Genomic DNA, 57,671 nt, shown 5'->3' on the forward strand with positions numbered 1-57,671 from the left:
AGCCCGTGCACAACTTCATAGCAGCATAGCAATAATGCAAAAGCAAATCTATTTTAAAACACAAAAAAGAGGATGTCTCAATTTTGGACACCCTCAATATCTTATAAACAGGCTGGTAATTACCTGCTATTACTTTTCAAATAATTTGTTAAAGTCGTCACGTGAAATTTCTTTCTCCTCAACCTTAACGGCTTCCTTAATGAAAGCAATCACATTTTCCTGCATAGCTCCTTCAGCCATCTGACGACGCTGCTCATCCTGCTTCAGCATCTCCTGAGCGTAGTTTTCAAGGTGCTCATCAGGTACACTTGTTAAGCCATACTGCATAAACTGCATCTTAGCCGCTTTCTTAGCGTATTCAATCACATCAGCCTCTTCAACTTTAATTTCGTTGTTTTTGATGATGTTGTTACGAATCAACTGCCATTTAAGGTCTTCAAGAAAACGTGGCATTTCAGCTTCCAGTGTTGCCTCATCCAACTTCTCGTTTTCACGGTTGGTAGCCAATAACCAACGCTTAAGGAAAGCCTCTGGGAACTCAACATCTACTTTACCCATCAGTTTTTCTTTAGCATCGATAGAGAAACGGTATTCCGTTTCCATTTCAAGGTTCTTTGAGATATCCTCCTTGATACGTGCTTCAAATTCCTCTTCAGAGTTAACAACGCCTTCGCCGAAAGCTTTATCAAACAGCTCCTGGTTTATCTCTGCGTTTACAAATTCTGTTACTTCAGTGATGGTATATTGGAAATCACCAGTCAAAGCTTCCGCTTCTTCTTTAGTGATTTTCAACATGTGCGATATTTCGCTATCGTTAGGGAATGCTTTCTTAGGATCAAATACAATTACATCACCTGCCTTAGCACCCATTAACTTCTTCTTCTCATCTTCATCTTTGATGATGGCCATAGACAATACCACATCTTCAGGTGCAATACCGTCTTCTTTTACTTCGCCATTTTCCAGCTGAGCAAAGTTACCTTTAACTAAAGCTTTCTCAGTAACTGAATCAATTACTTCTGATTTTCCAAAACGACCAGTGATAGAGTCTTTTTGCTGATTAAACATCTCATCAGAGATAGCTACCTTGTAAATTGGTAATTTGATACGCTTACTTAAGTTAACATCCACCTCAGGGGCCAATGCCACATCAAAAGCAAAATCAAACTTCTCGGCAGTATCAAAATCAATTACTTCCTGCGATTCTGATGGAAGTGGTTCGCCTAACAGGTCAAGCTTTTCCTCAACAATGAAGTTGTGAATTTTTTCAGAAACCAGCTTGTTCACTTCATCAGCAATAACAGCTTTTCCGTACATTTTCTTAACAACACCCATTGGCACTTTACCAGCACGGAAACCCGGCATGTTAACACGCTTACGGTAGTCTTTAAGAACATCATCCACTCGGCCTGCGTAGTCCTCTTTCTCAACAGTTAATTTGATAACCGCGTTTAATGCATCAATGTTTTCCTTTGAAATATTCATTTCCTAAAGATTTAAAGTGAACCGTTCCTCTATTGTTTACTCGAAACCAATTGAGGGATGGAATCTATTTTAATTTCACAATTTGTACAAACTTAAAAAACCGCCTCACCACCGAATTAAATCGTAAGTGAGGCGGTTTGTGTGCGGATGAAGGGACTCGAACCCCCACGCCCGAAGGCACTAGATCCTAAGTCTAGCGCGGCTACCAATTACGCCACATCCGCATTTCTTAGTTTCGCGGTGCAAAGATAATTGCTTTTTCTTTGCCTCCAAATTTTTTTTCAAATTATTTTTCAGGCTGAAATTCCCGGCGACGCAGCTCAAAATCATCACCCAAATACAGGCGCTTCACATCTTCATCCAAAGCCAGTTCTTCTGCCGTACCGGCTTTCAGTATCTTACCCTCAAACAGCAGGTAGGCACGGTCACAAATAGCCAGTGTTTCGTGCACGTTATGGTCGGTTATCAATATCCCAATATTTTTAAACTTCAGCTTGGCTACAATCTCCTGAATATCGCGCACCGCAATCGGATCAACACCAGCAAAAGGCTCATCGAGAAGAATAAACTTAGGATTGATGGCCAAGGCACGCGCTATTTCGGTACGACGACGCTCACCACCCGAAAGCTGTATCCCAAGGCTCTTGCGTATATGCGTCAGACTAAATTCTTCCAACAATTCTTCCAGGCGCTCCTTTTGATAGTCCTTTGGAAAGTCAGTCATCTGCAACACTGCCTTAATATTATCTTCCACACTCAACTGGCGGAATACACTGGCCTCCTGTGCGAGATAACCAATTCCTTTTTGGGCACGTTTATATACCGGAGCATCTGTAATCTCCTCATCATTCAGAAAAATTTTACCGCTATTGGGCGTAATTAGGCCTACCATCATATAAAATGAGGTGGTCTTACCGGCACCATTAGGCCCAAGCAATCCCACAATCTCTCCCTGTTGGACATTCACAGACACGCCTTTTACAACAGTTCGGCTTTTATACTTCTTGATTAAAGTATCGGTATGCAGTTTTAAAGGTTGTTGTTCCATAGCTTAAGCATTTACAAGTGTATCGACCCGCCTTTTCTTCTCCAGTCTTTTTGCAATAATAATTCCCGACTCGTACAATATAATCAGTGGGAAACACACCAGCAACTGACTAATAACATCAGGTGGTGTAATAACAGCAGCCAATAACAGGGCCACAACAATTGAGTGCTTTCGGTACTTTATTAAAAAACCGGAAGTAACCAAACCAACTTTTGCCAGGAAATAAATAAAAATAGGCAACTCAAAGATAATGCCGCCTGCCAGTACAATTGAAGTAATGGTACTTATATAAGAACCCAGATTGACAATATTCTCAACCTTATCACTTACCTGATAAGTTCCTAAAAAATGAACCGATAAAGGACATATTATATAGTAAGCAAATAAAATACCGATGGTAAATAAGGTAGATGCAAAAAAGATGGCTCCCCGCGAGTTACTAATCTCATTCTGATACAACGCAGGCTTCACAAATCGCCAGAATTCCCAGAATATATAAGGAAATGCCACAACTATACCTGCCACAAACGATACCCATATATGCGTTGTAAACTGCCCAGACATATTAATATTCTGAAAACTTAGAGGTATCTGATTGATGCACAATAAAGGCATATCTAGCAGTGAAGCCAGACGGCAAAGCAGAGCATTAGTGAAAAACTCAGGATTAGCTGGTGCCAGAATAACTGTGTCAAAAACAAAGCCTTTAAACACAAAAGCCAGAATGGCAAAAATCAAAACACTGGCAAAGGCCCTGACAATATGCCATCGCAACACCTCCAGGTGTTCCAAAAATGACATCTCTCTATTGGTTTCTTCCGACATGCAACTAGTTATTAAAATACTTATAGCGGGCAAAAGTAGATGTTCAAACTCAAGTAAAGTGTTAAAAATCTTTAAAGCAACACTACCAAGCCTGCCTTAACCCGCTTCATGCGAAGATAACATACCTATTCTTAAACACAAACTTTTTGGTTATACCAAAGATATTATCTAACTTCATTCAACATTGCAACCAAAATCACGGATAAGCTCACAACGCATCATCCGGCCTTAAAGGGAACAAAGTATATACTACTTCCGTAATGAGGAATATCAAAAGGTTATCTTATTTTTGTTGCAAGCTAATAATCGAGGATAACAACTACTGCTTAAATACAAAATCTAGGCAGTAATGAAATAGGGAATTTGTTATGGCAAAGCAGGTAGATCTAAATGCTTCATTAAAAGAGCATTTTGGGTTTGATACCTTCAAGGGGAATCAAGAGGAGGTCATCAACAATGTTTTAAAAGGGAATGACACGTTCGTTTTAATGCCAACAGGAGGTGGTAAATCGCTATGCTATCAGCTACCGGCACTCATGCTGGAAGGTACTGCTATAGTAATTTCACCACTTATAGCGTTAATGAAAAACCAGGTGGATGCAATGCGCAATTTCAGTGAGGATGATGGTATTGCACACTTTCTAAACTCGTCATTGACCAAAACTGCAATCAATAAGGTAAAGGAAGATATCCTGGACGGCAAGACCAAGCTGCTTTACGTTGCACCCGAGTCGCTTACCAAAGAAGAAAATATTGAATTTCTAAAACAGGTTAAAATCTCTTTCTACGCTGTAGACGAAGCTCACTGTATATCAGAGTGGGGACACGATTTCAGGCCTGAGTACCGACGCATACGGCCAATAATCAGCGAAATAGGTGATTCGCCTGTGATTGCCCTGACTGCAACAGCCACACCAAAAGTGCAGCACGACATTCAAAAGAACCTTGGCATGCTCAACGCCATGGTATTTAAATCATCATTTAACCGGCCAAATCTCTATTACGAGGTACGCCCCAAAATGCACACTTCTAAGGAAATAATTAAGATCCTAAAGAACTATACGGGCAAATCATCCATCATTTATTGCCTCAGCCGCAAGAAGGTGGAAGAACTCGCTGAGACACTGGTAGTAAACGGCATTAAAGCCCTGCCTTACCATGCAGGTATGGATGCTTCTACCCGGGCAAAAAATCAGGACCAGTTTCTAATGGAAGAAACAGATGTGATTGTAGCCACTATTGCATTTGGCATGGGCATTGACAAACCTGATGTGCGTTTAGTGATTCACTACGATATACCCAAAAGCCTGGAAGGCTACTACCAGGAAACTGGTCGCGCCGGGCGCGATGGTGGCGAAGGTCGATGCATTGCTTTTTACAGCTACAAAGACATACAGAAGCTGGAGAAATTTATGCAAGGCAAGCCATTGGCCGAACAAGAGATTGGCAAACAGCTACTATTAGAAACAGTTGCCTATGCCGAATCATCCATCTGCCGCAGGAAAACACTCCTGCACTATTTTGGTGAGAAATATGAAGTGAAAGATTGCGAAACCTGTGATAACTGTGTCAATCCAAAAGAAGAATTTGAAGCCAAAGAAAGCATTGTTAAACTGCTAAATATGGTTCAACTCCTGAAAGAGCGCTTCAAATCCGATCATATTATCAACGTATTAACCGGCAATGCCAACACCGCCATTAAATCATACAAACACCACGAACTGGATGTTTTTGGATCTGGTGATGAATATGATGATAAGCACTGGAATGCTGTCATACGACAATCATTGGTCAAAGGACTTATCATAAAAGATATTGAATCATATGGCTTGCTGCGTATTAGCAAGGCTGGCCATGAATTTCTGAAGCACCCTCAATCGGTGATGATGACCAAAGATCACGACTTTGATGTAGTGGAAGAAGAAACCAACACAGGCGGTACAGCAGCTGTTGATACGAATCTATTTAATATGCTGAAAGATCTTCGAAAAGACATCTCGAAGAAACTCAGCTTACCGCCATTTGTTATTTTCCAGGATCCTTCCTTGGAAGCCATGTCTACCTATTACCCCATTACCATTGAGGAATTACAAAATATTCCGGGTGTTGGAACTGGCAAGGCATCTCGCTTTGGGAAAGAATTTGTGAAACTGATTGCCAAGCATGTTGAAGAAAACGAACTGGAGCGCCCAATGGACTTGGTTGTGAAATCCGTTGCTAACAAATCGAAAAACAAAATTGCCATTATACAAGGCATTGACAGACAAATGCCTTTAGATGACATCGCCGCCTCCAAAGGCATGGAAATGGACGAACTGATTAAAGAATTAGAATCAATCGTATATTCCGGCACACGCGTCAACATCGACTACTACATCGACCAGGTGATGGATGAGGATCACAGAGATGATATATTCTACTATTTCAAAGAAGATGCCGAAACAGATGATATACAAGCCGCTTTGGAAGAACTTGGCGAAGATCAATATTCCGAAGAAGACGTTCGAATCGTGCGTATTAAGTTTATTTCAGAAGTTGGCAATTAACATTAAAGGAACCTCTATTTAAAGAGGTTCCTCCTCCATAATTACTATCCGATTTTTAAATTGTTATTTTTTACTCCTTATATTTTTAAATTGTAAGTAAAAAGGTTTGATTAACCGATACTTTTTCATCACCACATTTCACTCAGTTATACACTCGATGATTCATCCATACTATAAAAATTCACAATGAAAATCTTTATAGCATTATATTTGTGCACATTAACACTTACAACTCGAATACAACCATACCTATAAAGTTTATCTGCATGTAGCAATAGCAAAAAAATCCAACCTTATTATTATGTTATGTTTTTGTTATTTATTGAAATAATTTAGAATAATTAACATTCTAAAACTGCTAATTTGTTATTAAATGGTCATGTATTTTTTTAAATTTGCTGCACATTCATAACTTAAAACGCGTACCAAAATGAAAGATGATATGCTAAAAAAGCAGAAACCTAGTAAAAAGGATCGCAAGGACATGATTCAGTACATCAACTTGCAACTGGCTTCTATAGGTCAGCCTTTATACTACGATGCATGTGACGCCGACACCAAATACTCTAATTCTAAGTTCCTTTCTTTAACCGAAGGACTTATTAATAGTTTCAAAGAGAAATCACGTTTGTTATCAGATCATCTGTCGCCAGCTGATACGCGTATTCAGAACTTTTTGAACAGCTATTTAAGCGATGTTGACTTTGACAACTCAGAGTACCGCTTACCAAATAAAACATTCGTTCTTAACCAAAAAGGTTTGGCACGTGAGGTAAGTTTACCACCTGATGCTAATGAATTTAAGAGTGACCTGGTAAGTTCTTACCGCCTTAAGCAGGGTATATTAAATAACCCTGATAAAGATAAACGTACTACCAAAGGAACTTTCCACATCGTTGAAGGTGGTTTGCCAGTTCCTTTAGATAAAAAAGAAGTACCAAAAGTAGCTTTTGCACATATGTTAAGAGCAGCTGTGAATCCTTCTGAAGATATGAATATCCTGCCTTTCACTTCTACTCAGAAAGAGAAGGCCAAAACTATGGTTTCATTACTGCTTCGTCCTGTTGTTTGCCCTGAAGTACCAGGAGTAATTGCAGAGAAAAGCATGGAAGTGCGCTTCTTTGCCCCAGGTTCTTTGGTAAGTAACCTTGACTTTGTTGAAAATATTTTTGGCAATGCAGGTGATCACAACCTGGCAGAAAATGATGCAGCTCTTGATATTGATCACTGGACCGGTACAACTGGCTGTATCATCCTTGCACCACAATTAATTAAGTTGAAGAAGAAAGACATTGGCCTGCCGCACTATGACGATGCAACAGAACGTCAGCGCAACGACGGCATGTGCTGGAAAGATGAAAACGAATTATACAACGACGGTGGAGCATTCAAAATTACCTGTCGCGACGATAGTGGTGTAGTTGTTACTTTAATTGCTGATAACTATTACGGATACTCAAAAAAGGAAATTAAAACGCAAATCAGCTACTCAGCTAACATGATTGGTTTAGTGGAAGAAGAGCATGCTGGTGGTGCCATTGCATACCCACGCGGTATTATGAGCGACAGCGTATTTGGCGAAATTTTCTCGGCTAAGCTAAAGAACTCATATGCTTTTGATGAAGCCATGGCTTTACTTGGTGACCGTGTAACGGTATATCCTGAGGGGTATGCTGTGGATAAAAAGTTCCCTGAAATGGTATATATCCAGGAGCATGCGGATATTGACATTGACAACAGCAAAGTACGCTGGACAAAGGATGGCAAAGAGCAATCATTACATTTATCTCCTGAAAAGATATACATTCACCCTTCAGGGCATAAGTTCCAGTTAGCTAAACACCCGACACAGCCAATGTGGCGCATCGTTAATACACAGCCTGAAGGTGTATTCTGTCACAAGCCTTGTACTGTATCAGGTGGTGGTAAATCAGAGATTTCTAAATCAATGCAGAATGCTATCCAATATGGTACGTTTAACATCGTTGACTTGGAGAAAGATTTTGCTGCAGCTGATGAAATTATCAACTACGATTTCTCTAACCGCTGGAAGCAGGTACGTCCTGATGCCAATCCGTCACGTCCGTTCCTGAGCCCAAAACGTACACTTGGTTCAGCCGTTAAGCTTCTGACACCATCTGACTCATACAGCGATGAATACAATGCGTTCTTAAACAGTATTCCTTCACACATCCGCTCTTTGGTATTATTTATCAAGCGCCTGTATCGCAACGAAAGTGAAAAAGGAAACTGGAAAGACTACATGTCGGTTGAATTTATTAATGGACGCGAAGGAACTACTCTTCAGTACAAAAACAATAAGGTAACAGCTAGTTATGTTCGTATTGGATTTAATGAAGATGGCAACTGGTTGCTGCATAAACTGCGCTCTGACTTTGTTCCTAGCCAGAAGATTCAGATGGAAGATGATATCTCTGCATCTATTGTGTTACCAGCCAGCCAGCTAAGCAACCTGAATGCTGAATATAAAAACAAGAGCTACAAAGTAGTTACCAACTGCGAAAGCCACTTGTTCCAGCGTCCTGACGAGGCCATTATTCGTGGATACGATAAAGGTGCTGAGCGTGATATCGTAACTGATGGTACATTCCTAACCAATTACGAGCCTTTAACCAAAAAGGATGCAATTGCGTTGTATGAAGATGCTATTAATTTTGACAAATATACACAGCCGGTTAAAGACTTGTTGATGAAAGTAATCAACAGCGACAAAGACGGTTATTTCGTAGTGCCTTCGCACACTCGTATTGTGGACGGAGAACCAACAAATAACCCACGTTACCTGGAACGCAACATCTTTAAAGACGACATCATTGATAACTACCTGGGCGAAATAGGTGTGCGTTTACACCGCAAAATCAAGTCAGATGAACCAGTGATTGATGTAGTGAACGCCGTATTACCAGGACGTCGTAATAACCCGGCAGATAAAGCAAATGGTATTCGTCCGTTGGCAGTATATAACCCAATTCACTACCAGGAGTTACCTGAATTATTTATGGACTTTATCTGTAGCTTAACAGGTAAATCACCATCAACAACAGGTGCAGGTACTGAAGGTGCATTGACTAAAGGGCCTTTCAACATGTTGGTGCCAACTACCGACTTGAACAATGCTTTACTGTCATACATCTTAACTGAATACCAAGGTTTCAGTTCAGCTGCTGGATATGTGGGACAAAACCGTTTCGACCACGATATCTCTATACTGATTCCTGAAATCTGGGCTCGTTTGGTTCCTGAAGATCGTGATCCGAAGTTATTGATTGAGAACGGTTCTCTTGAGAAACTGGAAGACTTCGACCATAACGGACAAAAAGTACTGGCTAGCCGCTTAGGATATCGTATCACCGAAAACTTTGCTTTCCGCTGTATGAACCGTCTGTTTGACGAGCCATTGGCAGTGTTTAACGAGCAAATGCTGAAACCTGAATTACAAGGTATGGATGACTATGTTGACGGTATCAACAACATTGTGGAAGCTCAGCAAAAAGTGGCTCTTCGCTACTTCGAAGAAGGTAGTGTTGAGGGGGCAGTTCCTCCATTGAAAATCTTGTTGCACATTATGGCCTACGGTCAGTATGAAGGCAAGGAAATAAGCGATCCTGAATTACGTAAATACTTTGACCGCGACTATGTTATCAACAGCGATTGGTACAAAGAGCGTTTGAAACTGAAGCAAGAAAAGGATGTGAAGTTCCATACTGAGCAAATCGCTTATCTGGAGAAGTTTGCTGCTAAACCAGAAAATGCAGAAATAAAAGTTGACTTAGACATCGACAGCCGTTTAGCAAAAGCTAAAAAGTTATTAGCAAAAGCATCATCAGCCGATTACCTGAAAGAACTGGAAGGTACTATTGGTGCAGATGTGATATACAGAGGCTAAACATGTAAGGTTATTCATTACAATACACAAACAAACTGAGGCTGCCCAATGGGTAGCCTCTTTTTTTTGGCGTAAATAACATATCAATATCTTAACATTTACTTTACATGAGCGGGGTTTTGGCGAGGTAATTTTAGCCTCACAAGGGAAAACAAAAACCAACATCATGCAACGAGGAACCATGCGCTTTCGATTTGCGCTGCTAACCACCTTACTCATTATTACTTTCAGTATTATTGGCCTGTACACCCACTATTCACTGCGAAGTATTCAACGCAACAACACCATTGAAAACCATATCTACGAACTGGAATCGCTCATGCTGCAGATGCGTCGCAATGAAAAGGATTTCCTGGCCCGTGCTTTTAGCGATCCAAAGTTTTACATCACACAAGAAAATAAGTATGCCAGTTCATTTGAAATGAATATGCAGCAAGCATTGCAACTCTGCAATGAATTGTCATCAAATGCCTTCATTGTGGCCAATCACATGCAGGAAAAAGTGGATTCCATTGAATTTCACTTAAGCAATTACAACAGCATCTTCAATCAAATCATTAACACAACACTTACCAAAGGTTTTAAAGACTATGGATTAGTAGGCAAAATGCGGCAGGCCATTCATGAGGTAGAAAGCTCTCTGGATTTGTATGATGATAAGGAGCTGATGGTGTTTATGCTCATGGGTCGCCGTCATGAAAAAGACTTCCTGCTGCGTAACGACTTAAAATACCAACAGAAGTTCGAGGCTAATATCAGTCAGTTCATCCAAACCATTGAGCATTCGAACTATGGTACTGCCACCAGGCAGCAACTAACCACTCTCTTGAATAACTATCAATCGACTTTTTTAAGTGTGGTTAATAAACAGATAGAGCTGGGAATAGATGAGAAAAGCGGTCTCTTGGGACGACTTAGAGAGGAAGTACATCAAGTGGAGCCCATCATTGACCAATCCAAAACCTTGCTGTTGGAAGCCCTCAACAGAAATACAACTAATAACCGCTGGTGGGTCATCGCCTTCATCACCATTGGTGCAGCATTGGTACTGGTATTCAGCATTATTATACTGCGCAGTGTGCGTAAAATGTTGGGTGCTGAGCCTTATGTGGTGGCTCGTATCGCCAGTCAGGTGGCCAGGGGCGATTTAGCAATCAGTCAGGAAATAAAAGATAACGCCACAGGCGTATTGGGTACATTTGTGGTGATGGTTGAAACACTGCAGCAACTACTGAAAAACATTTCGGAAGTAGTATTGCAGCTCAACGAAACCAGTTCGGCATTAAACAGCACTTCCAGAACTATGGCCAGCGGTGCACAATTGCAAGCCTCATCCTTTGAAGAGATTGCCACCTCTATGGAAGAAATAAACGCCAATGCCCAACAAAACTCACTTAATTCAGAAAATACCTTTAAAGCGTCCCACGAGACAAGTACGGAACTGGAAAAAGTAAAAGGGAAGGCCGGTCAATCCTACGAAACGGTTAAGAGCATCAGCGCCCGTGTGAAAATAATAACCGAGATAGCCAACCAAACTAATATACTGGCATTAAACGCCGCTGTTGAGGCATCACGGGCCGGTGAACAGGGCAAAGGTTTTGCTGTGGTAGCGCAGGAAGTAAAAAAGCTGGCTGAACGCACACGCGAGGCGGCCAGTGAAATTGTGGCAATGGCGCATGACAGTCTGGAAATCTCTACTCTCACCACCGAAAGCTTGTTTAAGTTAATACCCAACGTGAAACAAAATGCTGGATGGGTTGAAGAAATTGCCTTAGCCAGCAACGAGCAATCCAATGGTGTACAGCAAATTACCAATACCTTGCAGCATATCAACCATATTACACAGGAAAATGCATTGGCCTCAGAGCAAATGTCGAGTACGGTTAATCAAATCAATGAACAATCGATTAAATTAAAGGAGGTTTTAAACAGGTTTAATATAGCTGACAATCAAGACCTATTAAACTAAACAGTTACTGAATCCCATAAAAGAAATAGTTGCTATTTTCAGCAAATCTACTTTTTAACTGTGTACTATATCATTTTAAAATTGATCTTGAACTTGATAGAACCAACAACACTCCTAAATACCACATATGTCGGCATTCGTATTGCTGGCATAATTTAATCCAAAGGCTTTGAAAGGAGCCTTTTTTATTGTGTATCTTTGCAGCATGATGAAGTATTTGATTCTGCAGTATCCGGGCCACAACCGGGTGTATTACAACGTAGCGGCACAACTGGCTGTTTCCGAATTAAGCATTGCTGCCAAACGATTAAGTGTGAGATGTCAGAAGATTGACTTTGAAGATGTGTGCGGTGTGCGCTACATCACCATCACCCTCGATGATGAATTGAGTCCTGAGGATGTAGCCATTTTATCACGCCTGTCGTTTGTGTTTGCCATCTTCAACCAGTTTGGCCTGCATGCCGATGATGGTTTGGCACCCATACCAATGGCCAAATACGAGTACATCGACAGCAAGATCAGCACCCTTCAGAAATACGCCGGCAAAACCAATGAACTGTTTACCAAGATGATGGTGAACGTGGCTTTACTGGCCAGTGATTTTAGTTACGATGACAACATCAGTTTGCTCGATCCGGTTTCGGGCAGGGGGACCACGCTTAATGAAGCAACAGTATATGGCTTCAATGCTTTTGGTATTGAAATAGAGCCTAAATCGGTGCACGAGAACCAAATCTTCTTTAAGAAATACCTGCAAAACGAACGCTACAAGTTTTTAGCAGATAAGCGAATGGTGTATGGCAAAAAGAAATCGGAGGCCATCTACATGCATGAGTTTCATTATGCCAATAGCAAAGAGGCCTTTAAAAACAAGGAGGAACAAAAACAGCTGGGCATTGTCAACGGCAATTCGCAGGATGCCGATAAATACTTTAAAAAGAACAGCTTTGAGCTCATTGTAGGCGACCTGCCTTACGGAATAGCGCACGGCAATACCGGTGCCAATAAGAGTACCACTGGCACGCGAAACCCATTGGAACTGGTTCGTACTTGCCTGCCAGCCTGGAAGGCCGTAATTAAAAAAGGAGGCACCATTGTGCTGGCCTGGAATAGCTTTGTGTTGGCCAAGAATCGCCTGGCTGAGGTGTTTGAAGAGCATGGCTTAAAGGTGCTAAATGATGCTCCTTACAATGGCTTTGAACACATGGTGGATAAATCGATTAAGCGCGATATTATTGTGGTGAAGAAGCTTTAAACATCTTTATTTGTGACTGATTAAAAAATAAATCCTGCCCATAATAGAGCCAGGTCGCTGCAAAGCCTTTAAACCTGCTACACGGATAGATTGGGCATTGATGGCAATACTGCAGACCACGTTTTTCGACACAACACATATAAATTCCCTTACACTTGCGTTGAGCGCAACCTGCCCTGAAACCAATACATGCATTGGTTTCGCGTGTGAAGTTTGGACATTGTTTGCAGTTAATACCGCAGGGTGGCAGTGTTTGATTCAACGTTTTAAAATTGGGTTTTTAATTCTTCAATCTTATTCCTGGCCACTTCATTACCTTTTTCCTGGCTATGAAACCAGTAACCAGAGTTCTTTATAAAATATTCATCCTCAGGATAAAAATCAATGCCTAAGTCGGAATATATTGTTTGACGATTTAATGAATGGACTATGTTATATAATTTCCAGCCCATAGGATCATATTGGATAAAAGGATTGATCTCGTAATCATTCATGCTCCAGTACTCATCCGATGTTAACTGGAAATTATTGAACTTCTGAGTTAAGGTTTTATACCGGTTTGAATAGCTCAATCCATCCTTGTTAAAATGTGCATCAACAGAGGCGATAAAAGGTGTTGAATCGAAATAGTTAAATTCGATAGTGACATTGGCATTCACTCGCTTATGAAAGGCATTACTCCAATATTTATTAGTTATACAGTCGATTTTTAACAATTTCATATCTGATGAATATACATGGAGTTGTCCTTCGCCTGCAGAGCCATTAAAACCTATACAATATATTTCGCTGTCATTATAATAATAGCTGGAATCCAATCGATACCTAAACTTTTTAGAATGCTTCTCAGAAAGAATACCGTATAACTCAAAATACCGAAGGACATTTAAATTGGCCCCTCCTGAAGGAGAGACCGTGTGTTTTAGGTGTGAACCACCGTACTTGTTGTACTCAGCCCAGGCTGAATCCTTCACCAGGCATCGACTGTTTTCATTAAAAAATTTAAAACTAGATAGCGGTGCGGCATTTGCTTCCTTACCTGCGTACACAGCGTAGCCAATGCTTTCCATCAACATGATATAGCGGTTTGCTTTCCTGGCTGTTTCGTGGTAATGAGCAATAGCTATATGAGGTTCATCGCGGCGACTAGCATTATAATGGCGTATAACAGACCGAACAAATTTCTCAAGATTAAACTTTTCGGATGATATCGTTATCTCACTAATATTTTGCGTTTCAGGTAGCAGGTATATATGTGCATTTGACTGGCATGCTGATACTGTTGTTCGATGCGGTGCATAGCCTATATACGTGATGATAATACTGTCATTAATGTGCGCATCATTCAGTATAAATGAATACTGACCATTGATATCGCTAATAGTGCCCAGCGATTGCTTTGGATACACAATGGTGGCCGAAGGTAATGATTCATTAGTGGTAGCATCATACACATGCCCTTGCAGTTTAATGCTTTTTTGGGCGCACAAAGAGGCCGAAATTGTGATAAGAATAGCTAAAATATAAAATTGACGCATCATTAATTCATTAATAAAATATACCTGATAGTAAATGGTGTTAGTCCACCCTGCGGGCCACATAAAACCCATAGCTGTAATAGTTTTTATACCTGTTGTAAAGGACTATTTCTTCCTCTTCGGCCTTGATAATGGCTTTGGCCGCTTCAGAATGCTTGTGCCTTTTCAGGAAATCCTCAAAACGGCTTTGAACGGGTGCGTAGTAGTGATCGATCCAGCACGCAACAGGTAGAATAAAATGCCCGATGGGCTGATAGCCATTCTTCTCCAGGGTTTTTATCTTGCCAGACACGGTATCTATCTCCGGATAGGCAGCCATCCAGAAGTCCTCTAATTCTTTGGGGCGCGAATGTGTGGTCCACGATATTTCAGAAACAGCCAGGTAGCCACCGGGTTTTAAAAAGCGGCGCCATTGTTTAATCCCTTTCTCGAAGCCCATGTTGTAGATGGCTCCTTCTGACCAGATAATATCCAAGGATTCATCCTCAAACGACAACTCTTCCATGGATTGCTGCCAGGTGTGAATACGCTGACTCAAACCAAGCTGTAATGCATTCTGGTTCAACTTATCCAGAAACTCAGGAAAGAGATCCACTGCCGTTATGTCGGCTGTGGTATTTTGCGCCAATACAATAGTTGATGCGCCTGAGCCACATCCAATATCGGCTATCTTCAATCCATCGTTGTGTGCTGTTTCAATCAGCGCCATTGCTCTGAGCGTTTCGGCCTCACTGCCGGGCCCCTGCCGTTCGTCATCCTTGTGTAGGTCAACCAGTAGTTCCAATTCAGTCATAGCTTAATTATCTGAGGTTATTCGTTTAAAACTAATTAGGTCACCCTCCTTAATCTGGTGCTTAGCGCAAAAGCCCGCTACTACTTCAACCACATATTTGGCTGGTTTAACTGAAGGAATACCTTCTTCTGAGAAACGCTTTGTGCGCTGATGAATCTTCACTATTTCGTACTGCGTATTGACATACAAAATATCGAGTGAAATATGCGTATTCTTCATCCAGAAGGATTGTGGCTCTTGGCGTTCCATGATGAACAGCATGCCCTGTTCCTCGTCCATGGTGTAACGGTGCATCAGCCCCATAGCCCGTTCATTATCATCTTTGGCCAGCTCAATATCAATAGTGACCAGCGGTTTATCGAGCCCCTCACGAAAGAAAGAGAGTGTACCTTCCTTTTTAAATGCATACGGTCCTGCAGCCTTATAATCCTGTCTATTTTGTATGCACGACCTGAAGTTGAGCGCAATCACCGCTAATGCAATACCAAGTATAATAGTCAAGGGCAGTCGTTTAGTCCTCTTAGTTTTTAGTTTGTTCACTTTCATCCTTTAAAATAACTCTGTTAGCAGCATCAACCTTAAAATTCTAACTCTCCGTTGAAATTTTACTAACAATCATTCTGTTCTTTGCTGACGATTAAGATAAACAATTCTGTTAACAGACTAATCAACCTTATACTCTTTTAGCCTAATACGCAATTAATCTACTCTTGTGAAAAGTAATTACTCTGAAAGAGATGGTGTATCGGTGAATACATGAGCAGCCTTATCACCCTCCAGCATCACCCGGGTTTTGGGCAGGCTCTGTGGATAGTTTCTCTGTATAAACTCAATCATTTTTTCGCGGATAAAAACTCTCAAATCCCAGGCTGTTGGGGAATTTTTGGCACTCACCAGAATTCGAATTTCAAGGGTTGACTGTTTGGCATCGGTGACCTGCAGCACATTCACCTTTTTATCCCAAAGTTCGGTGCTTTCCAACAGTCGTGTTAATTCTGTGCGGAGCGCATCAAAGGAAATCGTATAGTCGGTATAGATAAACACGCTGCCAATGATGTCGGCCGTGGTGCGCGTCCAGTTCTGAAAAGGTTTTTCAAGGAAATAGGTAGAGGGCAACACCAGGCGGCGCTTATCCCAGATGCGCACCACAATGTAAGTGAGGTTGATCTCCTCAATCCACCCCCATTCGTTCTCTACCAGCACCGCATCATCCACTCTGAAAGGCTGAGTGATGGCAATTTGAATTCCGGCCAGCAAGGCACCTACAATCTTTTGCGCCGACAAACCAATGATGATACCCACCACACCAGCAGAAGCAAATATACCTATCCCAATCTCACGAATACTATCGATTGACATCAATATCAAACCCAATCCAATCAGGAGAATCAGGAAGACGATGACCTTTTCGAGCAGGTTAATCTGCGTATGCAGCTTGCGCGATTTAAGGTTATCTTCCTGGGTAATATCAAAACGCCTAAGCAGGTAAAACTTCAGTTTGCTAACCACTTCAATCAGCAGCCAGGTGGTACAGGCAATCAGCAATCCTTTTCTTATAATATTAAACCAGCTTAATTCCTGAAACGGTGCATCCCATAACTTTAACGAAGGATCGATGGCAATTAAGAACAATAATAAACAGATGCTGAAGATGAGTCGAAGGTGCTTTTTCATGTGTTATTCAATTTGGTTGTGAGCTATTGGTAATATCAATCTTTCAACAAAAACCTGAAGATACTAACTGACAATTATAATCCCTTCTTTATTAACCAGACAGGTTCATTTATGTTGACAAAAAGTGCCTGCACCAGTACATTTACCTATTGCAGATGACTCAACTAACACTTTAAAAACGCAGCTATGAAAATCAATAAAGCAAACATCCCGGTGGTAATGAATGACAATGGCACTGTATTGCGTTCGCAGAAACACTTTGGCGACCTGACCGCAACATATAATGAAATACCGGCGGGAACCGATTTTGGACCACTCTTGCATGGATTGAAAAACAACCATTGCCATTGCACGCATTATGGTACTGTGCTCGATGGGGCAATACGCATCAGCTATGATAATGGTAACGAGGAGCTCATCACCAGCGGCGACCTGTTTTATATTCCGGCCGGGCATACGGCTCGCGTAGAAAAGGATCTGAAAATTGTCATATTCAGCACCATTAAAGAACACAGCGAGGTAATTAACCATGTGGTAAAACAAATGGTAAGAATCTAAACAACTGTAAGATATTCTGGCTCAATAACCAGATTGACTTTTTTTTATATGCTTTTATGGAATCATCACTTTGTCTGCATCCTGATAGCAACAACTGATTATTCACATAATTGAAAAGCATATGAGATACCTCAACCTCCTGTTTGTATGGCTAACAATGACGAGCCTTTCGGCAAGTAATCTTGCAGAAAAAGACATTATAACAAAAGTCAATGAAGTCACTGTGTTTTTGAAAGGAGCACAGGTGAACCGCACTAAGTCCATCGAACTCAGCAAGGGCACGCAGCTGCTTCGCTTTTCGGGCCTATCGCCCTATATCGATGCCAAAAGCATACAAGTGAAAGCCAATGGCGCCCTGACCGTAATGTCCGTTAATCATCAGCAGAACTATCTGAACCAGCTAAAACACTCTGATGAAATCAAAAAACTGCAAACTCAGAAAAAAGAATTGGATGCACAACTACAGTTAATACATGCCTATCAGTCGGTGACACTTGAAGAGCTGGAGTTTTTAAAAGCTAACCGTTCGCTGGGCGGAAAAAACGAGCAACTGAGCCTGAGCAACCTGCAGCAAACATCTACCTATTATGGTAAGCGCCTGAAGGAGCTAAAACTACAAGAGATAGAACACAGTCAACAAATCAATTTGTTACAAACCGAGCTAACCAAGCTGGAGCACCAAATCAGAACGCTATCGGGCCAGAAAGAACACCCTAGCGGAGAGGTGCTGGTGAAGGTAGATGTTAAAACGCCTTGCAAAGCCCGTTTCGAGTTGTCATACCTGGTGAGTAATGCCGGCTGGTTCCCATCCTACGACATCAGGTCCAAAACCATTAGCGAGCCGGTGCAGCTCATCTATAAAGCCAATGTACAACAGGATACCAAAGTGGACTGGAACAATGTAAAGCTCACCTTTTCATCTTCTGACCCCAAAGCATCAGGAGTGGCCCCCGAATTGAAAACCTATTACCTGGATTACAACATGCTGCCACCCAACTACGAGATGGCAGTGAATGAGGTGAGCGGAAGGGTGTTGGACGATATGAACGAACCCTTGCCAGGCGTTAATGTGGTGGTAAAAGGCACTTCAATTGGCACAGTTACCAATATGGATGGCTACTACTCCATTACCATCCCCAACAATGCGGCCTATCTGGAGTATTCGTTTGTTGGCTTTGAGCAAAAAACGCTGCCCATCACCGGGGCTAACCTCAATGTTAAGCTAACACTTGATGCAGTTGGCCTGGACGAAGTAGTGGTGACAGGCTATGGAGGTGATATCAGCTCGGCTTTACAAGGACGTGCCGCAGGTGTAAGTGTGCGACCTAAAAAAGAGAAAAGTATAAAGATAAGAGGTACATCGAGCCTTGCTCTACCTACCAGACAGGTTAGAAACCAAACAACGGTTGATTTTCAGATAAAACAGACCTACACCATTCCTACGGATAATAAAAACTACACGGTGGATATGGATGCCTATGAGTTGGATGCCAGCTACCAATACTATTGCGTGCCTAAGATCGATCGCGATGCCTTTCTGATAGCCCGGATTACCGACTGGGAACAATACAACCTGCTGGAGGGAGAAGCGAACATATTTTTTGAGGATACTTACATTGGTAAAACCCTGCTGGATGTGCGCTATGCCAGCGATACACTCAACCTATCACTCGGCCGTGATAAGCAGGTGCTTGTTTCGCGTGAGACAGTTAAAAATTATACTACCAGGCAGTTTATTGGCAATAAAAAGCAGGACAGCAAAGCGTGGGAGACTACCATACGAAATAATAAGAACCAGACCATTAACCTGATTGTGTTAGACCAAATACCTGTATCGACCCTTGAGGAGATTGAAGTAAAAATAGACGAACTAAGCAAAGGACTGCTAAACAAGGATACCGGAGAAGTGAGCTGGGAGATGAGCATGGCACCAACTGAACAGACCAGACTCCAGCTTAAATACACGGTGAAGTATCCTAAATATCGTAACTTGGTGATTGAGTAAATTTTTTCAAAAAAAATTAGAAGGGTGTTTATGGAATTAAACCCAATGCGGCATCCTTATAGCGACAAATAATTTATAAAACCATTTAAACAGATAGTTATGAAACGTACAACCTACATTAGCCTGATGATTCTATTTATTGCCAATACCCTTGTGGCTCAAAACAGTAATCGCATCAAAGTAGAAGGGCAGGCACGCATAAGCGAGGTGCCTGAAGAAATCATTGTGTCAGTTGACCTGACGGTGAAGGACAGTCTTTATCAGGAATGCTTCAGCAAGGCCATGGAAAGCCTGAAAACACTGAAGCACACCTTTGAAAAGAATGGTATCGACCCAAAATTTATTAAATCCAAGGCCATATCAGTTAACGAGGCCTATGAGTGGCAGCAAAATAAACGCATTAAGTCGGGTTATGTGGCCAACATTTCTTTGGAAGTGAAGGACGCCTTTACTCAAAAGTTTTCGGATGCATTATTAAAGAGTCTGAATCGGGCTGATTTAAACATCAACTACCGCCTGGCATTTGGCTTCAGCGAAGCACAAAAAGAGAAATTAAAAGCAAAAGCTATTGAACTGGCTGTGGCCGATGCCCAACAAAAAGCAGAGATTATAGCCAATGCAGCAGGCGTAAAGCTAACAGGCATTGCCAATATCAATTACGGAGCCGATACACCTTCTTTCCGCCCAATGGATATGATGATGGATAAAGAAATGACACCTGCCATTACCAGAGCTGATAATTTTTCGGGTGTTGACCTGAACCCCAAAGAACAAGTGATTATAAGTGCCATTTACATGGAGTGGACATTTGCCGAGTAAGAAAAAAGGCTGTTCGCCAGGTAGCGAGCAGCCTTTCTCTCTTTCATGAGACGATTTCCTGATAAGCGTTATGCTTCCGTATTCTCACCCTCTGTATCTTTTCCTTCTTTTTCGCAACAAGCTTTCTTTTCAGCATCTGTGCATTCTTTAGCAGTGCTATCTTTTTCACAGCAAGCTTTCTTTTCAGCATCAGTACACTCTTTTGCTGTGCTGTCTTTTTCGCAACAAGCTTTTTCAGCTTCAGCTTCAACTGTTGCCTCAACAGTGGTTTCTACAGCTGCTTTGTCTTTAGCCTCTTCACCTTGTGCATTAGTTTTCATTCCACATGATGAAACCACCATTGCTGCTACTGCCAATACTACTAGAATTCTTTTCATGATTTTGATAGTTTGAGTTAATAAATGTATGTGAATGTAGTTTATATAAAACTCTGATTAAGATAGCTCTACTTATTACGGTATTATTACTAAAGGGTTACAATTATCTAAAAAAATACTTAATAATAAAAACAAACGCCTATATAAAACTGATAAACTGCCCGAATTTACATGATTTAGCTTTCAGATCAGCAACTATTCTGCCTTACTAAAAATGCAGCTTCAAATATAACAAAGGCGTAAAAGGAACGGCTTCAGGGTTGATGTACACTGTATTAAGCTGATCGAATGGAACACGATTAAACTGGTTATATTTGATATTATCAGCATCTGTTAGATTTAATACTGATAGACCTATTTCGCCATCAAATTTTGTTGATGCGAGTCTGTACACTAGCGATGCATCCAGTCGGTTGTAATCAGCCTCTGTATAGCTTTGATCGACATAGCTGTTATACAGAGGAAAGCCGGAACCGTATACATAGCTGGCTGATAGGTGGAAACGCCCGAGGTTAAGCAAGCCGGCCAGTTTTACTTCATGCCGCTGATCCTGAAATGCCCTTCGATACTCGTCTTTTTGATAAAACGGAAAATGATCTTCTGTTTTACTCAATGAATAGGAGGCCCATACCGAATGTCCTTTAAAATCTTTCTTAGCATAAAAATCTATACCATAAGAGCGGCTGTCGCCAATAAAAATATAGCTCTCCTGGCGGTAACGAATAAAGCGGGTTAAGCCATCATTGGTTTTGTAATAGGTATCAATGCTGAACAGAAAATTTTTAGGTGTGTAAGCCCCTCCCAGCACATAGTGCGTTGAACTGATTACGGGTACTTCATCATTATCGGCAATAGACCAGGAGTATCGATAGTTACCACTTGCATCTTCCACCGAGCTTTTAACTAAAAACTGATGATAGCGTCCCCACGAGGCATTCAGCTTAATATTACCCGATGCCCTGAATGACAGACTCAGGCGCGGATCGAAATACAACTTGTTAAGAAAAAAGGAATGATTCATGCGTAGGCCCGCTGTCATATACAAGCGCGAAGCCAGCTTAAGTTCATTCTGGGCATATATACTCAGGCGGTTGGCCCGTTCTGTGAGGTCGATGTAGCGTGTATCAAAAGTATCTTCATACAGCACCAAATCGTTATGCACGAAATCAAGACCCATTGTCAGGCTATTTCGCTCTCCCATCTGAAATCTATTTTCCCACTGAGCAGACAGTTCGCCCACATCATTTTGGTCCTGTTCATCAGCTCTCACTACTTTAAAGGTATTACGACGATTACTCACCTCGCGCAGCTGTGAATAGTGGGAATATAGGGCCGAATAACTGACTTTTAAATTAGATGAAAGACCATTCGCAAGTGTTTTACCATAAAAAAGTGTCGCACCCAACTGATGATTATCTTCCCGGGTTTGTTGCTCCCAGCTACTTCTATCCCGCTCTTGTGAGGCATTAACCAAGAAGTCATCATCAGCATAGAGCATACTCATGTATAACAGGTCGCCATTATCTCCCTGTAAAGAGTATTTGATGTTGAAATCGCGAAACTCATAATCAGGAATTGCGTCAATCTGACTATTAGAATTGTTGTTGCTTTTATAACTGACATCATCCTTATCAAACATGTTGTAGTAGGTTTGTCTGAAAGCCAGCATCAGAGATGATTTCCTGAACAACGGTACTTCAACCATACCATTGAGCGTCTGGTTATTGATGAACAAATTAACACCGGGCTTATTTAAATTACCATTCTTACCTGCAATATTAACAATGCCCCCCACCACATCATCATTGGGCACTCCATATCCACCTTTTTGAATCTCTATGCTTTTGGCCACATAAGGGTTTACGGCACTGATGTTGTCATTAAAATTTTTCAGCCCCCAAATGGTGAAACCATCAAACTTAACACGGCTGGTACCTTCGGGGCTGCCCCAAATAATCAGATCGTTGGGTTGCTCGCCAGCTGCCAGAATCCCCGGTTGTAAACGTAAGAGATTAAAAACCGAGTTATCACCGTTTCCGGGCAGGTAGTTGGCAATGTGGTGGTTCAGGCTTGTAAGGCCGGATGCTTCACCAATCTGTGTTGACTTCTCCACAATGTTATTGGTAATCACTACCTCTTTAATACCAAAAACCGATGGTTGTAATACAATGGTATGCTGCGCACCGGCCACCAAAACAGTATCAAGCATATAACATCCCAAGTGCGAGGCTGTTACTTCATATACACTATCCTCCTGAAAGTTGAAACTAAACATGCCTTTGATGTCTGTCACTGTCTGCTGATCATTGGCCCTGATATGCGAAAAGGGCAATGGCTCGCCCGTTTTTGCTTCAATAATTTTTCCTACCAGCGTAAAGCTTTTCAATGGCTTGGTTTGCTTTACCGGGTAGATGATATACACCTCCCTGCTTTTTTGATAATCCAGTGGCAGCCCTTTTAAAATAGCTGAGAGTGCTTCGTCAATACTGTTAAAGCTTTGCTTTATGGTTATTTTATAGTGTGAAAGCTGCTCATCGTTAAAGGAAAACTGCAGCTGGTAGGCCTCCCGCCATTCAATGAGTAGTTCATTCAGGGGCCTGGAATGGCAATCCACCTCAATAGTTTGTGAAAAAACTGCAGAGGTGGATAAAATCCAAGTAGATATAAAAAAAACAATAATTCGTTTCACGTAATCAACTTATGTCCAATGACGGCAAATGCCTTTATCAGTATACTATCTATTGACTTACCTTATAGCCATAACTTGTTTTTTCAAGCTTTAGTCCCATCGACAGGCATATCATGTTCATCACTTCATCGGCAGAACGGTTGCGAGAGAAGTTACCACTATACAAGTCATTCATTTGGCCCACTGTTTGGATGCGTACCCCGTACTGGCGCTCCACTTCTTCAAAAACAGTTTGAACAGGCGTTCCGGTAAAGAAGAACATATCGTTCATCCAGGAAATATTAGTTGCTGCGTCTTCCTCAACCTCACTTACCAAGCTACCATTTGACTGGATATAGGCCTGCATATTAGGGGTAATATCGGTTGATTCGCCACTAAGCACACTCACTACTCTCACTTTACCGGTATAGCAGGTTACTTTATACTCATTTTTGCGGGCATAAATATTAAAACTTGTGCCCAATACAATGGTTCGCCCAAGTGAAGAAACCACTTCAAATGATTGACCTTTTTGAACCTTAAAGAAGCCTTCGCCTTCAAACTGCACTTCACGATTGAAACGCCACCATAAAGGTTGGTACTTGACAACTGAACCTGCATTGAGTTCAATACTGGAACCATCTGGTAAAAGGGCGGTCAGGTGCTGACCCATAGGCGCACTCACTGTTTTGGTATACAAACGGAAGAATGCAGTTGTGGCTAATAACACCACCAGCAAAGCGGCCACGGTCATCAGTAACGGACGTAATGTTCTGACCTTTGCAGGCATGGTTTCAGGCTGCACTCTTTCGCTGGGCGATGCTTCCATAGTTGCCTCCAGCTCTTGCCACACATCATGCTTTGAACGCGAATAGGATGGTTCAAGCTCTGGCAACGACCTTAAAAAGTCTTCATCGTTGCGCCATTGGTCGTTATGTAACTGTTCGTTCTTCATTGTACTGCCAGTGCTTCTCTTAGAAATTGTAATGCGTGCTTCATCCGCTTTTCTACGGCCTTGATACTTAGTTCGAGCCGTTGGGCGATTTCATGGTACTTTAGTTCGTCGTTGCGGCTCATCAAAAATACCTCTCTTTGTTTTTCAGGCATCCGTCTAAGCGCCTTTTCATAGTTTGTTTTTAATTCTTCATAACTGACGGCCTCTTCGGGTGTTTGACTGCTGCTGTCGTCGGGTGGCCTGGCCCTGAACGATTGCTCCGTTTGGCTATGTCTGTACTTACTAACCAAAGCATCTTTTGCCATTTTGTAGAGTAATCCAACCAATTCCTCGGGTCGTTTATCTAATTGTTTCTCCCACAATTTAAGGAATACATCCTGAACAATGTCGGTTGCCAGTTCAGCATCACCACAGCGGTAATATAGGAAATTACGCAAGTGATCAAATTGCTCATCAAACAATCGTTTAAAATCTTCCCGTTTCAAAATAGTGATAATTGATGGTCTTTAGCTTAGCTAATTTACTACGAAAATATTGAATGTCATCATTGTGGTGAAAAAGCCGAAGAAGCACGTTTACTTCTTCGGTCTTTATACGGAATCGGGAAATTGATTATTGTCCGTTTTGATTTTGATTACGTTCTTGGCGGCGTTCACGCTTCCATTTACCTATTACAAACTGCTCAGAACCTTCGGCTGTGGTCATGGTAGCAATGTTGTCGCATTCGCCATCGCCGTAGTTTATGGTGGCAAACTGAACACCATTCTTGTATAAAGCTACCTCACCTGCAACAATCCAGCGGCAGCCACCTTTTTTAATCAGTCGGTTGGTGATTTCACGACGATAGCTGTTACCATCAGAATCCACGCATTCAACATTACCCGTGATTTCAAATACATCATCAGTCGGGTCGAAAGGTGTAGCCATACCAGCTGACCAAACGCGTTCGTACTCAGCATAGCGGTCAATGGTTGTTCCGTCTTCCAATGTGAAAGTTAAGTCACGTACAATGGTCACTTTCATTTCATCAATCAGGAAGGTTTTTACAATGGTTCCTGAAATACCAACCCCATCAACACTGAAATCCTGGAATGTGATGGTTCGGGTAGCTCCATTCACCAATCGCGAATCGGTTTGCACAATAACAATCACACCCGCAATGATACGTCCATTGGCCAGTTCAATGCCATCGCCGTAATCGAGTGTGATGGTGCGTGGCCAGCCGCCTTCTTCCTTTTCAATCAGAATACTGGGGCAAACACCCAGTTTATAACGCTCGCGGAAACGGTTGCGTGTTTGATCGCCACCTGCTTTAAGACTTGCATCTCCCTCTACCGCCATGGCTACTTCTGCAGCTTCATCGGTACCGGTAAACAGGTCAACTTCAAATTCGGCTGCTTCGGCCACATCATCCAGGGCCGCTTCGGTGGTCACAACCGATTCAGTAGTGGATTTCAGATCCACATCAGCCATTGGCATATCGTCAATAATACTGTCGTTTTTATCGCAAGCTGCCAGGGCCGCCATAACTGCTAATGATAATAATACCTTTTTCATAACTTCTTTTTTTATGTGATTAGTTAATTTCTTAGTCTGAAGAGCTGTCAGCGTTCCGTTTGAATCCTGTTTAAAACGCTCTTACACTGACATACCGCATTAGAAGGAAACTACCCTACCAATAATTTGAAGTTTTTTTGAAAAAAAATTTTAAGCATCAGTGCTTATGGATGATACAAACATATTTTCCCTAATTTTACCTCAGATATAAACCATCACTTGGCACCTCAAACACATATAACGCACGACTGGAAAACCCGTGCCGGCTATGAGCAACTCTTTAATATGCATTATAGTCGTATGGTGGCCTATGCCTTTAATTTTCTGAAAGAGCAGGAGGCTTCGGAGGAAGTTTGCCAGGAGGTGTTTTTTCAATTGTGGATCAACAGAGACAAAACAGAGATTAAAACAGCCATCAGCTCCTACTTGTACCGGGCTGTGCGTAACCGTTGTATTAATTTGATTAAGCACATTGCTATACGCGAAACCTACAAGCAGTATAACAGTGAGCAAATCGAAAAAAGTGATAATGATTTCACCGATACACTCACTGTTAGTGAATTAGACCAGAAAATAAGAAGTGCCATTGACCAAATGCCCCTTCAGCGCAAGAAAATATTTATCATGAGTCGTTATGAGGAGATGACTTATAAGGAGATTGCCGATAAAATGGGATTATCAAAAAAAACGATAGAAAACCAAATGGGCAAGGCCCTGCAATACCTGCGGGAAGAGCTCAAGGATTATTTGCCTTTACTGCTCATCTTTTTTCAACAAATCATCAATGGCAAATAGGGTTATGGAACTAATAAAATGTCATATTAATAAGCTAAATGAAAGGCAAGGTCAGATTGCTTAAACTATATGCAGAATGAACCAACACATATCACCATCGACCTGTTAACCAGGTTTCTGCTTGGCGAGGTATCGCATGATGAGCAGCTGATGGTCATCAAGTGGCTGGAGGATAACCCGGCCAACCAGTCTGCGTTTGACCAATTGGAAGCTACATGGCTAAAGAGTGGTGAGCTAAATCCTGCCCCACTGCCGGTTGATGTGCCTAATGCCTGGAACACCCTTGAAAAACGCCTTGATGAGCATGACCAGAAGAAAACCATACGTCGCTTTCTGAATCCGGCAATTTATGCGGCCGCCTCCATTGCGCTGATTGTTTTACTGTTTAACATCTTCAAGCAGGAAGCTGATGTGCATCAACCATTTATTGTCAGCAATCAAACCACCACAAGCAAAACCGACACTCTGCCTGATGGCTCCATCGTAACGCTTAACCAGGGCAGCCAACTAAGTTACCTGAGCCAGGCTGAGGACATGCACCGCCATATGGAACTGCAAGGCGAAGCCTTTTTTGATGTGGTACGCGATACCCTTCGGCCATTTATTGTGAAAGCTGGTATGGGTGGCATCCGGGTGCTGGGAACACGTTTTAATGTAAAAGTCACCAATTCAAGCAATGTAACGGTAGATGTGGAGTCGGGCTTGGTGGAACTGTTCTACCCTGTTGTATCATCAGGCGATACTTTGCGTTTAGAGCTGAAAGCCGGTGAGCGCGGCATCCTCTCGCATACGCAACAAAACCTAAGAAGTACAACATCGACACCTTCTTCACTCTTTTGGAAAGATAGAACCCTGCTGTTTAAAAACAAGCCCCTGCAAGAGGTTTTTAAAGTACTGGAGCAAAGCTACGACGTGCACATAAATTGTAACGATAACAACATAAATCTGACCAACCTGACCGCTACTTTTAAAGATAAAGAGGTACACGAGGTGCTGGATGTGATAGCCGCTACCTTTGATATTGTCTACGAACAACAAGGTCAGACCTACCGAATATACAAAGCTCAAAAATGAAGCAATTCCTTTTCAGCCTCCTAATATGGTTTATACCTCTGGTTATAACGGGTCAAAACTATCTGGAAATGCCTGTCACAATGCAGTTGCAGGATGAGCCTTTAGCACAGGTTTTAACTGAACTGGAGAGCCAGCTAGATTTCAATTTTTCGTATGAGGCACAGCTATTTGATGCGAATCGACGGGTAAGCATTCATGCCAACAAAAGCCCATTGAAAAAGGTACTAAAATCCACACTTGGCAATAGATACAACTTTAAAGTAGTTGGCACGCATGTGATTATCCAAAGAACTCTGGCACCACTTGATAAGCGAGCCGATAAATTTAGCTTTTCGGGGCAGGTGGTAGGACCGGATAACCAACCCCTTGAAAATGCCATTGTATACGAAGCCAACCGCCAGCAGGCTACTTTCACCAGTACGGATGGCTACTACCAACTGAACTTTCGGGATAAGGAGCACCCTGTGGCTTTAAGCATCAGCCACATTGGTTTTCGCGACACGGTTATTTATGTGAGTAAAGGGCAGATGCAGCAAGTACGCATCATTCCCTTACCCGAACAACGGATACTGCCCAGTAACTTTAGTCCGATGGAAACGCGCAGTACTACTACTCTGTTCGGCCAGCATCAATTAACAGGCATAAGCGATATTGGTCTGGCTAAATTTATGGTGAATGACGAAGCCCTGTACGTTTCCAACAACCTAAACGTGTTCAACTGGCAACGAGCGCAGGTATCGCTTCTGCCCTATGTGGGTACCAACGATTTAATGAACGGCTTAACAACCAATAATGCTTCATTTAATGTTATTGCAGGCTATACAGCCCAAATAGAAGGCGTTGAGTTTGGGGCAGTCTCCAACTTTATTCAAAACAGTGTTTATGGATTTCAGGCTGGAGGCATTAGTAATGTCGTTGGTAAGCACGTGAGTGGGCTTCAGGCAGCGGGTATTACCAATGTTGTACTGGGTAATATGGAAGGTGGCCAGGCCAGTGGCGTTATCAACCGTGTTAAAGGGCACCACAACGGTATAATGGCAGCGGGTGTTATCAACATCACCGAAGGCAATAACCACTATCCATCATCCAAAGGCATAAACGCGCAGGTATCGGGACTGACGAACCTTCACCTCAAAGACACAGCCAACCTGCAGATTTCATCAGTATGGAATCAAGCCGAACACATCAATGGCGCTCAGATAAGCGCCCTGGTCAACTACACCAAAAAACTAAACGGCGTGCAAATTGGTATTGTTAATATTGCCGACACGCTTGAAACCGGTGTCCCCATTGGTTTAATCAACATTGTGAAATATGGCTACCATGCCATCGAGTTTTCAACCAACGAGCTCTTCCGCTATAATGTAGCGTTTAAAACAGGTGGCAATCATCTGTATAGTTTTTTAAACGCGAGCTTTGATAACTACATCGGTGCGGGCTATGGATTTGGCTACATCACCAACTATAATCGTAAAACATCATTTAATATAGACGTTTATGGGGCGGCCCTAATGGACCCCAATGCAGAAACAAATTCATACATGGGTACACTATACCGTGCACAACTAGGAATTAATTACCTTGTATTTAAACACTTTACCATTTCGACTGGTCCGGCTTTTAACTTCTTTACCTTGTTTAAAGATACAGGCAGCGAGCCCCCTGCCGAATTGAACAGGCCTTCGGGGATGTATTATGGCGGCTATTTTCTTGAGAAAGCCATCAGTACTCAATCGAATCAACACTGGATTGGCTGGCATATGAGTGTCAGGTTTTAAACCATCGAGAACATGCTATTTCAACTGATAGTGCAAATATGTAGTACATTTTTGTCAATTAAATTGACATATCAAACACTATTACACATTTAATTATCAACCACGTAAACACACTCATCCATACTTAAAGACGTGTAGAATCTTATTAAATCAAGCCCTTCAAATAAAATTTACTTTTTTTCATTTACCGAATGGGGGTACCCCTTGTAATGCTTGTCATCCTGTTGTTAAAACAAAATAGCAACAAAAGAATGATACAGATGACAACAAAACTTATGACCCTGACAGTGGCACTATTACTGATTGTAACAGGTATAAAAGCTCAGGAAGAAAAAAAGGTGGCCACCGCCCAGGTATCCTTTGCCTATCCTTTAGGAACCAATGGACATGGCTCCATGCACATTGCCAATAAATATTCATTCAACATTCTGTATGGCGTCAACGGCGGCGTTAAACAATTTGAATTGGGTGGAATTGGCAACCAAAACATGGGCGATGTGAGTGGCGTGCAGATTGGTGGCCTGGTAAATATCACCAATGGTTCGAGCAATGGCGCCATCATTAGTGGTATTGCCAATATTACCTCTCAATCGGCCAATGGCTTGCATCTGGCAGGCATCACCAACTATACGCAGGAAAATGCCAATGGGGCTCAAATAGCCGGTATTGCAAACGTTAATGGTGGCACATCCAATGGCCTGATGCTATCAGGCCTGGCCAATGGGGCGGTGGATGATATGACTGGTGCTCAGATTGGGTTTATAAACACAGCACATCAATCGATGAATGGTTTCCAGCTGGGTTTTATCAACTTCGCCAATAAAATGAAGGGCTTTCAGCTGGGATTTATTAACGTTGCCGATAGCCTGGATGGGGCAGCACTCGGTTTCATCAGCATTGCCAAAAACGGCTACTATGCTTTTGAAGCCACCAACAGTGAAGTGATGTACGCAAACCTGAGCTACAAAATGGGAAAGACACAGTTATATAATATCTATACGATGGGTTACAGCCAATACAGGCAAAAGGATGTATACAGCTACGGTGTAGGTTTAGGTACCCTCATTTCTTTACACAAGCGCCATGCCCTGGCCATTGAAGGCGTAACCAATCACATTGCTTACGACAACGACTGGGACGAGCTGAACCTGTTGAATAAGCTGAACCTGACCTACCAGTTCCACATTACCAAGCGCATTTCTCTGATTGGTGGTCCGTCGCTTAACTTTTACATCACAGACCAGAAGGTAGGCAGCAAATATGGTACTCTGGATATGCCTTCAACCATTTGGGAACATGAGGGTAACCGCAATGGACAATATATGTGGATAGGTTATAATGTGGGTGTTAATATCCGTCTGTAAGCAACCCCCTAATATTACAACAAAAAAAATCTAACTGGGAGGAAGTACCCGCATGTATCCCAAAACACTCAACTACACCATGCTACAGTACTTCCTCTTGCTCTTTGACACTCATGAAATGAAACCTGCATAAGGAGAAGATTTGACTGGCAGCGTGGCACATACCTATATTAATGATTATAATTTTTTGATATTACGGCCTCTTACCTGATGAGTTATCGCCGCTTATAATGTTAGAAACAACTTTGTAACGCGGGAACTGGTCAAAGCATATTTTAGCAAATACAGTTAAAGGAATTGATAAGATTAGACCCGGAATGCCCCAAATATAACCCCATAACATTAGCATAATCAGGATAACAATAACATTGACTGAGAACGTCTTACCCATAAAAACAGGTTCAAGTACACCCCCCATCAAGCCTTGAACTGCAATTATAGACACTATAAAAAACAGCAATGTGCCACTTTGGTCCAACTCTACTAAGGCGAATAAGGCTAATAACACTACCGAAATAATGGAGCCAATCATTTGAACAAAGTTTATGGCAAAGGCAAACAAGCCCCAAAAAATTGGGAAACTAACATTGAAAAAGACACAGGCCAAGCTAAAACCAATACCTGTGAGCAAACTGATAAAAAATTTTACTTGTACAAACTTAATGATGTCCTTCTCAACTTGGCGAAAGGCCTTTACAGATGAATACCTTACCTTGAATAAGGTTGAATTCAAGAGTTTCTCAAAATTCATAGTTCCGGAAAGCAACAGTATGACAAAGAAGGCGGTTGTTAAGGTTAAAGACAAAGCATTCCCAATGAAATCGATGGTCACGCCAATATTACTCAGCATGTTATTATTCTTAAAATAATGACTGAAGACTGATTCTCCTTGAACACGTGTGATGCCAAAGAAATCTTCAACCGAAACTATAACACCGACCAACTTTTCTTCAGCCGTTTTGAAAAAAGTACTATCAGCAGATAGTATCTCCTGACTGGATAATTTAATTAGCTCACCACCTACTTTGAATACACCTGTTATCACTATAATTACCAAGAGTAAACTAACAGTTTTAGGCACTCTTTTTTTGGCAAGCCAGCGCATTATTGGCAAAAATAAGAGTGAGATAAACATAGCCAATACCAATGGTATAAATATAAAAGACAGTACTTTAAGTAAGTAAAAAATAAAAGGAATGACTATAATTAACAATAATGTGTTCGTTGTTTTAAGGTCGTTCATCGTAATGCTTCTAAAATTGATTAGTAATGGTTATTGCAAAGATATGTTAATAAAGCATGGTTTTGACAAAAACAAAGGGCGTAAAAAAAGCGGCTACCCCATTACAAAGTAGCCGCTTTTGTTGTTATTGATTGGATATGAGAGCGCTTATTCTAAACCTCGCTGACGAAGTAATGCTTCAATCTTTGGCTCACGACCACGGAAATTTTTATACATCTCCATGGCGTCAACAGTACCACCTCTTTCCAGAATGTTCTCACGGAAAGACTTGGCAGTAGCCTGGTCATACAAACTGGTTTCTTTGAAGGCTTCAAATGCATCGGCATCCAATACGCCCGACCAAATGTAGCTATAGTAACCAGCTGTGTAACCGCTACTGGCAAAAATATGCATGAAATAAGTTGACTTATAACGCGAAATAATTTCAGGAATCAGACCAATGCTCTTCAGGTAGTCTTCTTCAAACTGGTTGACATCAAGCTTTTGCTCTTCCTTTTGTGTATGGTAGTTCATATCTAACAAAGCAGCCGCCAGGTATTCGGTAGTAGCAAAGCCCTGATTAAAATGACCGCTGTTTTTTAACTTAGTTACCAGCTCATCCGGAATCACTTCACCAGTTTTGTAGTGACGGGCATATTCCTTCATTACTTCAGGATCGCCGGCCCAGTTTTCCATTACTTGCGAAGGCAGCTCTACAAAGTCGCGTGGCACTGAAGTACCTGACAAGCCATTGTAAGTACAATCGCTAAACAGTTGGTGTAAGCCATGACCAAACTCGTGAAACAGCGTTGAAGCCTCGTCAAAACTTAATAAAGCTGGCATATCACCCACAGGCTTCGAGAAGTTACATACGATGGTTACTACCGGAGGAATCTCTTCGCCACCTCGACGGCTTTGCTTGCGGTATGCACCACACCAGGCACCTTGCTTCTTGGTGGCACGCGGATGCCAGTCCATATACAGAATGCCTTTGTGTGAACCATCGGCTTCTAATACTTTAAACACCTGTGCATCGGCATGTGGTTTAGGAAATTCACCTGTAATTTCTTCAAAGGTGAGGCCCCATAGCTTAGTCGCCACGGCAAATGCTCCATCGCGCACATTGTTCAGTTCAAAATAAGGACGCACCTCATTCTCATCCAGGTTATATTTTTCCTGACGCACTTTCTCGGCATAATACCACCAGTCCCACGAGGCCAGTTTGAATCCACCTTTTTCGCGATCGATAATGGCCTGCATGGCAGCACGTTCCTTTTTAGCTACAGGTAAAGCACGGTCCCAAAGTTCGTTCAGCAATTCATATACTTTATCCGATGTTTTGGCCATACGTTCTTCCAACACATAATCGGCATAAGTTTCGTAGTCTAACAAATTGGCTTTTTGAACGCGCAGATTAACAATCTCTTCAATAATCGCTTTATTATCAAGGCTGTCGTTATTATTACCACGCATGTAGTAGCCTTTATAAAGCTTTTCGCGCAATTCACGCTTATCGGCATATTGCAGGAATGGCAACATACTTGGCTTATGAGTGGTGAACACCCATTTGCCTTCCAATCCCATTTCCTTAGCCGTTTCGGCAGCTCCGGCAATCACTGACTCAGGTAAACCTGCCAGGTCGTCCTGCTTATCAAGAACCAGCTTGAAACTATTCGTTTCTGTTAATACATTGGTCGAAAAGTTATTGAACAGTTCTGATAAACGAGAATTTATCTGGCGTAATTCTGTTTTCTTATCATCGGCCAAGCTAACCCCACTGCGCACAAATCCTTTGTAGGTATCCTCCAGCAACATTTGCTGTTCGCCAGTCAGTTTCAGCTCTTCTTTTTGATTGTATACAGCTTCAACACGATTGAATAAATCAGGATTTAAACTGATATCGTCGCTGTGTGCACTCAACTTTTTAGCCACATCTGTAGCAATTGCCATAATGCCTTCGGTTCCATCAGCCGATTTTAAGCCGAAGTATACCGACGTCACCTCTGATAACATTTTACCAGCATCATCAAGCGCCACAATGGTATTTTCAAATGTAGCGGCCTTATTATTATTAATGATAGCTTCTACCTCTTTCTTATGCTCTGCCATGGCCCTATCCAAAGCAGGCATGTAATGTTCTGGCTTAATTTGCTCAAACGGAGGCACATTGTAAGGGGTAGTGTAAGCACTAAAAAACGGGTTATCTGAAGCACCCGCGCCATCTTTCTTTTGGTGTTGGCAGGCCGACAAGCCTAATACCACAACCATGGCAAGCATTAAAAAATTTCTCATCTGTCCTTAATAATTTTATTGACTAAATAGGTTGCTACTCAAAGAGTGCCAAGATATAGAAAATAGATAGACTACTGGTATGATAAATAGCAATACAACATATGTCGTATAACACATTGGGCCGATAAAAAGAAGGTGAACAATGTAGAAACTCTGCTGTTTTTTTACGGTATTGGCTAAATCAACACGTCTGATTCAACAATTAATTGCCAATATTGCTCATTTTTTAGACCGTAATTTTTAAGTAATATTGCCGAATTATAAAGGCTTAAATAAGTGATAAGATGGTTAAGATTAGAGAAAAGAGACTAAGACAAAAACCTGACTGGCTCAAGATACAACTCCCTAATACCGGTGATTATAAATGGATGCACAACACCATTCGCGATAACGAGTTGCACACCATCTGTACAAGTGGTAAATGTCCTAATGCAGCGGAGTGCTGGGCAGCCGGAACAGCCACGTTTATGATACTGGGAGATATCTGCACCAGGGCCTGTAAATTTTGTAATGTAAAAACCGGTAAACCCGATCCGGCTGATATTAAAGAGCCTTTGCGTATAGCACGCTCAATAGAAATTATGAAACTGAAGCATGCTGTAATTACTTCGGTAGACCGCGATGACCTGGAGGACGGAGGTGCCGAAATATGGGCTGCCACAATCCGTAAGACCAAGGAGTTAAACCCTAATACAAGCATGGAAGTGCTTATTCCCGATTTTAACGGCTTGCACCACCTTATACAGCAGGTGATGGATGCACAACCCGAGGTTATCTCACATAACCTGGAAACGGTTCGCCGATTGACACCTGTGATTCGCACCAAGGCCAAATACGATTTAAGCATCAAAGTGCTGAAGTACATTGCCGATGGTGGCATGGTGGCTAAATCGGGTATTATGCTTGGCTTAGGCGAAACTGAAGAGGAAGTGTTTGAAACAATGGATGATTTACTGGCTGCCGGGGTAACGGTTATGACCATAGGCCAATACCTTCAACCAACGCAAAATCACTTACCAGTTTCGGAATATGTCACACCTGAACAATTCGAAAAATATAAACAAGTGGGCCTCGAAAAGGGTTTTAAATATGTTGAAAGCGGACCGCTGGTGCGCTCATCGTATCACGCCGAACAACACATTAACGCTTTAAATCAACAATAATGAATCATAGCTCAACTGTATTTGAAGACCTCGATGTAAAAGACTACAAGGAAGTTTGGGATTATCAGGAGCAACTATTTGCTGAAGTTGTGGATGTAAAGCTGCATAACCGCGATAATCCTGATGATGAGAAAGCAATCACTAATCATCTCTTGTTTGTGGAACACCCGCATGTTTATACACTCGGAAAAAGCGGCGTGCAGAATAACCTGCTCATTAACGAGCAATTCCTGAAACAGATTGATGCTACCTTTTACAAAATCAATCGGGGAGGAGATATCACCTACCACGGACCCGGTCAGCTTGTTGGCTACCCCATATTGGATTTGGAAGCCCTCAACTTACAGGTTAAAAGCTACATTCATAAGCTGGAAGAGGCGATTATAGAAACGCTGGCTCATTACGGCATTAAAAGTGAACGACTGGATGGAGCTACGGGTGTATGGCTCGACACGGATACGCCTGGTCAATCGCGTAAAATTTGCGCCATTGGCGTTAAAGCCAGCCGTTACGTATCCATGCACGGTTTTGCGCTTAACGTAAACACAAATTTGTCGTACTTCAACCATATAAATCCCTGTGGCTTTGTCGATAAAGGTGTAACATCCATGGAAAAAGAATTGGGCCGCCAAATTGATATGGATGAAGTAAAGGACATATTGTTAAGAAAATTAGTTGATATTTTCCATCTGCAATTAAACCAATGAAGCTAAACAACATAGCCTTACTAAAGTGCTATGCACAATTAATTTTTATTAACAATTGTAAGCTAGGCTTTTGAAATAAGATAAATTTTCGAAAAATTTATGCTCTTAAATGGGCAAAATAGGGAGATGGAAAAAAGGTGGAGCATAAAACCCGAGAGTGATGATGAAACAATCAATCACTTATCAGAGGTATTGAATATTAATCGCGTATTAGCAAACCTGCTCGTTCAGAGAGGTGTTACTAATTATGATGAAGCTAAAGCTTTTTTTCGCCCCAAACTGACAGATCTGCACAATCCTTTTCTGATGAAGGATATGGAGGAAGCAGTTCACCGAATAGTGAAAGCCTTTGATAACCGCGAACGCATACTTATTTACGGCGATTACGACGTTGATGGTACTACCAGTGTAGCCCTGGTTTATTCCTTTTTAAGCCTGCATTACAATCACATCGATTATTACATACCCAACCGGTACGAAGAAGGTTATGGCATATCGTATAAGGGTATTGACTATGCGGCTGATAACGGCATAACATTGGTCATCGCCCTTGATTGTGGTATTAAGGCAGTTGAAAAAATGGAATATGCCCGAGAAAAAGGCATTGATTTCATCATTTGTGACCACCATACTCCTGGCGATGTGTTACCAAAAGCTGCTGCCTGTTTGGATCCTAAACGACCCGACTGTAATTATCCGGATAAAAACCTGTCGGGGTGCGGTGTTGGTTTTAAGCTGATGCAGGGATTTTGCCGATTCAAAGATTATAAAGAATCACAGTTATACGATTTGATTGATTTAGTAGCAGTAAGTATTGCTTCTGACATTGTACCCATCACTGGTGAAAACCGTATACTGGCCTATTATGGCTTAGAAAAGTTGAACTCCAATCCGGGCATCGGACTCAGTTCCATCATTAAAATAGCCGGAATGGAAGGTCGTGAGATCACTATTAGCGACATCGTCTTTAAAATTGGTCCGCGTATTAATGCGGCTGGTAGAATTGATGCCGGCAGTGATGCAGTTGATTTGTTGGTGAGTCGTGATTCGGGTAATGCAGGCCTAATGAGTAAAGATATTGATGAATGCAACGAGACGCGTAAAGATCTGGATAGAAGTATTACTATTGAAGCCCACGATCTTATTGCAACAAACCCGGAGCAACTTGATAAGAAATCGACTGTACTTTATAATAAAGACTGGCATAAGGGCGTGATTGGCATTGTTGCATCGCGCTTAACCGAAGCCTTTTACCGTCCAACAGTCATCCTTACCGAATCGAAAGGTTTTGCTACAGGTAGTGCACGCTCTGTGGAAGGTTTCGACCTCTATAAAGCCATCGAATCATGTAGCGATTTATTGGAGAATTTTGGCGGGCATATGTACGCCGCAGGGTTAACTCTTAAAATTGAGAACATCCCTGCTTTTCAGGAGCGTTTTGAAAAATATGTGGAAGACAATATACTGCCCGAACAATTAATTCCTCAAATAGAAATTGATGCTCACCTGCACCTGAAAGATATAACACCAAAGTTTTACAGGATACTTAAGCAATTCAGACCATTTGGCCCGGGCAATATGAAACCGGTTTTTGCCTCCAATCGCGTATTTGATTATGGTACCAGTAAGTGCGTTGGTAAGGATCGTGATCATCTTAAACTTGAAATCATTGAGGAACATTCTGCCGCTATCAAGCAAGGTATTGCCTTTTCAATGGGACATGTAATTGATAATATTAAATCAAACAAGCCATTTGATGTGTGCTACACCGTAGAAGAAAATGTTTACAATGGTATTACCACACTGCAGGTCATGCTAAAAGACATTAAATTCCCCTATTCCGAGTAAGCATTATTTTGAATCCTTATAAATTAGATATTTTAAAATACATCTCACCCAAAAACGTAAACAGGGGGGTATTTTGAGTATTTTATCTCATTTTAATCAATTAGGTTAATTTTTTAAGGGGTATAACACAAGAAAATATGTTTTAACAAACTTTCACAGTATTTTTCAAGGGGTATATTTCGAATAATCAATATTTACAAAAAGCAAAATCTTAATTATAAGTTAATTACACGTTATATTTATTTGAATTCGAAGATTGAAGTAATACATTTTTATCTATATTTAGGCCGAGAAAGTTAAGCCCTTTCCCTTAAATCAGATAAAATCCAGATGAAAAAAGGTTCGGTTAATCCGGACCTTTTTGCGTTTATAAACTTTCTGACATCATTACCGTTATTGATATTGGAGCACACCAGCTACCCGTGTCAGTTTTAATTCATAATTAGTGGCTATATGAAAGAAATGTGGAATGAACGCTATGAATCAAAGGATTACTTCTACGGCACAGAACCCAATTCTGCCTATAAGTCGTTTATTGATAATAATACGCCTGGAAAACTATTACTCCCAGCCGAAGGCGAAGGCCGAAATGCAGTATACGCCGCTACAAAAGGGTGGGACGTAACAGCCATAGATTTTAGTGAAGAGGCGCGTAAAAAAGCCTTAAACCTGGCAAAATCAAAGAACACCAGCATTACTTACCATATTGGCGATGTTCAACAATTAGAATTTCAAGCACACACGTTTGATTACATAGCCTGTGTTTTTATGCACTTGCCATCAGAGCAACTCCAACTTATTTACAAAAGGTTAATGAACTTATTGAAACCCCAAGGTCTATTACTGATAGTCGGTTTCAATAAAAATCAGCTAAAATATTCGAGTGGTGGTCCTCGCAATGAAGATTGGCTATTTTCTGCCGAAAACTTAAAAGATCAATTTAATGATTGTGTCATTATCCAAGCCAAGGATTATAAAACTACTTTGAATGAGGGTAATGGCCACGAAGGAGTGGCAGAAATAACAATTGTTGAAATAAAAAAAGAGTAACTAACACCTGATATTCTGAGAAAAAAAAGACCGCTTTTTTGCGGTCTTTTTTATTTATATGTGCTTAGTTCCTATTTACTGCGGATTCACTTCAGCTAATGCCTCGGTTACATTAATTGCATAGTCAGCCAGTTTTTCACATTCTGAGAATAAGTCATTAAAAATAATGCCCGCCTCGTATGTGTATACCCCATTTTTAAAGTTATCAAGGTGCTCAACTTTCAGCTGATTACGGTAGTTATTGATTTCGTTTTCAATCTGCTTCGCTTTTGTTACGTGAATATCTTCACTACCATCATCCAGGTTGGTAACCATTACATCAAGCGCTTCATCAACCAGGTTAAACATCAACTCCAGCTTCTTCAAAATCTCATCACTAAACTTCACGTTTGCATTGCGCATACGGTTGATAGTTTTAGCCAGATTGTAGTTACAATCACCAATACTTTCTAAATCGTCAACCAGTTTCAGCATCGAACGAACACGTTTACGTCCAACATCACTTAATTTACCCTGATTAACCTGAGCGAGATAGTTAGCAATTTCCACCTCGATATTATCGCAAATACCCTCGTATTTCTCGATGCGGGCAAACTGCTTACTAAACTTACTGTCTTTATTTTGCCCCATCAGCTTACGAATGAAACCAAACATTTTCTGGCTGTGTTTACCGAACCAATGTACTTCCTTTCGAGCTTGTAATATTGATAATTCAGAAGTAGATAACATACCGGTTGTAATAAACTTCAGTCTGAATTCTTCCTCTTCCAATTCTGATGCAGGAATCATACGTTTCACCACCTTTTCGAATACAGGAACAAACCAGATAAATACCAGCACGTTAATCACATTAAATGAGGTATGGAAAATAGATAACGCTGTTGGCACAGCCGCTGCCGATTGGCTAGGTGATATACCACCATTACTTTTCGATACAAAATGATCAATGGCATCAACAAACCATGGGAAAACCATCAGCATCCAGGTAACACCCATCAGGTTAAATAATAAATGTACACGAGCGGCACGCTTTGCCGAAACATTTCCAACTGCTGCTGCAAGGTTAGCCGTAATGGTGGTTCCAATGTTTTCTCCCATCACCATGGCTGCGGCCAAATGGAAGGGTATCCAACCTTGATTACACATTACAAAGGTTAATGCCATGGTAGCACTCGATGATTGAATAACAACCGTTAATATTGTTCCAATAAACAGGAATATAATAGTAGAGCCAAATCCAAGTTGCGTATAATTCTGTAAAAAGCTTAATACCTCAGGGCTTTCCTTAATATTAGGAACAGATCCCTTCAGGTATTCTAAACCAAGGAATAATAAAGCAAAACCAACCAGGAATTCACCCCATGAACGGCGCGATGAATTTTTTGAGAAGATAAGTGGTAAGCCAAGTCCGATCATTGGCAGCGCATAAGCACTAATTTTCACTTTAAAACCAAGCAGGGTAATCATCCATCCAGTGATGGTCGTACCAATATTTGCCCCCATAATAACGCCAATGGATTCCACCAGCGACATCAATCCGGCGTTAACAAAACTCACCACCATAACGGTTGTAGCCGAAGATGACTGAATAATTGCGGTTACCAGAAAACCAGTTAAAACACCGAGGAAGCGGTTAGATGTCATGGCTGACAAAATCTTACGCATGCGGTCCCCTGCTACTTTCTGCAAGGCTTCGCTCATCATCTTCATCCCGAAGAGGAATAATCCTAATGAACCAATGAGGGTTAGGAAATCAAAAAATGAATAATTCATAATTAAAAGTGTGTAAAGGCGTTAAGCCTCTGCTATTTCGATTATAGATTCTATGCTTCAATTCGAGTTCAAAGATGTGATTTTTTTTAAGTTTTAACTTTTAAATAAGATTGAAATAATGATTTTTTAACATTCTGATGTCCTCTTTAGAATACTTCTAATTTAGAGCTCCTTTACTCAAGCTTTAAATGACTTATTAGTCGCATAAATATACCAATTTGAACCTGCGACTACCTGAAATGCACCTGAATCATTTTTACTTTGTTCTATAATTTTAAAGATGAATGAGTATGATTAAACGTATTGTTTTTTTAGCCGCCATAACCGCCCTTATTTTACAAAGTTGCTCCCAAAAACAACATGCAAGTAATGAACGATTAACCAGTTTTGTTAATCCGTTTATGGGCACCGACGGACCGGGCAATACCTATCCGGGTGCTACAGTGCCGTTTGGCATGGTACAGTTAAGTCCGGACCATGGTCTTAGCGGATGGGACCGCATTGCAGGTTATTTCTACCCCGACACCATTATAACCGGTTTTAGTCACATGCATTTGACAGGTACTGGTGCAGGCGATTTATACGATATACTTTTAAGTCCTATCAACTCAAAAGCCACTAAAACACTGGCAGAAAATGGGAACCGTCCTTACAGCACCTTTTCCCATGGTAATGAGCATGCCGAGCCTGGCTATTACCAGGTTTACCTGCAGGATTATGGCATTAATGCTGAATTAACCACCACCGAACGAACTGGTATCCATCAATATACCTTTCCAAAAGATGATAATTCGGGATTTATTATTGATTTAGGCTATTCACTTAACTGGGATGCACCAACCGATACCTACATCAAGGTTATTGATGATTCAACTATTGAAGGCTATCGTTTTTCAACAGGTTGGGCCAGTGATCAGCGGGTATTCTTTACAGCTACTTTTTCTAAACCATTTGTTACATCTGAATTATTTCAGGATAATGAAATAATTGATGCTAAAACGGTTCAATCGAAAAACACAAAGGTAATTGTACGTTTCCCCACAAGCGATAATGAAAAGGTATTGGTGAAATTTGGCTTCTCATCTGCCAGCAATAATGGCTCTGCCAGAAGTTTAAGTGCAGAGGCCTCTCACAACAACTTTAAAGCATATCAACAGGCTGCTTCCGACAGGTGGGAAACTGAACTATCTAAAATTAAGATAGAAACAGACAACGAAACCTGGAAAAAAAACTTCTATACCACCTTATATCAATCAATGCTGGCTCCTACATTGTTAAGTGATGTTGACGGCAACTATAAAGGTGCAGACGGACAGTACCATTCGGCTAATAACTACGATAAATACGATACATTTTCTTTGTGGGACACATTCAGAGCAGCTCATCCCTTATACACCATTATGCATCCCGAAAAAGTACAGGATTTTGTTAGCAGCATGCTTAGCCATTACGAGCAAACAGGTTTAACGCCTGTATGGTCGATGCATGGTAACGAAACCAATATGATGATTGGCTATCATGCAATTCCGGTCATAGTGGATGCCTATTTTAAGGGCCTTTTAAATGATTTTGATAGTGAGTTATTATATCAGGCCTGTAAATCAAATGCTATGGATGATGATCATGGCATTAAAGAATACAAAGAGCTTGGATATGTTCCTGTATCTTACGACCATGAAAACTGGTCAGTATCCAAAACAGTTGAATATGCCTATGACGACTGGTGTATAGCACAATTGGCAAAAGCACTGAATAAAAGCGATGATTATGCGTATTTTATGAAACGTGCAGCAAACTGGCAGAATCATTACGACGCTGAATCATCATTTTTACGCCCTAAACATGCTGATGGGTCATTCATAGCCGATTTCGTAGCTAAAGACTACACCGATCATTTTTGTGAAAGTAACGCCTGGCATTACTTTTGGTTTGTTCCTCATAATATTCAAGGCCTTATTGATGTAACGGGTGGACCTAATCGCTTTGAAGAAAAGTTGGATAGTATGTTTACCTATCACCCAAAAGAAGAGGATGAATTGCCTATTTTCAGTACAGGCATGATAGGACAATATGCACATGGTAATGAGCCAAGTCACCATGTTGCCTATTTATACAACTATCTGGGAAAACCATGGAAAAGCCAGGAACGAATCAGGGAAATACTGGAGACACAATACGCACCACTGCCAAACGGCCACTGTGGTAACGAAGATTGCGGTCAAATGTCTTCGTGGTATATTTTTAGTTCACTTGGTTTTTACCCGGTCAATCCGGCTGATGGCATTTATGTCATAGGAACACCGCTTTGGAAAAATGCCACCATACAATTAGATGATAAAAAAACCTTTACCATTAGTTGTCAAAATGCATCAAATGAGAATAAATATATTCAGAAAGTAAGCTTAAATGGTAAAGAATTTGAACGTACATATATTTACCATAACGAAATAATGAATGGTGGCCGTTTGGAATTTATAATGGGAGCTACACCTAATAAATCATTATGGGTTTCACCCGAATCTTATCCACCATCTCCTGCTAAATAAAAAAACAGTAAAGCGTAATAGGTTTCTATTGCGCTTTACTGTTTTTTTAGAATACGATGGCGAGTGTTACTAATGATAGTATAACAACCTGCAATATTAAAAATCGTACAGGTATATCAATACTCCTCATCCATTCTTTCACTGTCAATAAGCTTCGAGTCATCATAGTTATAAGGTTTTAGCTAAATAAACTAGCAATTAATACTACTATAACTCCCGATTCCACTTTCTAGACGCAACAAAAATAATAAAGTTGCGTCTGCGGGTAACATTTTTTTAAGGTTAAAATCAATCTAAATTAATAACGGGCTGAATATCTTTTTATTGTGCAATTTTTTAGCAAACAATTATTAGTTCCCTTTTGAAATTAAGAGTAAATTCTCTTTATTTGCATCTGATGAATAACAATTTATTCCATATTACTTCTACTAAAGTGAATGCCACAAAGGCCATTCATCCTTCTTGTCATATGATGATGTGTATGATGATGACACTTTAAGTGTTACAACGCATCGTATCTGAAAATCAAATAAACAGTTAGTACAGACCGGTGCGTAAGGCACAGGTAGAGGTTAAAACAGAACATTAACCATAAAAACTAAATAGTATGTCTGATTTTCGATTTGAAACACTGCAACTACATGCAGGCCACAATGTGGATGAAACAACACTATCAAGAGCGGTACCCATTTACCAAACCAGTTCCTACTTATTTAAGGACGCGGAGCATGCGGCTAATTTATTTGGTCTTAAGGAGTTTGGAAATATTTATACCCGTATAATGAATCCTACAACCGATGTGTTTGAAAAACGCATTGCAGCATTAGAGGGTGGAGTAGGTGCCTTAGCGGTTTCATCGGGCCAGGCTGCACAATTCATCGCTTTAACCAATTTTCTGGAAGCAGGTGACAATTTTGTTTCCACATCTTACCTGTATGGCGGTACCTACAACCAGTTTAAAGTGCAATTTAAACGCTTGGGCATTCAGGTTAAATTTGTTGAAGGCGATAATCCACAAGATTTTGAAGCAGCCATTGATGAAAACACCAAAGCTATCTACATCGAAACAATTGGTAACCCACAATTCAACATTCCTGATTTTGAAGCCATAGCCGCAATAGCTAAGAAACATGATATTCCACTAGTGGTAGATAACACCTTTGGTGCAGGCGGTTACCTGTTTCGTCCTTTAGAGCATGGTGCTAACATTGTGGTAGAATCGGCCACTAAATGGATTGGCGGACATGGTACCACCATTGGTGGCGTTATTGTTGACGGTGGTAATTTTAACTGGGGCAATGGCAAATTCCCTTCATTTACCGAACCTTCAGAAGGTTATCATGGACTGAAATATTGGGAAGTATTTGGTGCCGAAAGTCAGTTTGGAAATATTGCCTTTATTACGCGAGCCAGGGTTGAAGGACTGCGCGATTATGGTTCTGCGTTAAGTCCTTTTAATGCCTTTCTCCTCATTCAGGGACTAGAGACCCTATCCTTACGTGTGGATCGTCATGTAGATAATGCCCAGCAAATTGCCGAATGGCTTGAACAACACCCACAGGTTGAATATGTGAAATATCCCGGCTTAGCATCCAGCCCTTATCATATTTTGGCTAAAAAATACCTGAAAAGAGGTTTTGGTGGCGTCATGAGCTTTAAAATTAAAGGTGATGCCGCTGCAGGTGATAAATTTATCAATAGCCTGTCGCTCATAAGCCATTTAGCCAACATTGGTGATGCCAAATCACTCATTATCCATCCAAGTTCAACGACGCATGAACAGCTGAGCCTTGAAGAACAGAAAGCCTCTGGTGTAGAACCTGGTTTATTACGATTATCAGTTGGTATTGAACACATTGACGATATTAAAGCGGATTTAGACAAAGCTTTTACTCAACTGTAAAAATTCAACCATCCGGTACAGTTAATGTATTGGATGGTTGCTATTTTCATGTACATTTGTAAGGCAAAATAAAAACCAACAGACAAACCATAAGGGTTTGTAAAAACAAAAACCATGAAACAAAAACTTAACATCGGCCTTTTTGGATTTGGTGTAGTGGGACAGGGACTATATGATGTACTCAAGACAAGTCCGGCCTTTGATTCTGAGATTTCTAAAATATGTGTTAAAAACAAAAAAGAACGTTCTTTACCCGAAAGTTATTTCTGTTATAATCCTGACGAAATACTGAATGATCCGAATATCAATACGGTTGTTGAATTGATTGATAATGCAGACGAGGCTTACCGCATAGTAAAAAAAGCCCTGCAGAGTGGAAAACATGTTGTATCGGCCAATAAAAAGATGCTGGCAGAAAACATGGCTGAAATGATTCAGTTACAGAAAGAAAATAACGTATCACTGCTGTATGAAGCTTCAGCCTGTGGAAGTATACCGGTTATCAGAAGTCTGGAGGAATATTACGATAACGACCTTCTTTTATCCGTAACAGGTATATTAAACGGATCTTCTAATTATATTCTTTCAAAAATATTTGATCACGATCAATCCTATGATACAGCCCTAAAAGATGCACAAAAATTAGGTTTTGCCGAAAGTGATCCTACTTTTGATGTTGAAGGTTATGACTCTTTGTATAAACTCATTATACTTACCCTGCACAGCTTTGGATCCATCATTAAACCTGATGATGTTCTAACTTATGGTATATCAAATATATCTGATTTTGATATTCAGTATGCCCGTGAGAAAGGCTATAAAATAAAGCTGGTTGGCCAGGTAGAACGGCTTGAAGGTATTAACATTACATTATTTGTCCTTCCCCGCTTTGTACGTAAGGACAAATACATCTATAGCGTTGAGGATGAATTCAATGGCGTAGTAATCAAAGGCAAGGCCTACGATAAGCAGTTTATGTTTGGAAAAGGGGCAGGGGCGCACCCAACAGGCTCGGCAGTACTATCAGATATTACAGCGCTGGCGCATAACTATGCATACGAGTATAAGAAAATGAAATACGCCGAGGACTTTAATTATTCAAAAGAGCACCAGGTGGAATTGTATTTAAGATATTCTGATGCATCTGTGCTCGATAAATTCAATTTTGAATCCATCACCGAAGAGTACAAAGGACCTGAATATAGTTACAAAATAGGCTTTATTAAACTAGCTGAATTACTTGAGATAAAAGACCAATTGCGCAGCCTGGATATTTTTATGGGTATTACCGGGAAATCACTCAATTACTAAATAAAACATTATACATCTAACGAATCAATATGCACGGTGGCTTGTATATTGGTTCGTTTTTTTATAATCACTTCATATGCTGTTGCAATATCATGAGCGCGTTTAATACTATAATCACCCGGTAAACGAATATGTAAGGTCATCTCAGTATGATGCCCATATTGGTGTACTAAAAAATGGTGCGGATGAATGTCAAAATCAGCAACTTCTGGTGCCAGAGCAATTATTTCACCACGTAAATCATCATCAATACGTTCGCCCAGCAGGTGACTGATATTTTCCTTTAAAATAGAGTAGGTAGTATAGAACAAAAGCAAGGATACCAGAATACCTAATACGCCATCAATCCACCAATAGTATTGTCCGAAAAAAATACCCACAAGAATAACGAGCGATGATATAGCATCAGATCGGTGATGCCAACCATCAGCCACCATGGACTTTGACTTGGTTTTATGGCCAATACGAATAGAGTATTGAGCCATAAACTCTTTCACCAATAATGAAACAATGGTGACTACAATCGCCACCATACCATATTCTACTTCACTACGGCTTTGTAATTTAACTATGGATTCTTTTAAAAAGCTAAAACCTATAATAGCCAACAACATACCTACAACGATGGACGCCAGCACCTCTGCACGTCCATGCCCATAAGGGTGCTCTTTATCAGCGGGCTTGGCCGACACTTTAAGGCCAATTAAAACAGCGACAGATGAAATACTATCACTTAAGGTATGCCAGGCATCAGCAATAATAGCTACCGAGGAACTAACCATGCCTGCCCAAAACTTAATTCCAAACAGAAGAATATTGAGAATAATAGAACCGTATGTAGCTATAATGCCTTTTTTATTTTCCATAATTCACTTTCAAAATTTTGATTAAAACAATTATGTCAGTCTTTATTCTTCTTCAACGTAAAAAAAATCTGAAATAATGCGATCGGTAATCATTTTTTTATCTTCAGCCACACAACAAAACGCATTCTTAACCAATACATTACTTTTAGAGAGCTGATTAGTCAGTTCTGCTTCAAAAAATTGAATTATGGACGTATTGAATTGTTGCATCGCTTCCATCAGAAAACCCTTTGAAGTTCTTAATCCAAGCATGATTAATTCATTATAACGGTCAACTTCAGTCAGCATTTCGTCTTCATAATATGCAGAATCAGTTTCTAAAGCTTTAATGTATTTCTGAACATGGCTGATATTCCAGCGCCTGTTGGTGCCATCAAAAGAATGCGCTGATGGTCCTAATCCAATATACTTTATTCCTGTCCAGTAGTTACTGTTGTGCTTCGATTCTAAACCTGGTAAGGCAAAATTTGAAATTTCGTAATGGTCAAATCCTGCATTTTTCAATTCCTTCACCAGGTAGTCAAATTGTTTAACACTGGCGGCTTCGGGCACTTCTTTTAGCTTACCTTTTTTAAGATAATCGTAATATAAAGTACCTTTTTCAAAAGTAAGATGATAGGCCGAAATGTGTTGTACCTTGCTTTCAATAGCCATACGCACATTGGCTTGCCATTCATCAAACTGCATATATGGCAGACCGTATATCAGGTCAATACTCATATTATCAATCCCATTTTCCTTGGCTATTTGAATAGCCTCAGCAGCTTGTTGTGCGTTGTGACGTCGATTCATTTGTCGCAGATGACCATCAAAAAAACTTTGAATACCCATGCTTAAGCGGTTGACACCTAATTCAACAATGCCTTTAATGTAGGTCTCGTTCACATCATCCGGATTAACTTCCAGTGTTAGCTCAATAACCTCTTTAAGGGAGGTGTATTGATTGATATGATCTAAAATAATTTTCAGTTCTGAAACAGAAAGGGTAGACGGTGTACCACCACCAAAATAAATGGTCTCAATTCGCTCTTTTAACAAAAAAGCAGATTGATTGTCTATCTCTTTACAAAGAGCTTTAATATATTCGTCTTTGAATTGTTGATCCGTTGTTTTGTAAAAATCGCAATATGAACAACGAGTATAACAAAACGGAACATGTATGTAAATGCCTGCCATTACTAGGATTGTTTCACGTGAAACATTGAAAAACAGTGTTTTATTAACGGATTATCAACACTTTTTAAACATTAAAACCAAAGTTATTAACAAACCAACTACGATGATTTACTATTTTAAAAAATACCATAAAACACTTAGTATTATTTTCATCATTACACTGTTAAGCTTAATCAATACATCTAAAATTAAACCTGATGACCTCAGTTTAATACCACATTTCGATAAAATTGTTCATTTCTTAATGTACCTCACCTTAGGATTTGTATTTATGTTTGAATATTACATTCATCATCATCAAACAATAACCAAAATCTCAAAAATATTGATTCTACCGTTGCTTTATGGTGGTTTAATGGAACTGCTGCAAATTTCTGCTACAACCTACAGAAGTGGTGACTGGTGGGACATGCTGGCCAATGGCTGCGGTATATTAACTGCTTATTTTATGGTAAAATCATTAAGGAATAACACCTTTTTTCGGAAATGGATGTTATTCCCACTTGAGCAACCAATGTTTAAAGCTTGATATAATCCGATTTATCTTCCATATTACTAAGAATCTTAGCAATCGTTTCAGAAGTAAAGAAATCATACATCTGCTTACGAATAGCACTGTACTGATCATGCACCGGGCAGGCATAGCCATCACTGTTATTACTTTTACAGGAATGCATACCAATCAGGCAATTAGTAAAGACATCACTGCCATCAATGATTGAAACAATATCGTAAAGAGTAATATCCTCAGCTGCCCTGCCTATACTAAATCCACCATGCGGACCTTTAGTACTTTTAAGTAACTTTTGCTTAGCCAGACTTTGTAGAATCTTTCCGAGAAATGGGGTGGGAATATCCAAATCTTTTGATATCTGTTTAATCCCTATTTTTTTGCCATCTTCGTCATTAACAGCCAGGTAAATGACTGCACGAATAGCGTACTTACATGTATTTGATAACATTTCTATTGAGTTTGTGGCTAAGGTAATAAAATCATTAAAAAACCTTTATCTCTTTATATGCTTTTTCCACTGAGCATTAAATGTTTTTGAAGCAAAAGGTGATAATGATTTTTGTTTACCAATAAATGAAGATCCAAACCGACGTGATAACCAGGTGTTAAAACGGCCACCAAAACCGTTCATCAGAAGCCTGTTTTTTAGTATTTTATACAAAAACACGCCAACTGACTTTTCGGATAAACCTTGGTGAGGCTGCGCCTTCTGACGATTATATACGAGTAACTTGGCAAGGGGAATTTTAACAGGGCAAACCTCTTCACACTTGCCACATAATGAAGAAGCAAAACTCAAATGATTATAGCCTTCAAAACCATTTAAGTAAGGTGAAATAACCGAACCAACCGGACCACTGTAAGTGGTATTGTATGTATAGCCTCCAATATTTTTATATACCGGGCAGGCATTCAAACAAGCGCCACAGCGAATACATTTCAAAGCATCTTTGGCAGTCGAATTTTGATACAATTCCGTTCGCTTGTTATCCAGTAAAAAGATGACCATTCTCTCTGGTCCATCTACTTCGTCATCTTTTTTAGGTCCGAAAAACAAGTTGCTGTAAACCGTTAATTGTTGACCCGTTCCATGCGCTGCCAGTAAAGGCCAAAACAATGGTAAATCGCTGATACCAGGAAGTACTTTTTCAATACCGGTTATTACGATATGTAACTTAGGAAAAGAAGCTGACAAAAATGCATTGCCTTCATTTTCGGTAACAGCTACAGCTCCTTCGGCGGCGCATAAAAAATTAGCACCGGTAATACCAACATCCGCATTGATAAACTTTTGGCGTAACAATTGTCTTACAAAACCAGTCAGTTGTTCGGCAGATAAATTAGGATCTGTTTTAAAATGCTGATGAAATAAATCGGCAATATCTTGCTTAGATTTGTGCATGGCCGGAGTAACAATGTGATATGGTTTTTCTCCAGCCACCTGCACAATAAATTCTCCTAAATCGGTTTCTACAGATTCAATCCCTTCTTGACTAAGGTGCTGATTTAGTTCAATTTCTTCAGTTACCATTGATTTACTCTTAACAAGCGTTTTACACTGCTCATTATTCAATAAATCGATTAACTGCTCAATTAACTGTTCAGTATTCTCTGCCCAGACTACTTCAGCGCCGTTATCAACCGCATTTTGTTCAAACTGCAGTAATAACTCAGGAAGGTTCTGTAACACATACTCTTTAACTGATGCGGCATTAGATTTTGCCAGTTCCAAATCTTGATAACGCGCCTTACCAGCAGCCACAGCAGCATCATACTTCGACATATTATAGCGAATAATTTGCCGGTGATGCAAATCGGGCGCTATTCGCTCAGCATCCAGTTTAAAAGCATGGTTGTTATTCAAAGCTGATTACTTAACAGGTATTTTTTCAATACGTTTTTGATGACGACCTCCTTCAAACACAGTATTAACAAATTTATCAACAATGTTGATAGCCTCTTCAATTGAGACGTAACGTCCTGGAACAGTGCACACATTGGCGTCATTATGCAAACGGGCCATTTCAGAGATTTCAACATTCCAACATAAAGCGGCACGAATCCCCTGGTGCTTGTTAGCTGTCATGTTAATACCATTACCACTACCACACACAGCTATACCAATTTCATACTCTTTGTTTTCTACGGCAGTTGCCATAGGGTGCGCATAATCAGCATAATCGGTGCTGTCTTCAGAATATGTACCATAGTCTTTAACGGTAATGTTGTTTTTTTCTAAATACTCCTTGATGGCTTCTTTAACCGGAAAACCGGCATGATCAGCTGCTAATGCTATTGTTTTGAATATCATGTTGTTTTTTTTTACAAAGATAATGATGCTTTAGTCATTTTAAAACATGTTAAAAAACCTCTGAATAAGTGTTAGGAACTTGTGAACTCTCATTCAATACTTTTTAAAAAATAGAATTGCTATTTACATGAAAAATTACAATACAAGCAAGCTTTTGAATTAATCGTGTTGGTAACCAATCTTTTTTAATCTCACTTTTGAACCGTTTTTAACTTCGCTTTAAACACTATCCACCAAAGAAATTATTAAATTTGAAGCCTATTAACAATTTGTTGATATGATCTAAAAGCTAATTAATATCAATAAATTAACAGATTTTAAACATGTTAATAAGCCGTTAGTATTGGTTTCTCTCAATCTGATAACTATTCATCCAACGATTTTTAGAAATAAATACTAACCTTTCTAACAGGATATCATTATTACTATATTTTTTAAATTTCTTTCTATTATATAAATATGAATATAAAGGATAGTTGGTTGAAAAGTGGATATGTGGACGAACCGGTTCCAACTAATATCGATATTAAAAAAGAGATTATTCGTTTAAAGGAGGAGAAGGATGCCATTATAATGGCTCATTTCTATCAAAAGAACGAAATACAGGACATCGCAGACTTTGTTGGGGATAGTTTAGCCTTGGCACAAGAAGCGGCTAAAACAGACGCTAAAATCATTGTTTTAGCAGGTGTGCACTTTATGGGGGAAACTGCTAAAATATTGTCTCCCGATAAACTGGTATTGGTGCCGGATTTAAATGCCGGGTGTAGCCTTGCTGATAGTTGTCCGCCAGATGCCTTTAAAAGCTTTGTTGATAAGCATCCTGGACATACGGTTTTAACCTATGTGAACACCACTGCAAAAATTAAAGCATTGTCTGATATTGTGGTTACCTCTACCAATGCTAAAAATATAGTGGATAGTTTGCCAAAGGATGAAAAGATTATTTTCGGTCCTGATAGAAATCTGGGCAATTATCTCAATAGTATTTCAGGTCGAGACATGGTATTGTGGGATGGAGCTTGCCATGTGCATGAAAAGTTTTCTGTTGAAAAGATAGTAGAATTAAAGAAAGAACATCCGAATGCCCTGGTTCTTGCGCATCCTGAATGTAAGAAACCACTTTTGTTACTGGCCGATTATGTGGGTAGTACAGCAGCTTTGCTTAAATATTCTATTAACAGTGAGGCCAATGAATTTATTGTGGCAACTGAGTCGGGTATTATTCACCAGATGCAAAAAGAAAGTCCGGATAAAGCATTTATTCCTGCACCGCCTAATGATTCAACTTGTGCTTGTAATGATTGCGAATACATGAAACTAAATTCTTTAGAAAAACTTTATAATGCTTTAAAATATGAATGGCCTGCAATTGACGTGGATGAGGAAATCAGGATAGAGGCTGTAAAACCAATTAATAGGATGCTGGATATTTCAAAAAAAGCCGGCCTATAAAAAATAACCTAACCCAGAATGGAAAGACTCGAACAACCTGTATCTGTTTTATTAGTTGAAGATAATGTGCTCAATCAGAAGCTCATTTTTCTCAATTTATCTAAGTATGGCTTTAAAATAGATATTGCCAATCATGGTAAAGAAGCCTTGGATAAATTGGAACATGGGCAGTATGATCTGATTTTGATGGACTTGATGATGCCAATAATGGATGGATTGGAAACGACTGTGGCTATCCGTGAAAAAGAAAAGTGCAGTAACGAACACATGCCTATTGTTGGCTTAACTGCCAATACCTATGATGCCGACCGCGAAAAGTGTTTATCCTATGGGATGGATGAGTACATGGCAAAACCATTTGATTTGCAGGAGTTTTTCGATAATCTCAAAAAATTAAATATAATCTAATTATAAATGAGTTTCGACATCAGGGGAAATGGAGATACAGAGAAAGAACTGGAAAGGGCATTAAGACCACTTTCTTTCTCCGATTTCAAGGGGCAGGATAAGATTGTCGAAAACCTTGAGATATTTGTGCAGGCGGCTAAAATGAGAGGTGATGCGCTTGATCATGTTCTGTTACACGGACCTCCGGGGTTAGGTAAAACAACTTTATCCAACATCATTGCGCATCAGTTAGGTGTTGGTTTTAAGCTAACGAGCGGACCTGTGCTTGATAAACCTGGTGACTTGGCTGGTATACTTACCAGCTTAGAAGAAAACGATGTTCTTTTCATTGATGAAATTCATCGTTTGAGCCCGGTAGTAGAAGAGTATCTGTACAGTGCCATGGAAGATTTCCGCATAGATATTGTGATTGATAAAGGGCCCGGAGCTCGAAGCATACAAATCGATCTTAATCCGTTTACTCTGATTGGTGCCACTACCCGTAGTGGATTATTAACTGCACCGCTGCGTGCGCGTTTTGGTATTAACAGTCACCTCGAATATTACAATGCAGAAACAATAGCCCACATTATTGAGCGTTCAGCAGATATACTGGAAGTAAGGATTCACGAAAATGCCGCTGACGAAATTGCAAGACGTAGCCGTGGAACACCACGTATTGCCAATGCGCTGTTGCGTCGTGTTAGGGATTTCGCTCAGGTGAAGGGTAATGGCATCATTGATTTACCAATTAGTAAAATGGCTCTAAATGCCTTAAACATTGATACGCATGGTTTAGATACAATGGATCATAAAATACTGCTGACACTAATTGATAAGTTTAACGGCGGACCGGTAGGAGTTAATACCATCGCTACGGCTGTTGGTGATGATGCTGGTACCATCGAAGAAGTGTATGAGCCATTTTTAATTATGGAAGGATTCATTAAACGTACGCCAAGGGGACGTATGGCCACAGCTCATGCCTATGAACATTTAGGTCGTGAATCGAATTTAAATCAAGGAACTTTATTCTCTTAAAGGTGTGAGTAAACTTAAAAAGCTAGCAGGTGATACAATAATTTACGGAGTAAGCACTATTCTGGGGCGTCTGCTCAACTGGCTGTTAATGCCACTCTTTATTCGTATCATGGATAAAGCTGAAGTGGGAGGCGTTTTCAATATCTACAGTTATATCGCGGTTGTATTGGTGATTCTTACTTTTGGGTTTGAAACAGGCTATTTTCGTTTTGCTAATAAGGAAAACAGGAATGGACTGCTAAAAAGCCTAGGAATGCTGATTCTAGTTTGTTCCGTTTTGTTTAGCGTTGGTGTTTATTTGCTCCAAGGCTGCTTAGAAGTATATCTTGGCAATGAATACCTCAAAGCTGAATACTTTGTAATAGGCGCATTAATTGTCGCCCTGGATGCCATAACCAGTATTCCTTTTGCTGATTTGCGGATTAACAACCATACAGTTCGTTTTGCACTGCTGAAGTTCTTATCGGTAATTTTAAACATCCTATTTGTTACTTTTTTCCTTGTTTTATGCCCTTATCTGCTTAAACAAGGGTATGAGTTCATTGAGTATATTTATAATCCATATAACAAGCTCTATTACGTTTTTGTATCCAATCTGCTTAGTTCCGGAATTATTGCTTTATTTCTTGTACCTAAAATATTCCTTGCCAAAGCCAGGTTCAGTTGGCAATTGATAAAGCCGGTATTTATGTATTCCTATCCGATTATGATTGTCGGACTATTCGGCATGTTAATCCAACAGATTGATAAGATTTTGATGCCCCATTTAATTGAAGATAATGCTATGGAAGCATTGGCTATCTATGGCGCCAATTTTAAGATTGGTATTCTCATGGCTATTTTTATTCAATCTTATAGATTAGCGTTTGAACCTTTCTTTTTCAAGGAAGGTAAACAAAATGCCTCCAAAGAACTTTATGCCCGTGTCCTGAAATATTTTGTCATTTTTGGCGCTATTATTTATGTTGGGGTTCTTGTTTTCATTGATGTTGTAAATGTCCTTCTGTTGCCCGAATATTATGAAGGCAACAGCATAATTCCTTTTATCTTGCTTGGGCAATTATTCTTTGGTATTTACTATTCATTATCGCTTTGGTATAAATTAACAGATAGAACTATATATGGTGCAATAATTAGTGGAGTAGGCGCTTGTTTATCCATTATTGGTAATATCGTTTTAGTACCATATATGGGGTATATTGGTGCAGCTGTTACTTTGTTTGTTTGCTTTCTGTTAATGTCAGTTATTTCATATGGCTTGGGTCAGAAATACTACCCGATTAACTACCCGATCGGGCGAATTGTCTTGCACATAATCATCGCCATTGTTGTTGTTCAATTAAGCCTTTTGTATAGCTCAGAAAACCTGATATTTCATTTCGCCTTCAAAGGCACTATATTTGTAAGCTATTTTGTTTTTCTTTATATCATTGAAAGAAAGGAATTAATAAAGATATTATCATGACAAACGTTCAAATCATCAATAAAAGTAAACACGAATTACCCGGTTATAGCACTGAACACTCGGCAGGTATGGACTTAAGAGCCAATATTGATGGGGCCATTATTCTGAAGCCTCTTCAGCGCGTGTTAATCCCTACCGGCCTATTTATACAATTACCTGAAGGTCATGAAGCTCAAATTCGCCCTCGTAGCGGACTGGCCGCTAAATTTGGCGTTACTGTACTTAATACGCCTGGTACAATTGATGCTGATTATCGTGGCGAAATTAAAGTTATACTGGTTAATCTTTCCAATGATGATTTCGTTATCAACGATGGGGAGCGTATTTGCCAGATGGTAATTGCTCAGTATACAAAGGCTAACCTGCTTGAAGTTGAAATTTTAGAAGATTCAGTTCGTGGTAGTGGTGGTTTTGGTCATACAGGAACTAATTAAAAGAACTTTGTAAATATCAAAAACATATAATGAAGTTAAAATATATAGGTGTATCTCTGGTAATTATAGTATTGTGTAGTTGTAGTGCTCTCAAGCCACAAACCGAGAGTCAGGTTACCAAGGAACAGATAAAAAAAGTTCAGCTGACTGACGTACAAAAGAGGAAGTTCGATTATTTCTTTTACGAGGCGAGTCGTGAAAAGATGAAAGGAAACTATGAAAAGTCAGCCATGTACCTGACCGAATGCCTTAAAATTGATGCAACCAGTAGTGCTGCCATGTATGAATTAGCTAATTTGCTGGTGGCTGGCAATGAAGCCGTAAAGGCACAAGGCTTATTGGAACGTGCAATTGCGATTGAACCTAATAATATCTGGTATAAATTAATGCTTGCCGAACTATATCAGAGTAACAAGATGGGATTTCAAGCCATTAAGCTATACGAACAAATCGTTAATGATTATCCGGATAATGATGAGTACCTCTACGGTTTAGCTCAGTTATATCAACGTAACGGTGAGGAGGAAAAAGCTATCTCTACCTATAATAAGCTTGAAAAAAGTATAGGATTAAATGAAGTTATCATACTTGAAAAAGAAAAGATCCTACTGAATATTGGGAAGAATAAGTCGGCACTGGAAGAGTTAAATAAATTGACTGCCAAGTATCCGGAAGAGGCACGTTACTATGGATTTATAGGTGATTATTACCTGTACCTGGGCGATAATGATAATGCTAAGACTTATTACAATAAAGTACTTGATAAGGATCCAAAGAATGTAATGGCTTACTTTAGTCTTGGTAATATTGCACTGCAAGCAAATGATACTACCGGGTTTACATCATACTATAAGAAAGGTTTAGCCGTTAAATCTACTCCTTTCGAAGTTAAGTTCCAACGTATTTTGCCTTTCTTAATGGATAGTAAAAACATTCATAAGTATGACAATTTTCTTACCGAGTTTATGGATGTTATCATCGAAGCTCATCCATACGAAGCTATGGCGTATGTTTATAAGGGCAATTATTACCGCAGTATTAGTAAAACTGATTTAGCGATAGATGCCTATAAGACTGCAATAACCATTGAACCTTCAAACGAACTTATATGGCAGGATTACCTCCTATTGATGATTGATAATCCTGATTATTCAAAAATTTATGGCAATGCAAAACTTGCCATTACACATTTCCCTGAAAACGCTTTTTTCTATCTA

General features: G+C 40.3%; 45 protein-coding genes and 1 tRNA gene (1 of these 46 running past the window's edge). 25 read left to right on the forward strand and 21 right to left on the reverse strand.

Annotation, left to right across the window (positions count from 1 at the left end):
• Positions 1-129: 129 nt before the first annotated feature.
• The 4 genes from tig to tatC form a co-directional block, all read right to left on the reverse strand.
• Positions 130-1,485, reverse strand: a complete 1,356-nt coding sequence (tig, locus tag KDU71_RS16810; protein WP_212192258.1) for a trigger factor — start codon at positions 1,483-1,485, stop codon at positions 130-132.
• A gap of 142 nt (positions 1,486-1,627) precedes the next feature.
• Positions 1,628-1,709 (reverse strand) — tRNA-Leu (locus tag KDU71_RS16815).
• A gap of 62 nt (positions 1,710-1,771) precedes the next feature.
• Positions 1,772-2,533 carry an LPS export ABC transporter ATP-binding protein gene (lptB, locus tag KDU71_RS16820; RefSeq protein ID WP_212192259.1) on the reverse strand — a complete coding sequence of 254 codons (762 nt, stop codon included), beginning with the start codon at positions 2,531-2,533 and terminating at the stop codon, positions 1,772-1,774.
• Between the two features lie 3 nt (positions 2,534-2,536).
• Positions 2,537-3,358 carry a twin-arginine translocase subunit TatC gene (gene tatC, locus KDU71_RS16825; protein ID WP_212192260.1) on the reverse strand — a complete coding sequence of 274 codons (822 nt, stop codon included), beginning with the start codon at positions 3,356-3,358 and terminating at the stop codon, positions 2,537-2,539.
• Between the two features lie 368 nt (positions 3,359-3,726).
• On the opposite strand from tatC, the gene recQ reads away from it, so the two are divergent.
• The 4 genes from recQ to KDU71_RS16845 all read left to right on the forward strand — a co-directional run bounded on the left by recQ (position 3,727) and on the right by KDU71_RS16845 (position 13,035).
• Entirely contained in the window at positions 3,727-5,904 is a 2,178-nt protein-coding gene (recQ, locus tag KDU71_RS16830) for a DNA helicase RecQ (protein WP_212192261.1), read from the forward strand.
• 430 nt (positions 5,905-6,334) lie between these two features.
• Positions 6,335-9,811: a hypothetical protein gene (locus tag KDU71_RS16835; RefSeq protein ID WP_212192262.1), complete on the forward strand. Its 3,477-nt coding sequence runs from the start codon at positions 6,335-6,337 to the stop codon at positions 9,809-9,811.
• 166 nt (positions 9,812-9,977) lie between these two features.
• The gene (locus KDU71_RS16840; RefSeq protein ID WP_212192263.1) at positions 9,978-11,780 is read left to right on the forward strand and encodes a methyl-accepting chemotaxis protein; all 1,803 of its coding nucleotides are present in this window, start codon (positions 9,978-9,980) and stop codon (positions 11,778-11,780) included.
• A 205-nt stretch (positions 11,781-11,985) separates the two neighbouring features.
• On the forward strand, positions 11,986-13,035 hold the full coding sequence (locus tag KDU71_RS16845) for a TRM11 family SAM-dependent methyltransferase (RefSeq protein ID WP_212192264.1): 1,050 nt from the start codon (positions 11,986-11,988) through the stop codon (positions 13,033-13,035).
• A gap of 266 nt (positions 13,036-13,301) precedes the next feature.
• Here KDU71_RS16845 and KDU71_RS16850 read toward each other — a convergent pair whose 3' ends face one another.
• The 4 genes from KDU71_RS16850 to KDU71_RS16865 all read right to left on the reverse strand — a co-directional run bounded on the left by KDU71_RS16850 (position 13,302) and on the right by KDU71_RS16865 (position 17,040).
• A complete protein-coding gene (locus KDU71_RS16850; protein WP_212192265.1) occupies positions 13,302-14,645 on the reverse strand; it encodes a carboxypeptidase-like regulatory domain-containing protein in 1,344 nt (447 codons plus the stop codon).
• The gene (locus tag KDU71_RS16855; protein WP_212192266.1) at positions 14,614-15,366 is read right to left on the reverse strand and encodes a class I SAM-dependent methyltransferase; all 753 of its coding nucleotides are present in this window, start codon (positions 15,364-15,366) and stop codon (positions 14,614-14,616) included. The genes KDU71_RS16850 and KDU71_RS16855 overlap by 32 nt, the downstream gene beginning before the upstream one ends.
• A gap of 3 nt (positions 15,367-15,369) precedes the next feature.
• The gene (locus KDU71_RS16860; protein ID WP_212192267.1) at positions 15,370-15,867 is read right to left on the reverse strand and encodes a DUF192 domain-containing protein; all 498 of its coding nucleotides are present in this window, start codon (positions 15,865-15,867) and stop codon (positions 15,370-15,372) included.
• Between the two features lie 222 nt (positions 15,868-16,089).
• A complete protein-coding gene (locus KDU71_RS16865; protein ID WP_212192268.1) occupies positions 16,090-17,040 on the reverse strand; it encodes a mechanosensitive ion channel family protein in 951 nt (316 codons plus the stop codon).
• A 186-nt stretch (positions 17,041-17,226) separates the two neighbouring features.
• On the opposite strand from KDU71_RS16865, the gene KDU71_RS16870 reads away from it, so the two are divergent.
• The 3 genes from KDU71_RS16870 to KDU71_RS16880 all read left to right on the forward strand — a co-directional run bounded on the left by KDU71_RS16870 (position 17,227) and on the right by KDU71_RS16880 (position 20,422).
• Positions 17,227-17,598, forward strand: coding sequence for a cupin domain-containing protein (locus KDU71_RS16870; RefSeq protein WP_212192269.1), 372 nt, complete (start codon positions 17,227-17,229; stop codon positions 17,596-17,598).
• Between the two features lie 121 nt (positions 17,599-17,719).
• Entirely contained in the window at positions 17,720-19,603 is a 1,884-nt protein-coding gene (locus KDU71_RS16875) for a DUF4139 domain-containing protein (protein WP_212192270.1), read from the forward strand.
• Positions 19,604-19,702: 99 nt separating this feature from the next.
• Complete coding sequence (locus KDU71_RS16880; RefSeq protein WP_212192271.1) at positions 19,703-20,422, forward strand: SIMPL domain-containing protein; 720 nt, start codon at positions 19,703-19,705, stop codon at positions 20,420-20,422.
• Between the two features lie 68 nt (positions 20,423-20,490).
• Here the strand turns inward: KDU71_RS16880 and KDU71_RS16885 are convergent, their stop codons facing one another.
• The 5 genes from KDU71_RS16885 to KDU71_RS16905 all read right to left on the reverse strand — a co-directional run bounded on the left by KDU71_RS16885 (position 20,491) and on the right by KDU71_RS16905 (position 25,979).
• A complete protein-coding gene (locus KDU71_RS16885; RefSeq protein ID WP_212192272.1) occupies positions 20,491-20,799 on the reverse strand; it encodes a hypothetical protein in 309 nt (102 codons plus the stop codon).
• 208 nt (positions 20,800-21,007) lie between these two features.
• Complete coding sequence (locus KDU71_RS23315) at positions 21,008-23,488, reverse strand: TonB-dependent receptor (protein ID WP_317195172.1); 2,481 nt, start codon at positions 23,486-23,488, stop codon at positions 21,008-21,010.
• A gap of 49 nt (positions 23,489-23,537) precedes the next feature.
• Positions 23,538-24,422: a FecR family protein gene (locus KDU71_RS16895; protein WP_212192273.1), complete on the reverse strand. Its 885-nt coding sequence runs from the start codon at positions 24,420-24,422 to the stop codon at positions 23,538-23,540.
• A complete protein-coding gene (locus KDU71_RS16900) occupies positions 24,419-24,907 on the reverse strand; it encodes an RNA polymerase sigma-70 factor (RefSeq protein ID WP_212192274.1) in 489 nt (162 codons plus the stop codon). The genes KDU71_RS16895 and KDU71_RS16900 overlap by 4 nt, the downstream gene beginning before the upstream one ends.
• Before the next feature lie 127 nt (positions 24,908-25,034).
• Complete coding sequence (locus tag KDU71_RS16905; protein WP_212192275.1) at positions 25,035-25,979, reverse strand: hypothetical protein; 945 nt, start codon at positions 25,977-25,979, stop codon at positions 25,035-25,037.
• A 219-nt stretch (positions 25,980-26,198) separates the two neighbouring features.
• On the opposite strand from KDU71_RS16905, the gene KDU71_RS16910 reads away from it, so the two are divergent.
• From KDU71_RS16910 to KDU71_RS16925, 4 genes are all read left to right on the forward strand, one after another.
• Entirely contained in the window at positions 26,199-26,774 is a 576-nt protein-coding gene (locus KDU71_RS16910; protein WP_212192276.1) for an RNA polymerase sigma-70 factor, read from the forward strand.
• A 69-nt stretch (positions 26,775-26,843) separates the two neighbouring features.
• Positions 26,844-27,848, forward strand: coding sequence for a FecR family protein (locus KDU71_RS16915; protein ID WP_212192277.1), 1,005 nt, complete (start codon positions 26,844-26,846; stop codon positions 27,846-27,848).
• Between the two features lie 68 nt (positions 27,849-27,916).
• A complete protein-coding gene (locus KDU71_RS16920; RefSeq protein ID WP_212192278.1) occupies positions 27,917-29,626 on the forward strand; it encodes a peptidase associated/transthyretin-like domain-containing protein in 1,710 nt (569 codons plus the stop codon).
• A gap of 260 nt (positions 29,627-29,886) precedes the next feature.
• The gene (locus KDU71_RS16925) at positions 29,887-30,990 is read left to right on the forward strand and encodes an LA_2272 family surface repeat-containing protein (protein ID WP_212192279.1); all 1,104 of its coding nucleotides are present in this window, start codon (positions 29,887-29,889) and stop codon (positions 30,988-30,990) included.
• 193 nt (positions 30,991-31,183) lie between these two features.
• Here the strand turns inward: KDU71_RS16925 and KDU71_RS16930 are convergent, their stop codons facing one another.
• Both KDU71_RS16930 and KDU71_RS16935 read right to left on the reverse strand, forming a co-directional pair.
• Positions 31,184-32,233, reverse strand: a complete 1,050-nt coding sequence (locus tag KDU71_RS16930; protein ID WP_212192280.1) for an AI-2E family transporter — start codon at positions 32,231-32,233, stop codon at positions 31,184-31,186.
• 147 nt (positions 32,234-32,380) lie between these two features.
• Positions 32,381-34,504 carry a M3 family metallopeptidase gene (locus KDU71_RS16935; RefSeq protein WP_212192281.1) on the reverse strand — a complete coding sequence of 708 codons (2,124 nt, stop codon included), beginning with the start codon at positions 34,502-34,504 and terminating at the stop codon, positions 32,381-32,383.
• Between the two features lie 284 nt (positions 34,505-34,788).
• On the opposite strand from KDU71_RS16935, the gene lipA reads away from it, so the two are divergent.
• From lipA to KDU71_RS16955, 4 genes are all read left to right on the forward strand, one after another.
• Positions 34,789-35,667 carry a lipoyl synthase gene (gene lipA / locus KDU71_RS16940; RefSeq protein WP_212192282.1) on the forward strand — a complete coding sequence of 293 codons (879 nt, stop codon included), beginning with the start codon at positions 34,789-34,791 and terminating at the stop codon, positions 35,665-35,667.
• A complete protein-coding gene (lipB, locus tag KDU71_RS16945) occupies positions 35,667-36,374 on the forward strand; it encodes a lipoyl(octanoyl) transferase LipB (protein WP_212192283.1) in 708 nt (235 codons plus the stop codon). The genes lipA and lipB overlap by 1 nt, the downstream gene beginning before the upstream one ends.
• A 126-nt stretch (positions 36,375-36,500) precedes the next feature.
• Entirely contained in the window at positions 36,501-38,222 is a 1,722-nt protein-coding gene (gene recJ, locus KDU71_RS16950) for a single-stranded-DNA-specific exonuclease RecJ (RefSeq protein WP_212192284.1), read from the forward strand.
• 453 nt (positions 38,223-38,675) lie between these two features.
• On the forward strand, positions 38,676-39,272 hold the full coding sequence (locus KDU71_RS16955) for a class I SAM-dependent methyltransferase (RefSeq protein ID WP_212192285.1): 597 nt from the start codon (positions 38,676-38,678) through the stop codon (positions 39,270-39,272).
• 75 nt (positions 39,273-39,347) lie between these two features.
• On the opposite strand, the gene KDU71_RS16960 is transcribed toward KDU71_RS16955, so the two are convergent.
• Positions 39,348-41,045 carry a Na/Pi cotransporter family protein gene (locus KDU71_RS16960; RefSeq protein WP_212192286.1) on the reverse strand — a complete coding sequence of 566 codons (1,698 nt, stop codon included), beginning with the start codon at positions 41,043-41,045 and terminating at the stop codon, positions 39,348-39,350.
• Positions 41,046-41,335: 290 nt separating this feature from the next.
• Here KDU71_RS16960 and KDU71_RS16965 point away from each other — a divergent pair, with 290 nt between their 5' ends.
• The 3 genes from KDU71_RS16965 to KDU71_RS16975 all read left to right on the forward strand — a co-directional run bounded on the left by KDU71_RS16965 (position 41,336) and on the right by KDU71_RS16975 (position 46,805).
• The gene (locus KDU71_RS16965) at positions 41,336-43,591 is read left to right on the forward strand and encodes a GH92 family glycosyl hydrolase (protein WP_244828539.1); all 2,256 of its coding nucleotides are present in this window, start codon (positions 41,336-41,338) and stop codon (positions 43,589-43,591) included.
• A 607-nt stretch (positions 43,592-44,198) separates the two neighbouring features.
• Complete coding sequence (locus KDU71_RS16970; RefSeq protein ID WP_212192287.1) at positions 44,199-45,494, forward strand: O-acetylhomoserine aminocarboxypropyltransferase/cysteine synthase family protein; 1,296 nt, start codon at positions 44,199-44,201, stop codon at positions 45,492-45,494.
• 114 nt (positions 45,495-45,608) lie between these two features.
• Positions 45,609-46,805, forward strand: a complete 1,197-nt coding sequence (locus tag KDU71_RS16975) for a homoserine dehydrogenase (RefSeq protein WP_212192288.1) — start codon at positions 45,609-45,611, stop codon at positions 46,803-46,805.
• Between the two features lie 8 nt (positions 46,806-46,813).
• Here the strand turns inward: KDU71_RS16975 and KDU71_RS16980 are convergent, their stop codons facing one another.
• Positions 46,814-47,671, reverse strand: a complete 858-nt coding sequence (locus tag KDU71_RS16980; protein ID WP_212192289.1) for a cation diffusion facilitator family transporter — start codon at positions 47,669-47,671, stop codon at positions 46,814-46,816.
• Between the two features lie 42 nt (positions 47,672-47,713).
• Positions 47,714-48,847 carry a radical SAM family heme chaperone HemW gene (gene hemW / locus KDU71_RS16985; protein ID WP_212192290.1) on the reverse strand — a complete coding sequence of 378 codons (1,134 nt, stop codon included), beginning with the start codon at positions 48,845-48,847 and terminating at the stop codon, positions 47,714-47,716.
• 103 nt (positions 48,848-48,950) lie between these two features.
• On the opposite strand from hemW, the gene KDU71_RS16990 reads away from it, so the two are divergent.
• A complete protein-coding gene (locus KDU71_RS16990) occupies positions 48,951-49,376 on the forward strand; it encodes a VanZ family protein (protein WP_212192291.1) in 426 nt (141 codons plus the stop codon).
• Here KDU71_RS16990 and KDU71_RS16995 read toward each other — a convergent pair.
• Genes KDU71_RS16995 through rpiB form a run of 3 tightly spaced genes read right to left on the reverse strand, consistent with a single transcriptional unit; the run spans position 49,366 to position 51,672 of the window.
• Complete coding sequence (locus KDU71_RS16995; protein WP_212192292.1) at positions 49,366-49,809, reverse strand: RrF2 family transcriptional regulator; 444 nt, start codon at positions 49,807-49,809, stop codon at positions 49,366-49,368. The two genes, KDU71_RS16990 and KDU71_RS16995, sit on opposite strands and share 11 nt — an antisense overlap.
• Before the next feature lie 45 nt (positions 49,810-49,854).
• Positions 49,855-51,225, reverse strand: a complete 1,371-nt coding sequence (locus KDU71_RS17000) for a lactate utilization protein B (protein ID WP_244828542.1) — start codon at positions 51,223-51,225, stop codon at positions 49,855-49,857.
• Positions 51,226-51,231: 6 nt separating this feature from the next.
• Positions 51,232-51,672, reverse strand: coding sequence for a ribose 5-phosphate isomerase B (gene rpiB, locus KDU71_RS17005; RefSeq protein WP_212192293.1), 441 nt, complete (start codon positions 51,670-51,672; stop codon positions 51,232-51,234).
• A 459-nt stretch (positions 51,673-52,131) separates the two neighbouring features.
• Between rpiB and nadA the strand changes: the two genes are divergently transcribed.
• The 6 genes in view from nadA to KDU71_RS17035 are tightly spaced (at most 29 nt apart) and all read left to right on the forward strand, a layout consistent with a single transcriptional unit that may run on beyond the window.
• Positions 52,132-53,127: a quinolinate synthase NadA gene (gene nadA, locus KDU71_RS17010; RefSeq protein ID WP_244828544.1), complete on the forward strand. Its 996-nt coding sequence runs from the start codon at positions 52,132-52,134 to the stop codon at positions 53,125-53,127.
• 18 nt (positions 53,128-53,145) lie between these two features.
• Positions 53,146-53,535, forward strand: a complete 390-nt coding sequence (locus KDU71_RS17015; protein ID WP_212192294.1) for a response regulator — start codon at positions 53,146-53,148, stop codon at positions 53,533-53,535.
• A gap of 6 nt (positions 53,536-53,541) precedes the next feature.
• Positions 53,542-54,555, forward strand: coding sequence for a Holliday junction branch migration DNA helicase RuvB (gene ruvB, locus KDU71_RS17020; protein ID WP_212192295.1), 1,014 nt, complete (start codon positions 53,542-53,544; stop codon positions 54,553-54,555).
• A 4-nt stretch (positions 54,556-54,559) separates the two neighbouring features.
• Positions 54,560-56,020 carry a lipopolysaccharide biosynthesis protein gene (locus tag KDU71_RS23320; protein WP_212192296.1) on the forward strand — a complete coding sequence of 487 codons (1,461 nt, stop codon included), beginning with the start codon at positions 54,560-54,562 and terminating at the stop codon, positions 56,018-56,020.
• Positions 56,017-56,454, forward strand: a complete 438-nt coding sequence (gene dut / locus KDU71_RS17030; RefSeq protein WP_212192297.1) for a dUTP diphosphatase — start codon at positions 56,017-56,019, stop codon at positions 56,452-56,454. Before KDU71_RS23320 ends, dut begins: the two co-directional genes overlap by 4 nt.
• A gap of 29 nt (positions 56,455-56,483) precedes the next feature.
• Positions 56,484-57,671, forward strand: the 5' portion of a protein-coding gene (locus KDU71_RS17035) for a tetratricopeptide repeat protein (protein WP_212192298.1). The gene runs 558 nt beyond the window's last position; the window shows 1,188 of its 1,746 coding nt (coding positions 1-1,188); the start codon lies at positions 56,484-56,486; the stop codon falls past the right edge of the window.

Source organism: Carboxylicivirga sediminis (assembly GCF_018156225.1).
In the GTDB taxonomy this organism is placed as follows: domain Bacteria; phylum Bacteroidota; class Bacteroidia; order Bacteroidales; family Marinilabiliaceae; genus Carboxylicivirga; species Carboxylicivirga sediminis.

Excerpts from the sequence above, each read along its gene's own strand:
- KDU71_RS16855 (WP_212192266.1), bottom strand. The coding sequence starts at position 15,366 with ATGACTGAATTGGAACTACTGGTTGACCTACACAAGGATGACGAACGG.
- recJ (WP_212192284.1), top strand. The coding sequence starts at position 36,501 with ATGGAAAAAAGGTGGAGCATAAAACCCGAGAGTGATGATGAAACAATC.
- KDU71_RS16840 (WP_212192263.1), top strand. The coding sequence starts at position 9,978 with ATGCAACGAGGAACCATGCGCTTTCGATTTGCGCTGCTAACCACCTTA.
- lipB (WP_212192283.1), top strand. The coding sequence starts at position 35,667 with ATGAATCATAGCTCAACTGTATTTGAAGACCTCGATGTAAAAGACTAC.
- KDU71_RS16980 (WP_212192289.1), bottom strand. The coding sequence starts at position 47,671 with ATGGAAAATAAAAAAGGCATTATAGCTACATACGGTTCTATTATTCTC.
- recQ (WP_212192261.1), top strand. The coding sequence starts at position 3,727 with ATGGCAAAGCAGGTAGATCTAAATGCTTCATTAAAAGAGCATTTTGGG.
- KDU71_RS16870 (WP_212192269.1), top strand. The coding sequence starts at position 17,227 with ATGAAAATCAATAAAGCAAACATCCCGGTGGTAATGAATGACAATGGC.
- KDU71_RS16880 (WP_212192271.1), top strand. The coding sequence starts at position 19,703 with ATGAAACGTACAACCTACATTAGCCTGATGATTCTATTTATTGCCAAT.
- hemW (WP_212192290.1), bottom strand. The coding sequence starts at position 48,847 with ATGGCAGGCATTTACATACATGTTCCGTTTTGTTATACTCGTTGTTCA.
- KDU71_RS17015 (WP_212192294.1), top strand. The coding sequence starts at position 53,146 with ATGGAAAGACTCGAACAACCTGTATCTGTTTTATTAGTTGAAGATAAT.
- KDU71_RS16905 (WP_212192275.1), bottom strand. The coding sequence starts at position 25,979 with ATGAAAAAGGTATTATTATCATTAGCAGTTATGGCGGCCCTGGCAGCT.
- KDU71_RS16930 (WP_212192280.1), bottom strand. The coding sequence starts at position 32,233 with ATGAACGACCTTAAAACAACGAACACATTATTGTTAATTATAGTCATT.
- KDU71_RS16995 (WP_212192292.1), bottom strand. The coding sequence starts at position 49,809 with ATGTTATCAAATACATGTAAGTACGCTATTCGTGCAGTCATTTACCTG.
- KDU71_RS16990 (WP_212192291.1), top strand. The coding sequence starts at position 48,951 with ATGATTTACTATTTTAAAAAATACCATAAAACACTTAGTATTATTTTC.
- rpiB (WP_212192293.1), bottom strand. The coding sequence starts at position 51,672 with ATGATATTCAAAACAATAGCATTAGCAGCTGATCATGCCGGTTTTCCG.
- KDU71_RS16915 (WP_212192277.1), top strand. The coding sequence starts at position 26,844 with ATGCAGAATGAACCAACACATATCACCATCGACCTGTTAACCAGGTTT.
- KDU71_RS16955 (WP_212192285.1), top strand. The coding sequence starts at position 38,676 with ATGAAAGAAATGTGGAATGAACGCTATGAATCAAAGGATTACTTCTAC.
- KDU71_RS16920 (WP_212192278.1), top strand. The coding sequence starts at position 27,917 with ATGCCTGTCACAATGCAGTTGCAGGATGAGCCTTTAGCACAGGTTTTA.
- KDU71_RS16970 (WP_212192287.1), top strand. The coding sequence starts at position 44,199 with ATGTCTGATTTTCGATTTGAAACACTGCAACTACATGCAGGCCACAAT.
- dut (WP_212192297.1), top strand. The coding sequence starts at position 56,017 with ATGACAAACGTTCAAATCATCAATAAAAGTAAACACGAATTACCCGGT.
- KDU71_RS16965 (WP_244828539.1), top strand. The coding sequence starts at position 41,336 with ATGATTAAACGTATTGTTTTTTTAGCCGCCATAACCGCCCTTATTTTA.
- KDU71_RS16835 (WP_212192262.1), top strand. The coding sequence starts at position 6,335 with ATGAAAGATGATATGCTAAAAAAGCAGAAACCTAGTAAAAAGGATCGC.
- ruvB (WP_212192295.1), top strand. The coding sequence starts at position 53,542 with ATGAGTTTCGACATCAGGGGAAATGGAGATACAGAGAAAGAACTGGAA.
- KDU71_RS16865 (WP_212192268.1), bottom strand. The coding sequence starts at position 17,040 with ATGAAAAAGCACCTTCGACTCATCTTCAGCATCTGTTTATTATTGTTC.
- KDU71_RS16960 (WP_212192286.1), bottom strand. The coding sequence starts at position 41,045 with ATGAATTATTCATTTTTTGATTTCCTAACCCTCATTGGTTCATTAGGA.
- lipA (WP_212192282.1), top strand. The coding sequence starts at position 34,789 with ATGGTTAAGATTAGAGAAAAGAGACTAAGACAAAAACCTGACTGGCTC.
- KDU71_RS16935 (WP_212192281.1), bottom strand. The coding sequence starts at position 34,504 with ATGAGAAATTTTTTAATGCTTGCCATGGTTGTGGTATTAGGCTTGTCG.
- nadA (WP_244828544.1), top strand. The coding sequence starts at position 52,132 with ATGAATATAAAGGATAGTTGGTTGAAAAGTGGATATGTGGACGAACCG.
- tig (WP_212192258.1), bottom strand. The coding sequence starts at position 1,485 with ATGAATATTTCAAAGGAAAACATTGATGCATTAAACGCGGTTATCAAA.
- KDU71_RS16875 (WP_212192270.1), top strand. The coding sequence starts at position 17,720 with ATGAGATACCTCAACCTCCTGTTTGTATGGCTAACAATGACGAGCCTT.
- KDU71_RS16975 (WP_212192288.1), top strand. The coding sequence starts at position 45,609 with ATGAAACAAAAACTTAACATCGGCCTTTTTGGATTTGGTGTAGTGGGA.
- KDU71_RS16845 (WP_212192264.1), top strand. The coding sequence starts at position 11,986 with ATGATGAAGTATTTGATTCTGCAGTATCCGGGCCACAACCGGGTGTAT.
- KDU71_RS16885 (WP_212192272.1), bottom strand. The coding sequence starts at position 20,799 with ATGAAAAGAATTCTAGTAGTATTGGCAGTAGCAGCAATGGTGGTTTCA.
- KDU71_RS16895 (WP_212192273.1), bottom strand. The coding sequence starts at position 24,422 with ATGAAGAACGAACAGTTACATAACGACCAATGGCGCAACGATGAAGAC.
- KDU71_RS16925 (WP_212192279.1), top strand. The coding sequence starts at position 29,887 with ATGACAACAAAACTTATGACCCTGACAGTGGCACTATTACTGATTGTA.
- KDU71_RS16850 (WP_212192265.1), bottom strand. The coding sequence starts at position 14,645 with ATGGGTTTTATGTGGCCCGCAGGGTGGACTAACACCATTTACTATCAG.
- lptB (WP_212192259.1), bottom strand. The coding sequence starts at position 2,533 with ATGGAACAACAACCTTTAAAACTGCATACCGATACTTTAATCAAGAAG.
- tatC (WP_212192260.1), bottom strand. The coding sequence starts at position 3,358 with ATGTCGGAAGAAACCAATAGAGAGATGTCATTTTTGGAACACCTGGAG.